The 54304-nt window shown below is 68.0% G+C and carries 56 protein-coding genes and 2 pseudogenes (2 of these 58 cut by a window edge); 33 read left to right on the top strand and 25 right to left on the bottom strand.

The features are described from left to right. From ACVCMG_RS14480 to ACVCMG_RS14470, 3 genes are all read right to left on the bottom strand, one after another. Positions 1-587: the 5' portion of an RDD family protein gene (locus ACVCMG_RS14480; RefSeq protein ID WP_395119974.1), read on the bottom strand. It extends 94 nt beyond the left edge of the window; only the first 587 of its 681 coding nucleotides appear in the window; it begins with the start codon at positions 585-587; the stop codon falls past the left edge of the window. Continuing rightward, positions 588-1106: an RDD family protein gene (locus ACVCMG_RS14475; RefSeq protein WP_447106593.1), complete on the bottom strand. Its 519-nt coding sequence runs from the start codon at positions 1104-1106 to the stop codon at positions 588-590. Between the two features lie 82 nt (positions 1107-1188). Further along, positions 1189-1656, bottom strand: coding sequence for an SET domain-containing protein (locus ACVCMG_RS14470; protein WP_395119976.1), 468 nt, complete (start codon positions 1654-1656; stop codon positions 1189-1191). A 178-nt stretch (positions 1657-1834) separates the two neighbouring features. On the opposite strand from ACVCMG_RS14470, the gene ACVCMG_RS14465 reads away from it, so the two are divergent. Then, entirely contained in the window at positions 1835-2326 is a 492-nt protein-coding gene (locus tag ACVCMG_RS14465; protein ID WP_447114430.1) for a hypothetical protein, read from the top strand. Between the two features lie 22 nt (positions 2327-2348). Next, positions 2349-4139, top strand: a complete 1791-nt coding sequence (locus ACVCMG_RS14460; RefSeq protein ID WP_447114429.1) for an acyl-CoA dehydrogenase C-terminal domain-containing protein — start codon at positions 2349-2351, stop codon at positions 4137-4139. Between the two features lie 152 nt (positions 4140-4291). Here ACVCMG_RS14460 and ACVCMG_RS14455 read toward each other — a convergent pair whose 3' ends face one another. After that, the gene (locus ACVCMG_RS14455; RefSeq protein ID WP_395119979.1) at positions 4292-4537 is read right to left on the bottom strand and encodes a hypothetical protein; all 246 of its coding nucleotides are present in this window, start codon (positions 4535-4537) and stop codon (positions 4292-4294) included. Between the two features lie 99 nt (positions 4538-4636). On the opposite strand from ACVCMG_RS14455, the gene ACVCMG_RS14450 reads away from it, so the two are divergent. Together ACVCMG_RS14450 and ACVCMG_RS14445 are read left to right on the top strand one after the other, a co-directional pair. Continuing rightward, positions 4637-5671, top strand: a complete 1035-nt coding sequence (locus ACVCMG_RS14450; RefSeq protein WP_395119980.1) for an Lnb N-terminal periplasmic domain-containing protein — start codon at positions 4637-4639, stop codon at positions 5669-5671. Between the two features lie 222 nt (positions 5672-5893). Further along, positions 5894-6493 carry an OmpA family protein gene (locus ACVCMG_RS14445; RefSeq protein WP_395119981.1) on the top strand — a complete coding sequence of 200 codons (600 nt, stop codon included), beginning with the start codon at positions 5894-5896 and terminating at the stop codon, positions 6491-6493. A gap of 102 nt (positions 6494-6595) precedes the next feature. Here ACVCMG_RS14445 and ACVCMG_RS14440 read toward each other — a convergent pair whose 3' ends face one another. After that, positions 6596-8035 carry an RNB domain-containing ribonuclease gene (locus tag ACVCMG_RS14440; protein ID WP_447114428.1) on the bottom strand — a complete coding sequence of 480 codons (1440 nt, stop codon included), beginning with the start codon at positions 8033-8035 and terminating at the stop codon, positions 6596-6598. A gap of 115 nt (positions 8036-8150) precedes the next feature. Between ACVCMG_RS14440 and ACVCMG_RS14435 the strand changes: the two genes are divergently transcribed. After that, on the top strand, positions 8151-8624 hold the full coding sequence (locus ACVCMG_RS14435) for a GNAT family N-acetyltransferase (RefSeq protein WP_395119983.1): 474 nt from the start codon (positions 8151-8153) through the stop codon (positions 8622-8624). Between the two features lie 67 nt (positions 8625-8691). Here ACVCMG_RS14435 and ACVCMG_RS14430 read toward each other — a convergent pair whose 3' ends face one another. Next, positions 8692-9465 carry a SapC family protein gene (locus ACVCMG_RS14430; RefSeq protein WP_395119984.1) on the bottom strand — a complete coding sequence of 258 codons (774 nt, stop codon included), beginning with the start codon at positions 9463-9465 and terminating at the stop codon, positions 8692-8694. A gap of 230 nt (positions 9466-9695) precedes the next feature. Here ACVCMG_RS14430 and ACVCMG_RS14425 point away from each other — a divergent pair, with 230 nt between their 5' ends. Further along, complete coding sequence (locus ACVCMG_RS14425) at positions 9696-10301, top strand: HNH endonuclease (protein ID WP_395119986.1); 606 nt, start codon at positions 9696-9698, stop codon at positions 10299-10301. Between the two features lie 339 nt (positions 10302-10640). Here ACVCMG_RS14425 and ACVCMG_RS14420 read toward each other — a convergent pair. Then, a pseudogene (locus tag ACVCMG_RS14420) lies at positions 10641-11018 on the bottom strand (low affinity iron permease family protein); the annotation flags it as partial. A 140-nt stretch (positions 11019-11158) separates the two neighbouring features. Between ACVCMG_RS14420 and dxs the strand changes: the two are divergent. The 3 genes and pseudogenes from dxs to ACVCMG_RS14405 all read left to right on the top strand — a co-directional run bounded on the left by dxs (position 11159) and on the right by ACVCMG_RS14405 (position 15035). Next, entirely contained in the window at positions 11159-13048 is a 1890-nt protein-coding gene (gene dxs, locus ACVCMG_RS14415; protein ID WP_447114427.1) for a 1-deoxy-D-xylulose-5-phosphate synthase, read from the top strand. Between the two features lie 156 nt (positions 13049-13204). Continuing rightward, positions 13205-14521 (top strand): annotated as a pseudogene (locus tag ACVCMG_RS14410) (DUF6861 domain-containing protein). A 13-nt stretch (positions 14522-14534) separates the two neighbouring features. Further along, positions 14535-15035 (top strand): hypothetical protein, encoded by a 501-nt coding sequence (locus ACVCMG_RS14405; RefSeq protein WP_447106597.1) that lies wholly within the window; start codon positions 14535-14537, stop codon positions 15033-15035. 97 nt (positions 15036-15132) lie between these two features. Here ACVCMG_RS14405 and prmC read toward each other — a convergent pair whose 3' ends face one another. The 3 genes from prmC to ACVCMG_RS14390 form a co-directional block, all read right to left on the bottom strand. Next, positions 15133-15963 carry a peptide chain release factor N(5)-glutamine methyltransferase gene (gene prmC, locus ACVCMG_RS14400; RefSeq protein ID WP_447114426.1) on the bottom strand — a complete coding sequence of 277 codons (831 nt, stop codon included), beginning with the start codon at positions 15961-15963 and terminating at the stop codon, positions 15133-15135. Further along, a complete protein-coding gene (locus tag ACVCMG_RS14395; RefSeq protein WP_447114425.1) occupies positions 15956-20053 on the bottom strand; it encodes a hypothetical protein in 4098 nt (1365 codons plus the stop codon). Before ACVCMG_RS14395 ends, prmC begins: the two co-directional genes overlap by 8 nt. Positions 20054-20641: 588 nt before the next feature. Further along, positions 20642-23323, bottom strand: coding sequence for a M1 family metallopeptidase (locus tag ACVCMG_RS14390; protein ID WP_447114424.1), 2682 nt, complete (start codon positions 23321-23323; stop codon positions 20642-20644). 159 nt (positions 23324-23482) lie between these two features. Here ACVCMG_RS14390 and ACVCMG_RS14385 point away from each other — a divergent pair, with 159 nt between their 5' ends. The 6 genes from ACVCMG_RS14385 to ACVCMG_RS14360 all read left to right on the top strand — a co-directional run bounded on the left by ACVCMG_RS14385 (position 23483) and on the right by ACVCMG_RS14360 (position 27789). Beyond that, entirely contained in the window at positions 23483-24478 is a 996-nt protein-coding gene (locus ACVCMG_RS14385; protein ID WP_447114423.1) for a LysR substrate-binding domain-containing protein, read from the top strand. A 51-nt stretch (positions 24479-24529) separates the two neighbouring features. Beyond that, complete coding sequence (locus tag ACVCMG_RS14380) at positions 24530-25129, top strand: hypothetical protein (RefSeq protein WP_447114422.1); 600 nt, start codon at positions 24530-24532, stop codon at positions 25127-25129. Positions 25130-25393: 264 nt separating this feature from the next. Beyond that, positions 25394-26041 carry a DUF5343 domain-containing protein gene (locus ACVCMG_RS14375; protein WP_447114421.1) on the top strand — a complete coding sequence of 216 codons (648 nt, stop codon included), beginning with the start codon at positions 25394-25396 and terminating at the stop codon, positions 26039-26041. Further along, the gene (locus ACVCMG_RS14370; RefSeq protein WP_447114420.1) at positions 26038-26613 is read left to right on the top strand and encodes a Swt1 family HEPN domain-containing protein; all 576 of its coding nucleotides are present in this window, start codon (positions 26038-26040) and stop codon (positions 26611-26613) included. The genes ACVCMG_RS14375 and ACVCMG_RS14370 overlap by 4 nt, the downstream gene beginning before the upstream one ends. Before the next feature lie 100 nt (positions 26614-26713). Beyond that, on the top strand, positions 26714-27271 hold the full coding sequence (locus ACVCMG_RS14365) for a dihydrofolate reductase family protein (RefSeq protein ID WP_447114419.1): 558 nt from the start codon (positions 26714-26716) through the stop codon (positions 27269-27271). A 131-nt stretch (positions 27272-27402) separates the two neighbouring features. Beyond that, positions 27403-27789 (top strand): VOC family protein, encoded by a 387-nt coding sequence (locus tag ACVCMG_RS14360; RefSeq protein WP_447115422.1) that lies wholly within the window; start codon positions 27403-27405, stop codon positions 27787-27789. Between the two features lie 51 nt (positions 27790-27840). Here ACVCMG_RS14360 and ACVCMG_RS14355 read toward each other — a convergent pair whose 3' ends face one another. The 3 genes from ACVCMG_RS14355 to xerD all read right to left on the bottom strand — a co-directional run bounded on the left by ACVCMG_RS14355 (position 27841) and on the right by xerD (position 29961). Then, positions 27841-28257 carry a VOC family protein gene (locus ACVCMG_RS14355; protein ID WP_447114418.1) on the bottom strand — a complete coding sequence of 139 codons (417 nt, stop codon included), beginning with the start codon at positions 28255-28257 and terminating at the stop codon, positions 27841-27843. A gap of 70 nt (positions 28258-28327) precedes the next feature. Further along, entirely contained in the window at positions 28328-28951 is a 624-nt protein-coding gene (locus ACVCMG_RS14350) for a glutathione S-transferase family protein (RefSeq protein ID WP_447114417.1), read from the bottom strand. A 74-nt stretch (positions 28952-29025) separates the two neighbouring features. Beyond that, positions 29026-29961, bottom strand: a complete 936-nt coding sequence (xerD, locus tag ACVCMG_RS14345; RefSeq protein WP_447114416.1) for a site-specific tyrosine recombinase XerD — start codon at positions 29959-29961, stop codon at positions 29026-29028. Positions 29962-29993: 32 nt separating this feature from the next. Between xerD and ACVCMG_RS14340 the strand changes: the two genes are divergently transcribed. From ACVCMG_RS14340 to ACVCMG_RS14330, 3 genes are all read left to right on the top strand, one after another. Then, entirely contained in the window at positions 29994-30500 is a 507-nt protein-coding gene (locus ACVCMG_RS14340; RefSeq protein ID WP_395120005.1) for an RDD family protein, read from the top strand. Positions 30501-30541: 41 nt separating this feature from the next. Beyond that, positions 30542-31291, top strand: a complete 750-nt coding sequence (locus tag ACVCMG_RS14335; RefSeq protein ID WP_447114415.1) for a class I SAM-dependent methyltransferase — start codon at positions 30542-30544, stop codon at positions 31289-31291. 84 nt (positions 31292-31375) lie between these two features. Continuing rightward, entirely contained in the window at positions 31376-32659 is a 1284-nt protein-coding gene (locus ACVCMG_RS14330) for a polyhydroxyalkanoate depolymerase (protein WP_447114414.1), read from the top strand. Positions 32660-32668: 9 nt separating this feature from the next. Here the strand turns inward: ACVCMG_RS14330 and ACVCMG_RS14325 are convergent, their stop codons facing one another. After that, a complete protein-coding gene (locus tag ACVCMG_RS14325; protein WP_395120008.1) occupies positions 32669-33010 on the bottom strand; it encodes an MGMT family protein in 342 nt (113 codons plus the stop codon). Between the two features lie 81 nt (positions 33011-33091). On the opposite strand from ACVCMG_RS14325, the gene ACVCMG_RS14320 reads away from it, so the two are divergent. Next, a complete protein-coding gene (locus ACVCMG_RS14320) occupies positions 33092-33496 on the top strand; it encodes a hypothetical protein (RefSeq protein ID WP_395120009.1) in 405 nt (134 codons plus the stop codon). Positions 33497-33503: 7 nt separating this feature from the next. Here the strand turns inward: ACVCMG_RS14320 and ACVCMG_RS14315 are convergent, their stop codons facing one another. Together ACVCMG_RS14315 and ACVCMG_RS14310 are read right to left on the bottom strand one after the other, a co-directional pair. Continuing rightward, a complete protein-coding gene (locus ACVCMG_RS14315) occupies positions 33504-34616 on the bottom strand; it encodes an inorganic phosphate transporter (RefSeq protein WP_395120010.1) in 1113 nt (370 codons plus the stop codon). Positions 34617-34688: 72 nt separating this feature from the next. Then, entirely contained in the window at positions 34689-35318 is a 630-nt protein-coding gene (locus tag ACVCMG_RS14310; RefSeq protein WP_136259163.1) for a DUF47 domain-containing protein, read from the bottom strand. A gap of 134 nt (positions 35319-35452) precedes the next feature. Here ACVCMG_RS14310 and ACVCMG_RS14305 point away from each other — a divergent pair, with 134 nt between their 5' ends. Then, a complete protein-coding gene (locus ACVCMG_RS14305; RefSeq protein ID WP_395120011.1) occupies positions 35453-36778 on the top strand; it encodes a hemolysin family protein in 1326 nt (441 codons plus the stop codon). An 83-nt stretch (positions 36779-36861) separates the two neighbouring features. Here ACVCMG_RS14305 and ACVCMG_RS14300 read toward each other — a convergent pair whose 3' ends face one another. Continuing rightward, on the bottom strand, positions 36862-37623 hold the full coding sequence (locus ACVCMG_RS14300) for an RNA methyltransferase (protein WP_447114413.1): 762 nt from the start codon (positions 37621-37623) through the stop codon (positions 36862-36864). Between the two features lie 136 nt (positions 37624-37759). Between ACVCMG_RS14300 and ACVCMG_RS14295 the strand changes: the two genes are divergently transcribed. Next, positions 37760-38563, top strand: a complete 804-nt coding sequence (locus ACVCMG_RS14295) for an inositol monophosphatase family protein (protein WP_395120013.1) — start codon at positions 37760-37762, stop codon at positions 38561-38563. A gap of 30 nt (positions 38564-38593) precedes the next feature. Here ACVCMG_RS14295 and ACVCMG_RS14290 read toward each other — a convergent pair whose 3' ends face one another. From ACVCMG_RS14290 to ACVCMG_RS14280, 3 genes are all read right to left on the bottom strand, one after another. After that, a complete protein-coding gene (locus tag ACVCMG_RS14290) occupies positions 38594-39142 on the bottom strand; it encodes a hypothetical protein (RefSeq protein ID WP_447114412.1) in 549 nt (182 codons plus the stop codon). A gap of 148 nt (positions 39143-39290) precedes the next feature. After that, positions 39291-39623 carry a cupredoxin domain-containing protein gene (locus ACVCMG_RS14285; protein ID WP_447099786.1) on the bottom strand — a complete coding sequence of 111 codons (333 nt, stop codon included), beginning with the start codon at positions 39621-39623 and terminating at the stop codon, positions 39291-39293. A 10-nt stretch (positions 39624-39633) separates the two neighbouring features. Further along, the gene (locus ACVCMG_RS14280; RefSeq protein ID WP_395120016.1) at positions 39634-40164 is read right to left on the bottom strand and encodes a DUF4142 domain-containing protein; all 531 of its coding nucleotides are present in this window, start codon (positions 40162-40164) and stop codon (positions 39634-39636) included. 154 nt (positions 40165-40318) lie between these two features. Here ACVCMG_RS14280 and ACVCMG_RS14275 point away from each other — a divergent pair, with 154 nt between their 5' ends. Further along, complete coding sequence (locus tag ACVCMG_RS14275; RefSeq protein WP_395120017.1) at positions 40319-41026, top strand: RNA polymerase sigma factor; 708 nt, start codon at positions 40319-40321, stop codon at positions 41024-41026. 6 nt (positions 41027-41032) lie between these two features. Here ACVCMG_RS14275 and hda read toward each other — a convergent pair whose 3' ends face one another. Genes hda through ACVCMG_RS14260 form a run of 3 tightly spaced genes read right to left on the bottom strand, consistent with a single transcriptional unit; the run spans position 41033 to position 43910 of the window. Next, positions 41033-41740: a DnaA regulatory inactivator Hda gene (gene hda, locus ACVCMG_RS14270; RefSeq protein WP_395120018.1), complete on the bottom strand. Its 708-nt coding sequence runs from the start codon at positions 41738-41740 to the stop codon at positions 41033-41035. Next, positions 41737-42912 carry an AI-2E family transporter gene (locus tag ACVCMG_RS14265; protein WP_447114411.1) on the bottom strand — a complete coding sequence of 392 codons (1176 nt, stop codon included), beginning with the start codon at positions 42910-42912 and terminating at the stop codon, positions 41737-41739. The genes hda and ACVCMG_RS14265 overlap by 4 nt, the downstream gene beginning before the upstream one ends. A 14-nt stretch (positions 42913-42926) precedes the next feature. Beyond that, a complete protein-coding gene (locus ACVCMG_RS14260) occupies positions 42927-43910 on the bottom strand; it encodes a DUF2066 domain-containing protein (RefSeq protein ID WP_447115421.1) in 984 nt (327 codons plus the stop codon). A gap of 151 nt (positions 43911-44061) precedes the next feature. Between ACVCMG_RS14260 and purM the strand changes: the two genes are divergently transcribed. The 3 genes from purM (at position 44062) to ACVCMG_RS14245 (ending at position 46650) form a co-directional block, all read left to right on the top strand. Beyond that, complete coding sequence (purM, locus tag ACVCMG_RS14255) at positions 44062-45090, top strand: phosphoribosylformylglycinamidine cyclo-ligase (RefSeq protein WP_447106624.1); 1029 nt, start codon at positions 44062-44064, stop codon at positions 45088-45090. 160 nt (positions 45091-45250) lie between these two features. Then, complete coding sequence (gene purN, locus ACVCMG_RS14250; protein WP_395120021.1) at positions 45251-45910, top strand: phosphoribosylglycinamide formyltransferase; 660 nt, start codon at positions 45251-45253, stop codon at positions 45908-45910. 35 nt (positions 45911-45945) lie between these two features. Then, positions 45946-46650 carry a DUF3108 domain-containing protein gene (locus ACVCMG_RS14245; RefSeq protein WP_395120022.1) on the top strand — a complete coding sequence of 235 codons (705 nt, stop codon included), beginning with the start codon at positions 45946-45948 and terminating at the stop codon, positions 46648-46650. A gap of 119 nt (positions 46651-46769) precedes the next feature. On the opposite strand, the gene murA is transcribed toward ACVCMG_RS14245, so the two are convergent. Further along, a complete protein-coding gene (gene murA / locus ACVCMG_RS14240) occupies positions 46770-48029 on the bottom strand; it encodes a UDP-N-acetylglucosamine 1-carboxyvinyltransferase (RefSeq protein ID WP_447098210.1) in 1260 nt (419 codons plus the stop codon). Positions 48030-48120: 91 nt separating this feature from the next. Beyond that, the gene (locus ACVCMG_RS14235) at positions 48121-48360 is read right to left on the bottom strand and encodes a BolA family protein (RefSeq protein WP_395120024.1); all 240 of its coding nucleotides are present in this window, start codon (positions 48358-48360) and stop codon (positions 48121-48123) included. A gap of 155 nt (positions 48361-48515) precedes the next feature. Between ACVCMG_RS14235 and ACVCMG_RS14230 the strand changes: the two genes are divergently transcribed. The 8 genes from ACVCMG_RS14230 to hprK all read left to right on the top strand — a co-directional run. After that, positions 48516-49526, top strand: a complete 1011-nt coding sequence (locus ACVCMG_RS14230) for a KpsF/GutQ family sugar-phosphate isomerase (protein WP_395120025.1) — start codon at positions 48516-48518, stop codon at positions 49524-49526. A 66-nt stretch (positions 49527-49592) separates the two neighbouring features. Next, positions 49593-50144, top strand: a complete 552-nt coding sequence (locus ACVCMG_RS14225) for a KdsC family phosphatase (protein WP_395120026.1) — start codon at positions 49593-49595, stop codon at positions 50142-50144. Beyond that, on the top strand, positions 50141-50818 hold the full coding sequence (gene lptC, locus ACVCMG_RS14220) for an LPS export ABC transporter periplasmic protein LptC (protein WP_447099782.1): 678 nt from the start codon (positions 50141-50143) through the stop codon (positions 50816-50818). Before ACVCMG_RS14225 ends, lptC begins: the two co-directional genes overlap by 4 nt. Beyond that, positions 50751-51338 carry a lipopolysaccharide transport periplasmic protein LptA gene (gene lptA, locus ACVCMG_RS14215; RefSeq protein ID WP_447114410.1) on the top strand — a complete coding sequence of 196 codons (588 nt, stop codon included), beginning with the start codon at positions 50751-50753 and terminating at the stop codon, positions 51336-51338. The genes lptC and lptA overlap by 68 nt, the downstream gene beginning before the upstream one ends. 4 nt (positions 51339-51342) lie before the next feature. Beyond that, positions 51343-52062 carry an LPS export ABC transporter ATP-binding protein gene (lptB, locus tag ACVCMG_RS14210; protein WP_395120029.1) on the top strand — a complete coding sequence of 240 codons (720 nt, stop codon included), beginning with the start codon at positions 51343-51345 and terminating at the stop codon, positions 52060-52062. A gap of 79 nt (positions 52063-52141) precedes the next feature. Further along, positions 52142-53599 carry an RNA polymerase factor sigma-54 gene (locus tag ACVCMG_RS14205; protein WP_395121236.1) on the top strand — a complete coding sequence of 486 codons (1458 nt, stop codon included), beginning with the start codon at positions 52142-52144 and terminating at the stop codon, positions 53597-53599. 159 nt (positions 53600-53758) lie between these two features. Continuing rightward, the gene (gene hpf / locus ACVCMG_RS14200) at positions 53759-54082 is read left to right on the top strand and encodes a ribosome hibernation-promoting factor, HPF/YfiA family (RefSeq protein WP_395120030.1); all 324 of its coding nucleotides are present in this window, start codon (positions 53759-53761) and stop codon (positions 54080-54082) included. Between the two features lie 205 nt (positions 54083-54287). Further along, a protein-coding gene (gene hprK, locus ACVCMG_RS14195; RefSeq protein WP_447099588.1) for an HPr(Ser) kinase/phosphatase crosses the window boundary here: on the top strand, positions 54288-54304 show its 5' end (the start). The gene runs 886 nt beyond the window's last position; the window shows 17 of its 903 coding nt (coding positions 1-17); its start codon is at positions 54288-54290; its stop codon lies off the right edge, out of view.

The following is a 54304-nucleotide window of genomic DNA, read 5'->3' as shown; positions in this document are numbered from 1 at the left end:
AGTTCCTCCTGGCGCTGCACGGTGAGCTGGCCGGCGCGCTCGGCATAGTCGACCAGCGCGGCCTGTTCGTCGGCGGACAAGGCCAGCGGCAGCGGCAGCGCGGACACCGCCGGTACCTGCTGGCCAGGCGGCAGTTCGCGCGCATGCACCACCATGGTGCCGGCCACGATGTCGCCGAGCCGCCGCGCGTGCGGATCGACCAGGGTGCTGACCAGGCCCACGCCATAGACGCCGGGCAGGATGTCCACCACGCGCAGCAGGTTGCGCACCACCGACGGCAGCCAGGTCACCGGCGTGCCGTCGGCATGCACCACGCGCAGGCCGAGCGCGCGCTTGCCCGGCGTCTGGCCGTCCATCCAGACCTCGCAGACCACCCCATACGCCCACATCAGCGCGAACAGCAGCAGCATCGCCAGGCCGTTGCCGGCCACGCCGAAGATCGACAGCGGGATCATCGCCACCAAGAAGAAGACACCGCGCAACAGCAGGTCGAGCACCCACGCCTGCGCCCGCGGCAACGCTCCGGCGGCACGCAGGCGCAGCGAGATGCCTTCGGCGGTCTCGATCTCGCGGACGGTATCGATCATCTACACGTCGACGACGATGGTATCGGCGATCAGGTCGTGCAGGCAGCGGCGCTCGTTGCCGAAGATCAGCAGCGGATCGATCAGCGTCGCCAGCCGGCCGATGTAGGGAATCACGCCGAGCAGCGCCACCGGCAGCACGCGGATGAAGAGGTAACGCAACAGGCCCATGCGGCTGCCATCGGTACGCACGATGGCGATGTCCAGCATGCGCTTGCCGATGGTCTGGCCACTCCGATGCAGCATGACGCAGTTGACCACGAAGATCGCCACCAGCAGGGCGAAACCCAGCAGCAGCACGCCGATCATCGGCGCGGCCGGCTTGATCCCCTTGCCGACGCCGACTGCCATCATGGCGCCCCACAACACCGGGAGGACCCAGACCAGGTTGATCACCCCGTCGAGCAGCGTCGCCGCCAGGCGCTTGCCGCGGCTGGCCTTGCGTTCCTCCAGGCCCTGCGCGTCCCACGCGCGCACATCGTCGACCGTTGCCTCGGGCGCGGCATAAGGATTGGCTTCCATCGCATTCCCCCGTCACTGTCCATGTTGCCGCTCCCCCCGGCCGGCAACTGCGGCGAGTATAAAAGCGTTGTCCGGAACGCGGCTACCGCTTGGGCTTGAGCAACGTGCCGGTGCATTTCGGCGCGCCGCACAGGCACTGCCACAGCTTCTTCAGCCGCGCGGTGTGCGGCACGTCAAGCACGATGCCGTAGTCGTAGGTGAGTTCATCGCCGGGCTTGATGTGGCGGATCGCCTCGATCTTCACCTTGTCCCGGCGCGGGTCGCCGCTGGCGCTTTCCTCGACCACGGCGCGGCAGTTCGGCGCGCAGCTGTGGTTGATCCAGCGCGCGGTGTTGCCGCGCTGGTTGGCGTCGATCACGTACTTCTCGTTGAGCGTGAACAAGAAGGTATGCCCGGTTTCACCACCGTCCCCGTACAGCGCATCGGCCTCGTCCGGCGTGAGCAGCTTGCCCTTGTATTCGATGATCTCCTCGCCGCGGGCGATCGGCGCGGTGGCGAATACGCCGTTGCCGTGGATCGGCGAGCGGCGGGCAACGAAACGTCGTGACATGCTGCAGTATCCGGGCTGGAAGGCAAGCCGACGATGATGCCTGTTCGCGCGCCATCGCGAAACCCGGCGCCACCGCGATCCCCGGCGCGAGCCGCGACGACGGCCTGCCCGGTCGACTGGCGCGGACACCCCGATCGCGGTTAGAGTCAGGATTCAAACGATCGTTTGGAGAACTGCGATGCGTCCGTTGCGCTGGGTCATTGCCCCGTTCCTGCTCGCCGTGCTGGCGTTTGGCCTGGCCGCCTGCGGCCCGGCGAAGAAAAGCGTGTTCCCGCCCACGGTGAGCATCCAGCAGTTGCAGGTGCTGTCCAACGGGCAGTGGCAGCTGAGCGTGCGCATCCAGAACAACAGCTACGCCGGGATGGACTTCCAGTCGCTGGACGGCCAGTTGCAGGTCGCCGCGCTGGCGCCGGTGCGGCTGCACGACACGTTCGAGCTGGCCATCCCGCAACTTGCCGGCGACGTGGTGCAGCTCAAGGTATGGCCCACCGCCGCGATGAGCCGCGCACTGGAGGCCATCGCCGACAAGGGCAGCGCCGCGTCGCTGGCCTATTCGATCAGCGGCACCGCGACCGCCAAGCCCGAGCAGGAGAGCAAGGCGCGCGCCTTCGACTTCAGCGGCAAGGACTGGATTTCGGCCGTGCCGGGCATCGCACACACCTTCCGTTAAACCGCCTGCATCAGGAGTTCCCATGACCGCTTACAAGGCCCCCCTCGACGACCTGCGCTTCGCCCTGTTCGATGTGCTGGACGCCGAGCCGGTACTCACCTCGCTGCAGGGCGGCGAGGCGCATGGCCGCGACCTGCTCGACGCCGTGCTGGAAGAAGCCGGTCGCCTGAGCGAGCAGTTGCTCGCGCCGACCAATGCACCGGCGGACGCCGAGGGCTGCCAGTTCGACAAGGCCACCGGCAAGGTCACCACGCCGGCCTCGTTCAAGGAGGCGTTCCGGCAGTTCGCCGAAGGTGGCTGGACCGGCTTGACCAACCCCGAGCAATACGGCGGACAGGCCCTGCCCGGCGTGCTCGGCACCGCCACCACGGAGATTTTCCAGTCCGGCAACCTCGCCTGGAGCCTGTACCCGCTGTTGTCCGAAGGCGCCACGCATGCGCTGCAACAACACGGCGAGGAATGGCAGCGCGAGCTGTACATGAAGCCGATCGTGGCCGGCCGCTGGACCGGCACGATGTGCCTGACCGAACCGCAGGCGGGCTCCGACCTGGGCCTGCTGAAGACGCGCGCGGTACCGGGCGAGGCCGACGCCAACGGCCGGCCGACCTGGAAGCTCAGCGGCACCAAGATCTTCATCAGCGCCGGCGAGCACGACCTCACCGAGAACATCGTGCACCTCGTGCTGGCGCGCCTGCCTGATGCACCGGAAGGTAGCCGCGGCATCTCGATGTTCATCGTGCCCAAGTTCAAGCTCGACGCGGACGGCAAGCCGGGCGAACGCAACAGCGTCGCGGCCGGAGCGATCGAGCACAAGATGGGCATCCACGCCTGCTCCACCTGCGTGATGAACTTCGACGGCGCCGAGGGCTACCTGATCGGCAAGCCGCACAAGGGCCTGATGGCGATGTTCACCATGATGAATGCGGCGCGGCTGTCGGTCGGCGTGCAGGGACTGGCCCTGGCCGAGCGCGCGTTGCAGAACAGCCTCAACTACGCGCGCGAACGGCTGCAGTCGCGCTCGCTGTCCGGGGCGAAATTCCCCGACAAGCCGGCCGACAACCTGCTGGTGCAACCGGACGTGCGGCGCATGCTGCTGACCCAGCGCGCCTTTGTCGAAGGCTCGCGTGCGCTGGTGCTGTACACCGCGCTGCAGACGGACATCGAGCATCGCGCCACGGACGAGGCGGCGCGCCAGAAGGCCGGCGAACTGGTCGCCTTCCTGATCCCGATCGCCAAGGGCATGGTCACCGAGCTGGCGCAGGAGTGCACCAAGGAGGCGCTGCAGATCTACGGCGGCCACGGCTACATCGCCGAGAACGGCATGGAACAGTTCGTGCGCGACGCCCGCATCATCACCTTGTACGAGGGCACCACCGGCATCCAGGCCGCCGACCTGCTCGGCCGCAAGATCCTCCAGCTGCAAGGCGTGGGCTTCAAGCATTTCCTGGAGGAGATCAGCACGTTCTGCCAGCAGCATGCCGACACCGAATCGCTGAAGGCGTTCATCGGCCCGCTCGCCGTGGCCACGCGAAACTGGAGCGATCTCACCGTGGCACTGGCCCAGCGCATCCAGGGTAACCCCGAGGAACTGGGCGCGGCGGCCACCGATTACCTGTACTACTCCGGCTACGTGACCCTGGCCTACCTGTGGGCGCGCAGCGTGCTGGCGGCAGGGAATGGTACGCAGTCGGCTGCGTTCAAGCAGGCCAAGCGCGACACCGCGGCGTTCTACTTCAGCCGTCTGCTGCCCCGCACGCTCGCCCACCAGGCGGCAATCGAGGCCGGCGTGGCCAGCGTGCCGGCGATCGACTGAGCCGCAGGCACCCCCGCACGAAAGAGCCCGGCGATGCCGGGCTCTTTCGTATTCGGGGCAGTCATGGACCGAAGTCCGGCCATGTGCGGCACGTCACATGTCCCGGCGGGTCAACTTTTGCTCAAAAGTGGCAATGGCGGCCGGGCAGGTGTTCAACTGGCGCAGCTTTCACGGAAGGTCTCGCCGCTCAGGCGCAGGTACTGCTGGACCATGGCGTCGTGGATCGGCGCGCACTGGATCAGCTCGCGGGCCAGCGCCTCCTGCGCCTCGGCCACGCCGGAGCGGGCGGCCCGTGCGGGAACGGTGGGAACGGCCCGAACGATCCGCGGCGCCGGCACATCGGCCTGTTGGCGTTCGACGTCGAGCAGATGGGAGATGTCATAGGCGATGTCGTTCATGCCCGAGGTAATGCAACAGGCTTGCCAACTCACCGCCCGCCCGGCATCGGTTTCGGGCCGCGCGTTGTTTTCCGGCCGGGGAATCGGCACGCTGGAGGGATGGATCGCGGCAGCATCGGCGGGATGATGGACAAGCTCGGCATGATCGGTCGCGTGGCCATCGTGATGGTGATGACGCCGATCGTGTTCTGTTCCGGCGCGTGGGCCGCGCTGGCGCTGTGGTATCGGCTGCCCGGCGGCCGCGCCGGGCGCGCGCTGGGCAGTGCGCTCTGGGTGATCGCGACCGGCGTGCTGTACGCCTGCGCGATCGGCGGGCGCAGCTGGCTGCCGCTGGTCGTCCATGCCGCGCTGTACGCGATGGTCCTGCTGTGGTGGGTCGCGATCAGGCCCTCCGGCGCGCGCGACTGGCGCGACGACGTTGCCCGCACGCTGACCGGCAGCGTGCACGGCGATCGCGTGGTGCTCGACAACGTGCGCCACTTCGCCTGGCGCAGCGACAACGATTACGACATCCGCTGGGAGCGCCACGAGTACGACCTGGCGCAACTGGCCAGCGCCGATGCGGTGCTGTCGCACTGGGGCAGCCGGGCGATCGCCCACGCCATGATCTCGTTCGGTTTCGACGACGGCCGCCACCTGGTGTTCTCGGTGGAGGTGCGCAAGAGCCGCGACCAGGAGTATTCCTCGGTGGGCGGCTTCTTCAAGCAGTTCGAGACGATCCTGGTCGGCGCCGAGGAAGACGACATCATCCGCGTGCGCACCAACGTGCGCGACGAGGACGTCTATCTGTATCCGCTGCAGATCGAACCGGCCACGCTGCGCGCGCTGCTGCTCTCCTACGTGCATGCGGCCAACCGGCTGGCCGCGCGGCCGGCGTTCTACAACACCTTCACCTCCAACTGCACCACCCTCGTCCATCGCATGGCGCGGCAGATCGATCCGGGCCTGCCATGGGACATGCGCCTGCTGCTGACCGGCTATCTGCCGGAGTATCTGCAAGGCATCGGCGCCCTCGATCGTCGCGTGCCGATCGGAACACTGCGCGAGCGCGCACGCATCAGCGAACGCGCCCGTGCGGCACCGGCCGGCGCCGATTTCTCGCGCGCGGTGCGCACCGTCACCGCACGCGACTGATGCGCGCGAGCCGTTCGCGTCACGACGTCGACGCGAGCCGCGCAACGCAACCCGACCTGAACGGCGCGACGCGGAATGTGCCGCTTTTACGCGTCCTTGCCGCCTCGATGGGTTAGGTTCCGGGAGGACAGCGATGGCGGCACCGTTTCGTTCGTCCTGCAGGCGCGCCGCTGTCATCAGCGCCTGCGTGCACCCCCACCCCGTACAAACCAGGAGACCCGGATGAACACGAGGATCACTCGCGTGGCCGCATTGACGGCGGGATTGCTCACCATCGGCCTGGCCGGCTGCTCGCAGTACGTCAAGCAATCCGATTTCAACACGGCCATCCAGCAGCTGCAGCAGAAGCAGACCGACCAGCAGCAGCAGATCGATGCCATCAAGCAGCAGATGCAATCGCAGTTTGCCAAGTACGACAGCCAGATCACCGCGATGCAGGGCCGCGTCAGCATCGACACGGTGGCGCACTTCGCGTTCAACAGCGCCACCCTGAGCGAGCAGGACAAGCCTGCGCTGCAGGACTTTGCCGCGACCATCGGCAAGTACCACCCCGGCGTGCTGATCACGGTGGAAGGCTTTGCCGACCCGGCCGGTTCGCGTGCCTACAACAAGAAGCTCGGCATGCAGCGCGCCGATGCGGTGCGCGATTTCCTGATCAGCAGCGGCCTGTCCGCCGATCAGGTACGTGCGGTCAGCTACGGTGAAGACAGCAACCGCCAGGTCGCCAAGGGCGCCACGCACGACCAGGGCCGCGACAACCGCCGCGTCTCGCTCACCGTCGATGCCACCGGCGCCGGTGCGGTCGCCACGACGGCCCCGTAAGCGGCGCCCGTCGATGGCCAGCAGCGCGGGTGGCCGGCACGGCCGCGCTGCTGGCGTCGTGTCACCCCCGGCATGCCTTCGGCGCCGTCCCTCAGCGGCGTGTCACCCTGCCAGCTCGAAACGCGTCACGCGCCGCACCGGGTCGGCCTCGACCAGGCTAACCCGGACGTCGGCGCCGAGCGTGAGGTTGCCGCTGCCGGAAACGCCGGCCTCCACCGCCGGGTTGCGCACGATCACCGTGCCCTTGGCCGGATCGCCGCGGGCGACCTCGACGATCGCACCGTCGAAAACCTCGCCCACCCGCGGCGCCAGCGCGGCGGCTTCGGCCAGGTTCAACACGGCGCTTTCGTACTGGCCCGCGCGATGGCCGGAAGCCTGCATGGTGTCCGGCAGGCCGGGCAAGGCGGCCAGTGCCCACGCCGGCACCGGCTGCTTCGCGCACAGCGCCAGGCAGACCTCGCCGGTATAGCGATCGACCAGCCGGCGCAGCGGCGCGGTGGCATGGGTGTACTGCGCGGCCAGCGCCGAATGCATCGGCTGCGCGGGCAGCGCGCCGTCGAACGCCGCGTAGCCGGCCCCGCGCAGCACCGTGGTGCAGGCGGTCAGCATGGCCACGTGCACGTCGTTGGACGGGTCCAGCGAACGGATGAAGCCGGGATAGTCCAGCCCGGACGGCCAGGCGATGCCGAGCACCCGCGCGGTGACGCGCAGCCGCGCGATGGCGTGCGGGTCGGGCGGCGGCAGCGTGCGCAACAGGCCCACTTTCGCCTGCACCATCAATTGCGCCGCGGCCATGCCGACCAGCAGCGAGATCTGCTCATTCCAGCTCTCGATCGGCAAGCGCGCGCGGAACGCCAGCGTCCAGCGGCCGTCGACCACGTCGATCTCCTGTTCCGGCAGGGGCAGGCTCACGCCGCCGCGCGCGCGCTCGCACTGCTCGCGCAACTCGCCGATCCGGCGCAGCACCGCCCATATCGGATCGTCGCTGCCGGCGTCGATGGCCTGCTGCACGCCGGCATAGTCGAGCTGGGCGCGGCTGCGCACGCGCGCCCGGCGCACGTCGATGGCGGCGATGCGGCCGGCAGGGTCCAGGTCCACCGTCCACAACAGCGCCGGGCGCACCTGATCCGGCAACAGCGAGGCGGCATCCTCGGACAACACTTTCGGGTGCAGCGGGATCTTCGAATCCGCGCCGTACAGCGTCTCGCCGCGCCGATGCGCCTCCAGGTCCACCGGGTCGCCGGCCTGCACGAAGGCGGCGACGTCGGCGATGGCGTAATGCACGCGCCAGCCGTCGCCCTGCGCCTGCACGTGCATGGCCTGGTCGAGGTCGCGCGCGCCCGGCGGGTCGATGGTGACCAGCGGCAGCTCGGTGCGGTCCAGCGCCGGCAGGCGCGGGTTCGCCGCAGCGGCCGCGGCGGCGGCTTCGACTTCGGCCGGAAACGCGGTGGGCAGGTCCAACTGTTGCCGGATCTCGTCCATGCCCTGCGCAAGCACGGCACTGCCCGCGGGCTGCAGGCGGATGCGTCGCGTCGTGGTCATGGTTCCTCCGTTGATGGCTGCCGGTCGTACGCGAATATACATGCCGCCTCCGGTGGGCTTTCGTCCACGCCGGGGGCGGTGTAGAAAGCCGTCAGGCCCACCGACCCGATCGCCCATGAACGACTCGCCCCTGCTGATCCGCCTGGCTGCCGACGACGACGATTTCATCCTTGCGCTGGTGCCACGCTTCGCCGACTTCGCGCTGCCGGCGTGGCGTCGCCGCCACGAATGCGTCGAAGGCATCCGCCGGGACCTGCTGCACCATCTGGAGGACCAGCCGGCGAACAGCTTCCTGTTCGTGGCCGAGAATGGCGACGGCGAGCGGGTGGGTTTCATCCACCTGCAGCGCACCGCCGATTTTTTCAGCGGCCGCAGCAACTGCCACATCTCCGATCTCGCGGTGGCGCCGCAGCACGAAGGCAACGGCGTCGGCAAGGCCTTGCTGGCGCACGCCGAGCAGTGGGCGCGCGAGCACCAGTGCCAGCTGGTGACGCTGGCGGTGTTCCCCGGCAATGAGCGCGCCCGCGCGCTGTACGAGGCCAGCGGCTACGCGACCGACCTGATCAAGCTGGCCAAGCCGGTGCGTTGAAGGCGCGCAAACGAACAAGCCGCCCGCAGGCGGCTTGTTGCGTGCAGCAGGCGAAGCGAAGTCCTGCTCAGTTGGTGGTCTTGGCCGCCGACTCGGCCTGCTCGCGCTCGTCCAGGCGACGGGCCAGGCGGTCGATGTTGCTGAGCGACAGCAGGTGGGCGTAGATCCACGCCATCACGCCTTCGCGCAGCATCTCGTGGGCGACCTTCTCGTCCAGCGCGCGCAGCTTCTCCTCGTTGACCATGAACAGGCCGTTGAGCGTGATGCCATGGCCGGAATCCGGCTCGCCCTTGTGCAGCTGCACGTTGCGCGCTTCCAGCAGGTCATGCTTGACCAGGTACTGCATGAAGGTGCGGGTGCGGTCGATGTTCTGCTGGAACTCGCCGAGGAAACCCACGGCGTTCTTCAGCAGCTCGGTGTCGCTGCCGTCCTCGTTGAACAGGCGCTCGCCGTCCGCCGCGTTGAAACCCTCGAAGCCCTGATCGAGGAACACCGCGAAATCGCCGCCCTCCTGCCCGGCCGGTTTCTCGGCCAGCACGAACGGGTAGCGGCGCACGAAGGCCGGCACGTAGGTGTTGGGCGCCCACTGGCCGGCGGCGTCGACGTAGAGGTTCTCGTTCTGACGCAGGCCGAGCAACGCGATCGGGCCGGCATTGGCGGCGTCGGGACCGGCGAACACGATCAGCAGGTCACGCGCGGCCAGGCCGAACTCCGCCGCGGTCAACGGCACCGAGTGCGTGTTCATGGCGAACTTCATGTTGGGCACGCCCTTGAGCCGAAGATTCTTGTGTTCGGCCCGGTTCAGCGCCACCGGGTGCTCGTAGAAAATGACTTCAGCCACGTTGATCCACCTTTGGTCCCCCGTCGCGCCGGGCCGCCACGGCGGCGGCCCTGTCGAACCCGGCGTGGGTTTCATGTCGAGCCAGGGATCATATCAGCGGGCACCGGTGCCTGCGAATCCCGCCGCGCCGGCGCCTTCGGAACGGCGGAAAAGTGTTCTATGCTGCGATCGGGCTGGCCTTGCGCCATGCCCGCTGGTTCCCTCGATGCCCCGGCGGAAGGACGAACTGCATGCTGATGGACGCTGTCAAACCGGCTGACCTGCAGGCGACGCGCGTGTTGTCGCTGGACGCCGCTGGCCGCATCCTGGACTGGATCAGCTGGCAGGACGCGGTGTGCCTGTACGTGCGCGACGTCGTCGCCTGGACCCTGGGCGATCCCTGCCTCACCGTGCACGGCGGCCACAACCGTGCGCTGGGCACGCAGAGCCTGCTGCAGTTGCACCCGATCATCGCCAGCACCGGCCACTGCCGCGAGCATGCGGTCGACCCGTCGCCGGCGCTGACCAACACCGCGCTGTTCGCGCGCGACCGGCACATCTGCATGTACTGCGGCGAGCACTTCACGCGCATGGAACTGACCCGCGACCACGTGCTGCCGATTTCCCGGCAAGGCAAGGACGAGTGGGAGAACGTGGTCAGCGCCTGCCTGTCGTGCAACCTGAAAAAGAGCAACCGCACGCCGCAGCAGGCCAACATGCCGCTGCTGGCGGTACCGTACCGGCCAAGCTGGGTGGAGCACCTGATCCTGTCCAACCGCAACATCCTCGCCGACCAGATGGAGTTCCTGGTCAGCCGGCTGCCGCGCGACCGGCGCCCGATGGCGGAATACGCCTAGGAGCGTGGGCGGTAGAAACTTTCAAGGCAAAAGTGGCTGCGTGAGTGCAGATTTTCCAAGCTTCGCCGGCCCATGATGGTTCTGTAGGCCGGGAAGCGGCGGAAACATAAACCGCGCAGACGCCTTTGCAGCCCGGAAGATTTCTACCGCCCACGCTCTAGGAGACGCCAAGCCTCACTTCCGCCGCTCCGCCGCGGTGTCGGCATGGCCCTCTTCCGCGCGCGTCTCGCGGTTCTTCTCCAGTTCGCGGTCGATCTCGTCGACCTCCTCGCAGGCTTCGTCCGCCTCGTCCGCTTCCTCGGCTTCGCCCCGGGCCGGGCCGCCGTGCCTGCGCTTGCGGCCGCCGCTGGCGCGCTCGCGCCGTGCCGCCAGCTTGCGGTAGTTCTCTCGGATACGCTCCAGGGTCTCCTCGTCGAGGTCTTCCAGGTCGAGCAGGCCGTTGTGGGCCGCGGTAGTGCGGATCAGCTCGTCCAGCTTGATCTGCAGCGCCGCGCTGTCGCGGTTCTGGCTGTTCTGGATCAGGAACACCATCAGGAAGGTGATGATCGTGGTGCCGGTGTTGATCACCAACTGCCAGGTGTCGCCGAAGTGGAAGAACGGCCCGCTGGCTGCCCAAACCGCCACGATCAATACGGCCGCCAGGAAGGTCGCCGGTCGACCGGACTGGCGCGCGGTGGCTTCCGCAAAGCGGCGAAAAGCCTGCGAGACACTGGCCATGGACGGATCTCCGCAAGGGAATCTGCGCGCAGCATGCGATGCCGATTGTGTGCCGCACGTGCAGGCTGCACCGGTCGCAATCAGGCCTTGTTCACTGTTTCGCCCTTGCTCCGCCCCGCCGCTGGGCCAACAATACGAGGATGAATGACCTCAGCCATTATCCCCGCCTGGCTTCGATCGACGCGCCCGCCGACCTGCGCCGACTGCCCGACAGCGAACTGCCGCAAGTCGCCGACGAACTGCGCCAGTATCTGATCGAGGCCGTCGCCAGCTCCGGCGGCCACTTCGGCGCGGGCCTGGGCGTGGTCGAGCTGACCGTGGCCCTGCACCACGAGTTCGACACGCCGCACGACCGCCTGGTCTGGGACGTCGGCCACCAGTGCTATCCGCACAAGATTCTCACCGGCCGCCGTGACCGCATCACCACGATCAAGAAGAAGGATGGCCTGGCGCCGTTTCCGCGCCGTGAGGAAAGCGAGTACGACACCTTCGGCGTCGGCCACTCGTCCACCTCGATCTCGGCCGCGCTGGGCATGGCGATCGCCGCGCAGGCCAGCGGCGAGCAGCGCAAGGTGGTGGCCGTGATCGGCGACGGCGCGATGACCGCCGGGTTGGCGTTCGAGGCGCTCAACCACGCCGGCGACGTCGAGCCCGACCTGCTGGTGGTGTTCAACGACAACGGCATGTCGATCAGCGAGAACGTGGGCGCGCTGACCAAGATGATGGCGCGCGCGATGGCCAGCCGCCGCCTCAACGACTTGCGCGAGCGGGCCAAGCGGGCCATTCCCAAGCAGTCGTTCATGGGCCGCTGGTTCAAGCGCTGGGAGGAGCACGCCAAGGGCATGTTCGTGCCCTCGACGCTGTTCGAGGAACTCGGCTTCCACTACACCGGCCCGATCGACGGCCACAACATCCCGCAACTGCTGCAGGCGCTGCGCACGGTGAAGAACCTGCCCGGCCCGCAGCTGCTGCACGTGATCACCACCAAGGGCAAGGGCTACGCCCCGGCCGAACAGGCGCAGATCGAATACCACGCGGTCGGCCCGTTCGACCCGCTGGCCGGCGTCAAGAAGAAAACCGGCAAGGCCAAGCCGACCTACACCGACGTGTTCGGCGACTGGTTGTGCGACCAGGCCGCCGCCGACCCGCGCCTGCTCGGCATCACCCCGGCGATGCGCGAGGGTTCGGGTCTGGTGCGTTTCTCCAGGGAATACCCCGCGCGCTATTTCGACGTGGCGATCGCCGAGCAGCACGCGGTGACACTGGCCGCGGGCATGGCCTGCGAGGGCGCCAAACCCGTGGTGGCGATCTACTCCACCTTCCTGCAGCGTGCCTACGATCAGGCGATCCACGACGTGGCGCTGCAGAACCTCGACGTCACCTTCGCCATCGACCGCGCCGGCGTGGTCGGCCCGGACGGCGCCACCCACTCGGGCAGCTTCGACCTCACCTACCTGCGCTGCCTGCCGAATTTCGTGATCATGGCGCCGGCCGACGAGAACGAGTGCCGCATGATGCTCAGCACCGGCTTCAGCCACCCCGGCCCGGCGGCCATCCGCTACCCGCGCGGCACCGGCCCCGGCGTGGCGACCCACCACGAGCTGGAAACGCTGCCGATCGGCAAGGCCGAGCTGCGCCGGCGCGGCCACGGCCTCGCCCTGCTCAGCTTCGGCGCGATGCTGGCACCGGCCGCCACCATCGCCGCCGAACTCGACGCCACCCTGGTCAACATGCGCTTCATCAAGCCGCTTGACGACACCCTGATCCTGGAACTGGCCAGGACCCACGACGGCTTCGTCACCCTCGAGGACAACGCCGTTGCCGGCGGCGCCGGCTCCGCCGTGGCCGAGTGCCTGGCCGCGCATGGCATCACCCTGCCGATCCTTCATCTCGGCCTTCCAGACGTCTATCTGGAACACGGCAGCCGCGAGGAGGTGCTGAGCATGGCCGGCCTCGACCTGCCGGGAATTCGCAACGCGATCCACGTCCGTTTCCCGCAAACGACGCTGCTGGGCCAGGCGAGCGCCTGAGCGAGAGGGCCGCAACCGGCGGCCAACGACCGTAGCAGGACACAGGGGCGTAGCGCGCGGCAGGCGGGTCCGTTGATTCGAGACACCGATCAAGCCCGCTCGTCGTCCGCATCGGCACGCTCGCAACCGCACGAAAAATCCACGGAAGGAGCGGCGATGACGGGGTGGGCCGACGGTTCATGGCACAAGCTTCGCGACTGGGCCAGCCGCGAGGCGAATGCGATCCGTGCGGAAGCCCGCCTGATCATGGTCCGCGCCGACTGCCTGCAACTGGCGATCAAGCGCTCCGAAGATATCGCCGCCGGGCAGATCGTGCGGGACTTTTACGAGCTGGATCTGCGCGAAGTCATTGCCGACATACTCGCCGTACTGCGCCAATGCCTGATCGTGATGATCACCAGTACCGGCGCTGGCGCGCTGATCGGCGGCATTGCCGGCGGCATCGGTGGAGCGGGAGTCGGCGCCATTCCGGGCGTTGCCGTCGGCGCCGCCGCAGGGGCGCAGGTCGGTGAGTGGATTCTGATAGCGATGGGCCTGAAGGCGCTGACCTAGTACATCGTGCAGGACATGCCGGCGATCGCGCGCAATTACCGGAATGGCTTGCGCCAGGCGTGGCTCGCCGCCTCCCCGCCACCACTGCCCCAGCAGCAGGCGCACGTCGACGCCTTCGCCCTGCAGAACGCTGCCGCGACCTTGGCCCGCGGCCACGTCGCCATGTTCGTCCTGCTGCTCATGGGCATCATCGCCTACCTCGCCAAGGGCCGCGGCAGCATCGGCGAGCTGGCCGAGAACGTCCGCGGCAGCAAACTGGGCACGCGCTTCGCCGAGTGGATGGTGAGGAACGAGGGGCGGCTGAAGGCGGAGCCGCGGTTGCAGCCAAGAGTCGCCAAACCTCCAGAAGACCCGCCACCTTCCATCAAGCCAAGAACCAACCCGACAGCACGTCCGCGCCCGCCCGTTGCAAGCAAGCCAACCCCGGTAGTCGCGGATCAGCCCGCATTCCGTGGCACGATCAAGTATCGCTCAGCCAAGGACGCCAACACCGAATTGTTTGACCTCGGCATTGCTGACCCGGCCCATCCGCCATTCAAGGCCGGAACGCAGGTAACAGAGCGCACCATGCTGCCTGGCGAAAAGGTCAATACGCTCATCGACGACGACCAGCTGCTACTTTTGCAGGACCCGGCATCGGCATACGGCCTCGGCCGCTGGGGAACGCCGGAAAGTTTCAGTAGCCAATCGCAGGGCCTTCGACGCATGGGCATCACAAATGGACCCGGTGGCTTCAAGCCAAACGGGGTTCAATACCAAATTGAACTGCAAGCCATGAAACCCATCCGCGTGCTCGAAGGCACGGCAGGCCCGCAAGGCGTACTAGGCGGTGGAGGACAGCAAACCTTTCTTGACGTGAATGCAGCAGCGCGACGGAGTTTACTCAAAATCGTCAAAATCACACCGCTACCGAAGCCGTAGGGAAGACAATCCCATGATCCATGATTTTCTCTTTATCTTGAACAATGGCATCAAGACCAAAGTCGGCGAATACCTTCCTTCCGTACCCATTCTTGACCAAATAAACGATCCAGCATATCGACCAAAAGCCTACGAATGGGAAAGCGAAGGCGAAACGTATACGCGACTGATCGACGGAAACGAGACAGTCACTGCCCGCCCCCTTTCCGATGGAACGGGCGTCGTTGTTCTTCAGAGTGAAGACACGTACGGTTCGAACAATGTCATCATCCTGAATCCCGCGAACGAAATGCTCAGACGCATCACCAATCCCTATCGGAACTCAAAATTTTTCATGAATGGCGACAGATTTTGGTTCGACGCCATCAAAGTAAGTGGCAAAGAAGTCTTCTTGAATATTCAGGTGCACCGCAAACTTGCAGGAAGGTCACACGATGCCGTGCCGATCTACGAGGCAAGTTACGACCCCATGACATGGGACTTGAAAAAGATCGAATGGAAGCCTGCGACGTAAAATCTCTGCTTCGCGGGGCGCAGCAACAATCGCCACCGCCAGCAGCAGGTTGTGCGTTGAACCGGAGCATCGTGGACGGGGGGGTGCACGCCGGCCGTCATCGCCGAACACAACGCCCGCCGCTCACGCGATCGCGCTGCTCCAGATCCTGCGCCGTGAATACTTCGGCATAGCCGGCATCGCGCAGCAATACGCGCGCGGCCTCGCCCTGGTTCCAGCCGTGCTCGAACAGCAGCCAGCCGCCCGGGGCGAGATGGCCGAGGGCGCCATCGACGATGCGGCGGATGTCGTCGAGGCCATCGCGGCCCGAGGCCAGCGCGCTGGCCGGCTCGAAGCGCAGGTCGCCGCGGGCCAGGTGTGGATCGCCGGCCTCGATGTAGGGCGGGTTCGAGACGATCAGCTCGAAGCGCTGGCCCGCCAGCGGCGCCAGCCAGTCGCCTTGCACAAAGCTGACGTTGTCGATGCCGTGGCGCTGCGCATTGCGTCGGGCAACGGCCAGCGCCGTCGCGCTGGCATCGGTGGCGATCACCTGCGCGCGGGGATGCTCGCGCGCGATCGCCAGCGCAATCGCGCCGCTGCCGGTGCCGAGGTCGGCCACGCGGCCGCTGAAACCGGGTGGCAGGCGCTGCAACGCCAGTTCCACCAGCAGCTCGGTTTCCGGGCGCGGGATCAGCGTCGCCGACGTAACTTCCAGATCCAGCGTCCAGAAGCCGCGATGGCCGACGAGGTAGGCCACCGGCTCGCCGGCCTCGCGACGGGAAAGCAACTTCTGATAGGACGTCTGGACGTCCAATTCAAGCGGATCGCCGGCATGCGCGAACAGCCAGCTTCGCGGCCGCTGCAGGACATGCAGCAGCAGGAGTTCAGCCTCGGTGCGGTCGCCCAGCCGTTGCGTCGCCGCGGCCAGCGCCTCGCGCACGTCAGGCATCGCGCCCCGGCCCCGCCGCCGAAGGCGGCAGTTGCGGCGGCACCACGCCAGGCTTCGGCTCGCGCTTGCGCCAGTAGCCGCCATGCGTCCACGCGTCGAAGGCCCAGCGCAGCCAGCCGATCAGCGCATTGGCGAGCCACAGCGCCCAGACCAGCATGGCGAGCTTGTAGATCCACAACGGCAGGCTGAACACGCCGGCCAGCGGCAACGCTCCGTCGCTGCGATCGGCAAACCAGTGCAGGTTCGACCCCGACGAGTGGTTGCCGGCCACATGCATGTCCGGCAAGCCCAGCAGGCCCTGCGGCACGGCGCCGACCAGCACGCACAGTGCCAGCACGGTCAGGGCCGCCAGGCCCAGCTGCAGCAGGTTGAAACGCAGGCGTTCGAGCTGCTCCGGCGCCCGCAGCCGCGCACGCAGGCCCAGGGCGATCAGCCACACCACCACCAGCGCGAACGCACTCCAGGCGAAGGCCGAGAAGCCCAGCCCCAGCAGCACCCAGTGGCGCAGGCGCAACGGCGTCGGGGCGTAGCGCGCCAGCAGCCAGGCGGCGATCAACAGCACCAGCACCTGTGACCAGTACAGCACCGCCGGGCCGTCGGTGGGCCCCCACGTCCACAACACCCAGCGATCCTGCGGCAGTTGCAGGTTCAGGCCGATGTTGGCCGCCGGCGCATGCAGATCCAGCGCAGGCGTGCGCACGCGCGTCGCCACGCCCAGCGGCTCACGCAGGTGCACGGCGTAGTCATGCGCGCCGGGCAGCAGCGGCAGGCTCAGCTTGCCATCGCGTATCGCCAGGTTGATCGGCTGGTTGTCACGCCGGGCATCGATCAACTCGCTGCCCGCCGGCAAGTCGATGGCGTGCTCGCCGCCGCGGGTGCTGCGCACGCGCATGTCCAGTTGCAGCTCGCTGGCGCGTTCGCCGCTGCGGATGGTCAGCTGCGCGCCGTCGATGGCGAGACTGTCGCCGGCCACGGCCGCCGGCCGCGTGATCGCCAGTTGCAACTTCTCGCCCGGCAGCGGATCGAAGCGCAGGCCATCGTCGCTGGCGCTGGTCGGCACGCCTTCGGCGTCGACGTGCCACATGGGCGCCGCGCCCACTTCCCACACCTCGGAGCGCTCACCCAGCGATGGTGCCTGCAAGGTGATCGCGGCGGAGCGATCGAGCTGGCTGCTCCAGCTCACCGTCGATTCGCCGGCCTTGAAGGTGACGTTGATCCTGCCGTCCTTGACCAGCACACCCTCACCGCGCGGATGCTCGCCCGGCAGCAGCGGCAGGCTGATGCTGAATCCTCCCTCCTGCGGCGCGATGCGCTCGACCCGGTTCAGCACGATCCAGTCCAGCCCCAGGCCGATGCTGCGGGTCAACCGCACATACGGCGGAAAGCTCTGCGCGGTCGGCAGTTGCTTGCCGTCGGCCGCCGTCTGCACACGGCGCAGGGTGACGCTGTCGCCAAGCACCCGGCCGCCATCGACACCATCGAGCGACCAGCCCGGGTCGCTGAAGGCGATGCGTTGCGGCGCCAGCGCGAAGTGCAGCGCGGCGCTGTCCACCGCGTCCAGCCGGTAGCGCAGGCTGACGCGGTGCACGCCGCGATCCAGCCGCAGCAGCAGCTGATCATCGTCGCGCAACAGCGCCGGATCGGCCTGGCCGTCGAGGCGGACATCGACCAGCGGCATTGCCTGGTCGGATGTCGGCAACGGCAGCGCCACGCTGGCGCCGGCATGGGCTTCCAGCACGACCTCCAGCATCGCGCCGTTGACCTGAAGTTGCGCCTGCGCCACCTCGGCACACTGCGGCGCGCACTTCGGCGCCTCGGTGAGCCGGCTGCGCAACTGGTTGAGCAACTGCGCATCCGGCAGCGCCTGCGCGCGTGCGCCGGTGGGCAAGAAGGCGATCGCCAGCAAGGCGGCACCGGCGATGCCTGTACCACGCGAAGGCAGCCAGTGGTTACGCAGCGGTCGCCACAGCTTCATGGCCAATCGACCCAGCACCACCGCCAGCAAGCCGACCATCACTATGCGCAACAGGCGCACCAGCCATGCCGGTGCGATCACCAGCCGGGTGGTTTGCTGCGGCGTCACCGGCCCCGACCAGCCGAGCCGGTAGTTGTTGCCCTCGTCCCAATGCGGCGTGCCGACGCCGGCCTGGATCACGGTGCGGTTGTCCTGCTCGCTGGCCACCAGTTGGCTGGCCGTCATCCGCGAACCGGTGACAACCACGCTGGCCAGGATGCCGGGGGCCGCCTGCACGACATTCGCGCTCATCTCGCTCACGGCCCGCGCGCCCGGTGGCGGTGGCGGAGGCGGTGCCGGCACGCCGGCCGCCATCTTGTCGGCGACGACGGCCTGCGGTGCATACGCCGCCGACACCATCCGCGGCGCGCTGCCGTGCTCCAGCTGCGGATGCAGCGCGTACTGCAATTGCGCGGCCGCGAACGGCAGCGCCCACAGCACCGCCAGCGCAAACACAGCCAGCGCGCCGCCGCGCGCAAACCCGCGCAAGCGACCTTCCGGCAGCGCGCGCAGCAACAAGGCGAGCGCCAATGCCAGCGCCAGCGTCCACAGCGGTGCCAGCGCCTCGTGCTGCGCCAGCGCCAGATAGCCCGCCGCCAGCAGGGCCCACGGCCAACCGAGCAAGCGCCCGGCCAGCAACGCAACCAATGCCACCACGAACAGGTCGAGCAGGCTCCATTGCGCGGCCCAGGAATCGTTCGAGCGATCCGCTCCGATCACACCGAGCAGGCGATAGCCGTGCGGCAGGTGCACGGTAGCCTCGATGCCGTCCAGCGGCAGCTGCCAACCGGAACCCGGCATCGCGCCGACTCCGGCCGGCACGCGCAGGCCGGCTGCCACGTCGATGTGGCGATCGCGCAGCTCGACACCCGCATGGCCTTTCGCATCCCTGGTGACCAGCAGCGGTTCGCCGTCTTCCGAGGCACGCTGCAACTGCCACGGCGCGGTGACGTCGAGCCGCTGGTGATGGCGCAGTTCGCCACTGAGACGGTCGGCGACGCTGAAATGCCCACCGTCGAAATCCAGCCACATCTCGCGTTGCAGGTGCAGCGCGTCGCTGCGGCTGCCTTCATTGCCGCGGTTGCCCTGCTCCACGCTCAGCCCCCTGCGGTCATCCAGCGCGTAGGCCGGCAAGTTGGCCCAGTCGCCCGGCACCCCGGCCTGCGCGGCGTCGACCGCATTGCCTTCCACGCGCGTGCCGCGCAGCGCGTTGTCGTCGGCGTAACTCCAGACCTCCTGCTTCGGCCACGGCGCGGGCGGCAGGGTCACGCCGACCTTCGCCAGTGGCGCGACGCTGCGCGCCAGCAGGGTCAGCGTCCACTGGCCTGGCCGCAATTGCACGCGCAGATGGCCATCGTTCTCCAGTCGCGCGGGCAGCTCGCCGCTGAGCGCAGTGGCGACGAAACCCGCGGGCAGCACCGGTCCCAGCACCTGCTCGCGCGCGCTGCCGCTGACGTTGAATTGCAGCTGCGTCTCCAGCGTGGCCGGGAGGCCATCGGCCAGGCGGCGATACACGCGCAGCGAAAGCGCATCGGCCGCGCGTTGTGCGCTGGCCGCTTCGCCCAGCGTGAGCTGCCGGCCATCGCGTTCGATTCGCGTCACCGTGGCGCCATCGACGCGAAGCGTCACCAGCCCGATCGACTCCGGCACGCCCAGGTTGGCGGGTCGCGACGTCCATGGCAGCTCGCCCTGGATGTGATAATCGCCCGACTCCAGCCACAACATCGGTTGGCCCTGATGCTCCAGCACCGTCGCCGGCCGGTTGCCCAGGTTCACCTGCTGCGGCCAGTGGCGGCTGTCCCCCGGCAGGGCCACCCAGCTCGGCGCATCCACATGCACCTCCAGGCTGAAGTGCCCGCCATCCTCGCCGGCATCGAGCGCCAGCCACCCCGGCCAGGCGCAGCGGTAACTGTCCTCACCCGGTGCCTGGTCGGCCAGGAACGGGCAAGCGTGCCCGGGCACGTCGTGCAGCACCCAACCCTGCCAGTCACGCAACGGCGGCGGAATGTCCTGCGCCGCCAGCGGCGCGGTCAGCAGCAAGCCCAAGCCCAGCAAAATGCACAATCGACGAAGCATGCTGCTTTACCCCTGTAAGCCGGTCGGCGGGCACAGTGTAAGTGGAACGCGGCGAGCGGACGAAGCGGCCCGTAACTGCGCCAGCCGCGATACGCGTTCGCACATCGCGCACTCCGGATTCAACGCAGCACGGGGTGGAATGGGGTCGAGGCCCGCCCCTCCCTCACGCCTCGTGGTGCCTGCGCAGGCACGCATCGCACTTCGTCATTGCGGGCAGTGGTGGCATTGGAGGGCAGCGGGCCGCACGAAAGCCAGCAGCGGCCGATTGCTTGCAGCTGCAGGAGCGCACTTGTGCGCGATGCTCTTGCTTTCAGAGCAGAGCGGTCGATCGCCCAAGGCGATCGACCGCTCTTCGCTTTGAATTCGGCCAAAGGCATCGCGCGCAAGCGCGCTCCTGCAAGTGCGAGGGATCGATCGTTCTTGTGAGACGGGCGATGCCTGTCTTCGCAGGCATGACGGAGTGTGGGGGCGAGGTGGGAGGTCTGTCGAAAGCCCGGCAGCCACGTCATATCTCTCAATCAAAAGAATGGCGCGCCGGCCAGACAACCGGCGCGCCACATGACACATGCTGAGCGAGCGTCAGCGCGGTTACTGCAGGATCGCTGCAGGGTCCTGCGCCTGCTTCAGCGCCGCGCACAGTTCGATCGACTCGCCGGTCTGCGCCAGGCCGCGGGCGATGCCGGCCGCGTCGTCTACGCGCGAATCGAAGAAGGCGTGCAGGCGCGCGGACTCGGCGGTGCTGCAGCCGCCGGCTGCGGCCAGCGACGGCAGGCGGCCGCCGGCGAAGCTGCCGGTACGGGCGAGGATCTGCGGGTAGTGCGCGGTGAACCACTGCCACATCGCATCGCGCTGCGCGACGGTATCGCGCTCGCCCATCAGCAGCCGGCCCATCTCGCCCACCTTCACCGTGTCGGTGAGGGCGAAGTTGCGCACCTGCTCGGCCAGTGCCGGATCTTCCGCGCGCGACAGGCCGTCAAGGATGCCGTTGCGCAACGCAGGGTCACTGGTCGCAGGCAGCTCGGCGATCAGCGCATCCACCGCGGATTTGCCGTGCGTCTGCACAGCCACGCCAAGTACCGTGCCGAGCAGGTCGGGATTGGCGGAGGCCAGGTCCAGGCGGCCGTTCGCGCCGCGCTTGAGCGCGGCCTCACCCTGCTTGAGCAAGGCCGCGCGCACTTCCGGCACGCGGAAGTCGAACGCCAGCGCGTCGGCGAGCGTGCTGCGCAGCAAGGCCGCTGTATCCGTCTCGCCGGCCACGCGCTGGTAGCCGAGCTTCTGCAGCCGCGGCAGATACGCCGCGCGAACCCAGCCGTCCACGCGCGCACGCTGCGCGTCGGTGCGCGCCGCGTGGTGCGCGATCCACGCCAGCTGGCCCAGCGGGGCGGTGGCAACGTCGGAGATCGGCGAGGCGGTCAGCGGCTTGAACGCGGCCAGCACGTCGCCGGCATCGAGATCGCCGCGACGGAAACTGGCGCTGACCGCATCGGCATACGCGAGCTGCTCGGCGTCGCTAAGCTGGCCGACCACGGCGGTCAGCCGGGCCAGTTGCGGCTTGTCGAGGCTGAAACGGTAATAGCCGTTGGCGTTCGCGTTGGGCATGACCCAGGTCGGCTTGCCGGCACCGGGCAGCGCCATCGAGCCGCTGGCCTGGTCGAGCATCTGGCACTCCACCTTGCTGCCGTCATGGGTGCCGTAGCGCACGCACACCGGCACGCCCCACAGGCGCTGCGCGTTGCCCTTGCTGCCCAGCGGCAGGTAGCGCTCCTGGCTCAGCTGCAGCACGGCCTGGCCGCCCTTGTATTCCAGCCGGGTACGCACGTAGGGCACGCCGGACTGGTTGAGGAAGCTCTGGAACGCATGCTTGAACGGCGCGCCCTTGCCCGCCGCGTCGGCGATGGCGTCGACCAGATCATCGGCGGTGGCGTTGCCGAACTTGTGATCCTGGATGTACGCGCGCATCCCCTTGCGAAAGATCTCCTCGCCCACGTAGTTCTCGAACATGCCCAGCACGCTGGCGCCCTTCTGGTAGGTAATGCCGTCGAACGCGGTAGTGATGTCGCCGTTGCCGGTGATCGGCTGGCGCACGCTGCGCGCACTGACCAGGCTGTCGCTGCCCATCGCGCGCTGGCCGCCGCGCACGCGGTCGAGATCGGCGCGGTATTCCGGATGCACCTGCATCGTCACCTTCTGCTGCATCCAGGTGGCGAACGCCTCGTTGAGCCAGATGTCGTTCCACCACTCGGTGGTGACCGTGTCGCCGGTCCACATGTGCGCCAGCTCGTGCGCGGTGACGTTGAACGAGCCGCGCACGTTGCGCGCGGGGGAGTCCTTGTCGAGCAGCAGCAGCCAGTCGCGGAAGGTGACCAGGCCGGGGTTCTCCATCGCGCCGGCGGAGAAATCCGGCGCGGCCAGCAGGTCGAGCTTGTCGAACGGATAGCCGAAGCCGTAGTAGTTCTCCAGCGCGTGGATGATGCTCGGCGTTTCGGAGAGGACATGCTGCATGCGATGGCCCTCGCCTTCGGCGGCGACGCCACGCAGCTGCAGCGGCTTGGCGCGGTAAGCGGTCGGCGAAATGTCCGGGCCGGCAACGACATCCCACGGGCCGACCGCGAAGGCCACCAGGTAGGTCGGCAGCGGCACGGTGCGGGCGAAAGTGACGGTCTTCCAGCCCTTGCCGGCGCTCTGCTCGCTCACCGGCTTCGTGTTGGCCACCACGGTCTCGTCGGCGGGCGCGGTGATGCTGATGTCGAACGGAGTCTTGAAGCCGGGCTCGTCGAAGCCCGGAAAGGCGAAGCGCGCGCTGATCGGTTCCATCTGGGTCATCGCATACGGCTTGCCCTTGGCGCTGACCTTGTACAGCCCCTGCAGTTGCGCGTTGAGCGGCGCGGTGTACTCGAACTTCACGCTGAGCTGCTGCGGCTGCAACACGCTGCCGAAATCCACCCGCGCCACGCCGGCCTTCGCATCCGCCGCCACGTACTTGCCCACGTGCACCGCGCCGGCGGCATCGGTGATCTTCACCTTCGACACCTTCAGGTCGGCGCCGTCCAGCCACAGGTGGTCGGAGGCCTTTTCGAGCTTCACCTCGATCGTCGTGGTGCCGGAGAAATCTGCCTGCGCAGGGTCCACCTTGAACGCCAACTGGTACGACTGCGGCACGGCCCAGCCGGGCAGTCGGCCGCTGGGCGCCTGCTCGGCGGAAGCGGCCAGGGTCGAGGCGCCACAGGCGGCAAGCGCGGTGAACAAGGCGGTCTGGACAAGGCGGCGCATGACTTCACTCCGGGACGGACAAAGCCCCACGCTAGGGGGCGGCATGACTTTCGACCCAGTGCCAGAAGGCATGGCTGGCGGCCTGCGGCATCGTCAACGCTGATTATTTGCGTGGCGCATCATAGGTATGATCTATGTTTCGACGAACCGGGAGCGGCGATGAACCTGCGCGACCTGCAATACCTCGTGGCCCTGGCGGAGCACCGCCATTTCGGTCGCGCGGCGGCCGCGTGTTTCGTCAGCCAGCCCACTCTCTCCACCCAGATCAAGAAGCTGGAGGAGGAACTGGGCGTGTCGCTGGTCGAGCGCGCGCCGCGCAAGGTGCTGCTGACCGAGGTCGGCCGCGACATCGCGATCCGCGCGCGCGACGTGCTGGGCGGCGTGGAACAGATCCGCGCGGTGGCGCGGCGCACGCTGGACCCGGAGTCCGGCACGGTGCGGCTGGGCATCTTCCCCACGCTGGGGCCGTACCTGCTGCCGCATGCGCTGCCGCTGGTGCGCGCTGCCTTTCCCAAGCTGGAGTTGCTGCTGGTCGAGGAAAAGACCGAGGCGATCCTGCGCCTGCTGCGCGAGGGCCGGCTCGACGCCGGCATCCTCGCCCTGCCGCTGCACGAGGACAGCCTGCACAGCGAGTTCCTGTTCGAGGAGCCGTTCCTGCTCGCCGTATCCGACGAGCACCCGCTGGCGCACCAGCAGGGGCTGCTCAAGCTGCGCGACCTGTCCCACCAGAACCTGCTGCTGCTGGAAGACGGCCACTGCCTGCGTGACCAGGCGCTGGAGGTTTGCCACATGGCCGGCGCCGGCGAGCACTCGGGCTTTCGCGCCACCAGCCTGGAGACCCTGCGCCAGATGGTGGCGGCCAACGTCGGCATCACCCTGCTGCCGGTGATGGCGGTAAAGCCGCCGGTGGCGCCGGTCGACGGCCTGCACCTGATCGAGTTCAAGGGCCACGCGCCCAGCCGCCGCATCGCGATGGTGTGGCGCAAGAGTTCGGCGATGCACGCCTTCCTGCAGCGCCTCGCCGAGGTGTTCCGGCAACTGCCCGCCGAACTGCTGGATGCACATTCGGCCGCCTCGCCGACAGTATCGGCACCGGCAACCCGTCGCGGCCGCAAGGCGACGAGACCCCAGGCATCCGCCGCCGACGCCGGCTGAGCGCGGCGCCCGCATCGCGTACACTCCGCGCAGACCGAGGGTCGGGGCCCCATGCGCAAACTTCTGATCGTCGCCGCCGCGGCATTGGTGCTGCTGGGCGTGCTCAAGCACCGCGAGCACGCCGCCGTGCATCCCGACCCCGGCGTGCTGGCCGCGGCAGCGCCGGAGCAGGTGGATCTGGACCACGGCGCGCAGTTGCAGAAGGGCGACACCACGCTGACCACCCGCGCGCACTTCGACATCACCGCCCGCGTGCTCTCGCGCAAGGACTACGGCGGCGCCGACGGCGAGCTGGTGCCGCTGGACCTGGCCATGGGCTGGGGCCGCATGTCCGACAGCGACGTGCTGCAGCACATCGACATCAGCCAGTCCGGCCGCTTCTACTACTGGCACGTGCAGGAGTTCCCGATCCCCCGGCGCGAGATCGAAACCTCCAGCGCCAACATGCACATGATCCCCGCCGACGCCGACGTGAAAAACCAGCTGGAGCAGGTGCGCGCCGGCGAGGTCGTCCACCTCGAAGGCTTCCTGGTCGACGCCAGCCGCCCCGGCGGCTGGCATTGGAAAACATCCATGACCCGGGAGGACACGGGGGCGGGAGCGTGCGAGCTTATCTATGTGGAGCGGGTGGATGTGATGCCTGCGCCGTAGGGCGGTCAGGGCGTTCGCCGCTCGATCTGAATTCGATACGGCGGGCCGAGCGGAAACTTGCCAGTGACCAGAAATCGGCCGGCGGCTTGCCGCAGGACAACGGCGGGATTAGGCTGCAGGAATAGGCGGCGGGAAGAGCTACAAATCAATCGAAGTATGCGAAAACCACGGGGGTGTTCGCCCGTCATGGATAGGCTGCAGGATTACACTGCAAATTGAAATCTACTTAGCGTTGGCTCGTCACATACTCTCAGGGAGAACCAAATGGCCTTGCCGGACAGCTACACGATGAAAGCAGGATCCATTCCAGCCTACTTCGATGCAATGCTGGACGCACAGCCACCGGAGCGCTTCTCCCTGAAGTTTCTTGAGAATCTTGGCTTCACATCTACCAATGATCGTCTTTTTATTGGAATCCTCAAGGACCTTGGGTTCTTGAACAGAGACGGCCAACCTCAGCAGCGCTACTTCGAGTTCATGGATCGAAGTCGCGCGAAAGACGTCTTGGCCGAGGGCATACGTGAGGCCTACGCTGACTTGTTCGCCATTAATACCAAGGCGAACGAATTCACGGCGCAAGACGCAAAGAATAAGCTCCGCACATTGTATGCTGGAAAGAAAACTGATCTCGTCATTGGCCATGTAGCAAAAACGTTTCGAGCACTCTGTGATTACGCTGATTTCTCAGGCGAACCGACAGTGCGAAAACAGCTTCCTACTGAGGGCTCGCAGGAACAAGACGCTTCCGAGAAAGCTACTCCTCCTCCGAGACAGACATCGGATGAGCTCCCGGCCTCCGGGAAAATCAAGTTCGCCGGCCTTCAGTATCACATCAATATTGTTCTGCCCGACACACGCGATCAAGCTGTTTTCGATGCAATCTTTCGATCTCTCAGGGAGCACTTGGGGTGAGGGATTTAGATCTCTACTCATTTGTCTATCGTGGCGTACTCACCGAAGAGACCTTAGACCGAGCCGGTCGCCGTCGACGCAATCACTTCGGGACTGAAGACGCGTTGGCAACACAAAAATCTCTTTCTTACGAATTCCTCGACGCAGACCTTTTAGCTGAGGCGCAGCGCATGTCGGTAATCTACGCAGCGATCCACGCCTTCGAAAATGCTGTTCGACAACTAGTCACTAAAGCTATGGCAGAGGAGCATGGGGAAACTTGGTGGACGAAGGTTCCAGATAGAATCAGGAAGACATCGAACAGCAGAATGGCGGAAGATGCAAAATTCCGTTGGCACGGGGCCCGAGGTGCGAGTGATATCAACTATTGCGACTTCAGCGATCTCTCATCGATCATTGTGGTGAACTGGCCCGTGTTTGATGACCTTCTTGGAAACATGGAGTGGGCAAAAACAACTCTTAACACCTTGGAGAAGAGCAGAAACATAGTCATGCACGGCGGAAGCCTTTCCAAGGAAGATGTCGAGCGCATAGGAATGAACATCCGTGACTGGATTCGTCAAGCAGGCTAAAAGTTAGGAGATAAAGGGAAGAGATAAAGGGGACGTGGCCAATTAAATCGGGGAAGCCTCAGAATCCGACTCTGTCCTGCTCTCTCATACGGACGACACCGTGGGCCTCTTGACCTTCAGCATCAACGTCACCCTGGACGGCTGCATCGACCACCAGGAAGGCATCGCCGACGACGAGACGCACGCATTCTTCACCCGGCTCATGGACGAGAGCGGCGCGATGCTGTGGGGCCGCGTCACCTACGAGATGATGGAGAACTACTGGCCGGCGGTCGCCCGCGGCGAGGTGGAAGCACCGCCGGCACTGTGCGAGTGGGCGGTCAAACTGGAAGCCAAGCCGAAGTACGTGGTGTCTTCGACGCGAAAGGAATTCCCCTGGACCCACAGCCACCATGTCAGCGGTGACCTGCGCGCGGGCGTGCAGAAGCTCAAGGACGCGACACCGTCCGGCGTGCTCCTCGGCAGTGGCAAGCTTGCAACCGAACTGGAACGGCTGGAGCTGATCGACGAGTACAAGTTCCTCGTCCATCCCCGGATCACCGGTCATGGCCCGACCCTGTACCAGGGCGGGCTGCCCGGCACACGACGACTGGAGCTGGTTTCGGCCACGCCGCTTCGCAACGGCGCAGTCGCCGTGCACTACCGGCGCGCGCGCTGACCTGTAGTGCTCCGATGGCAAACTGATAGAGTCCTTCCGGTTGGAGTGAAGTCCGAAGCAGTGCGCGAACGGTTCCCCGCGCGACTGCCACGGTCCTGCAACCCGAGCGCGAAGCCTCTTTCATGAACCCCATTCCCATCGAACGCATCGACCATCTCGTCCTCACCGTCAAGGACATCCCCGTGACCTGCGATTTCTACTCGCGCGTGCTCGGCATGGAGGTCGTGACGTTCGGCGCGGGCCGCAAGGCGCTGGCGTTCGGGCAAAGCAAGATCAACCTGCACCAGCAGGGCCGCGAGTTCGAGCCCAAGGCCGCCGCGCCGACGCCCGGCTCCGCCGACCTCTGCCTCGTCACCGCCGCCACCCCACACGCCGTGCTGGCCCACCTGGCGGCATGCGGCGTCGCCGTCCTCGAAGGACCGGTGAAGCGCACCGGCGCCCTCGGACCCATCACGTCCGTCTACTTCAGGGACCCCGACGCGAACCTCATCGAGGTTTCGAGTTACGGCGAGGCCTGACGGCGCGCTGGCGCCTCAGTTCCTGCCCTGCCCGGCGCTTCGGCCCTGGGCTTACCCCGGCCGGCTGCAGTTGACCATCCACATCGCGCCGTAACGGTCGGTGAGCATGCCGAAGCGCAGCGCCCAGTCGGTCTCGGCCATCGGCATGGTCACCTGCGCACCGTCGGACAGGGCGGCGAACAGGCGCTCGGCTTCCTGCGGCTGGTCGACGCTGAGCGACACGGCGTTGCCGTGGATGCCCGGATACGGGCCGCTGTCGGGATTGCACCAGTCCGAGCCCATCAGCACGGCGTCGCCCACCTGCAGGCGCACGTGGGCAATGAGGTGGCGGGTGGCGGGCGGCGCCGCATCGCCGGACATGTCGCCCATGGTCACCTTCATCGCGATCTGGCCGCCCAGGCAGCGGGCGTAGAAGTCGAAGGCTTCGGCGGCGTTGTCCTTGAAAAACAGGTAGCTCACGAGTTGCATCGGTGTCCTCCGGTGGGATGCTCTGCAGGGACGACGAACGGCGCGGGCGCAGATCGACAGTCAGCGCGAATCAGGCGGCCACGGCGATTTCGGGGAAGGGTTCGCGCCAGGCTTCGAGCTCGTTCATGCGCTCGTGCCAGCGCTGGACGGCAGGGAACTCGGCCAGCGGGATGTGCGCGCGGGTCGCGTGCGGAAGCGCCACGGCGAGCGCGAAATCGGCCAGCGTGAGCGAGTCGCCGACGACGTAGTGGCGATGTTGCAGATGGCCGTCCAGCACCGCCGCAGCGCGGCGCCATTCGTGAGAAGCCCGCTCTACTTCGGCGGCGTCTGCCTCGCCCAGGTTGAAACGCGGCCTGATGATGTGCTCGAAGTAAAGCGCGCCGCCGGGCCGGGTGAAGTGCTGATGGTTCCAGCTGAACCAACGGACCACCTCGATCTGGCGTGCGTCCTGCGGCCACAACTCCGAGTCGCAGCGCGCGGCGAGGTGGCACATGATCGCGTCCGCCTCCCACAGCGCCAGCGCGCCGTCGACCAGGGTAGGCACCTTGCCGTTGGGATTGAGCGCCAGGTAGTCGGGGCGGCGGTGCTCGCCGCGGCCGAGGTCGAGATAGACGTATTCAACGGGGGATTCCAGGTATTTCGCGACTGCGCACGCGGAGCGCGGCTTCAACACGTCGGACCAGTAGAGCTTCATGGTGGGGGATTCCTCGCGAAGGTGGGGACTACCTGCCACGACGAACGGCATCCCCGTGAATCGACAAGCGCCGCTCACCCGCGCGGATGATGCTGCGCGTGCAGCCGTTTCAGCCCTTCCTTCGCCACCAGCGTGTAGATCTGGGTGGTGCTGAGCGAGCTGTGGCCGAGCAGCATCTGCAGCGCGCGCAGGTCGGCGCCGTGGTTGAGCAGGTGGGTGGCGAAGGAATGACGCAGCACATGCGGCGAGATGCGTTTGGCGTGGATGCCGACCTGCTGCGCGTAGCGCTTGACCAGGGTCCAGAACATCTGCCGGCTCATGCCCTCGCCGCGGTTGCTCAGGAACAGCGCCGCGGGCTGCCGGCCGCGGGCCAGCGCCGGCCGGGCACTGGCGAGATAAGCGTCGATGCGCGCCAACGCTTCCTCGCCCACCGGCACCAGCCGGTCCTTGCCGCCCTTGCCGGTGACGCGCAGCACGCCCTGGCGCGTGTTTAGCGCTGCCAGCGGCAGCTCCACCAGCTCCGACACGCGCAGGCCCGAGGCGTACATCAGCTCCAGCATGGCGCGATCGCGCAGGCCCAGCATGGTGCCGGTGTCGGGCACGTTGAGCAGGCTCTCGATCTCGCGCTCGGCCAGCGCCTTGGGCAGGCTGCGCGGCATCTTCGGCCGCTCGATCAGCAAGGTGGGGTCGATGAAATCCGGCTCGTCGCGGGCCACGCAGGCGTAGTAGCGGCGAAACGCCGACTGCCGCCGCGCGATCGAGCGGACGGCCACCGGTTGCGCGCCGTGATAGGCGGAAATGTCCTCCCGCGTGGCCGTGCGCAAGTTGCGTCCGCGCGATGCCAGCCAGCGCGCCAGGGCTTCCAGATCGCGCCGGTACGCTTCGAGCGTGCGCTCGGCCAGGCCGTCCTCCGACCACACCCGCTCGATGAACAGCGCGATGCCACGGCGGTCGGCTTCGGCGATACTGGCGGGGTTTTCTTCCTTGTCCATGCGCACGATGCTGACCATCGCGCGCGCTCCACGCAAGCGATCCGATGCCGATGCCCGCCCGTTCCGACACGCCCTCCGCCATGCCCTGTCCGCTGTGGCGGCGCCTGCTCGCACTGGTCTACGACCTGCTGATCGTGGTGGCGATCGTGATGGTGGTGGGCCTGCTCAGCCAGCTGGCCACCGGCGGGCAACTGGTGCAGGGCGCCGATCACGCGCAGGTGCCGGCCTGGTACCGGCCGCTGCAGGGGCTGGTGGTGTCGGCGTACTTCATCGGCTCGTGGCTGCGCGGCGGCCAGACCGTGGGCATGCGGCCGTGGCACATCCGCGTGACCGCTCGCGACGGCGCCGGCCCGACCTTGCAGCAGGCGGTGCTGCGTCTGCTGGTCGCAGCCGCGCCGATGCTGCTGCTGATGCTGGCGCCCGTGCTGGGCCTGCGCGCCACCTTGTGGCTGCTGCTGGCGGCCTGGGGTGCGTGGTTTGCGGTGGCCTTGTTCGACCCGCGCCGCCGCGCGCTGCACGATATCGTCGCGGGCACCGAGTTGCGGCAAACGGGCTGAGCTTCACGTATTGCACAGCGCCGACGCGGTTCAATCCGCCGATGCCTTCCCCACCCGCCGCCGAGCTTCGCAGCAACGACGAGTTGATCCGCCGCAACCGTGGCTTCTACGAGCCGTTGTGGACGCGGGCGAACCTGGTCGAACCCTCGCGCTTCAATACCTGGCCCTTGCTGCAGGCGTTGGCGGACGAAGCACCGCGCCGGCTCGAAGTGGCGCCCGGACTGCGCCCGCGGCTGCCGCTGCGCGGCACCTGCTTCGTCGACTTGAGCCACGCCGCAGTACAGCGGCTGCAGGCCAACGGGGCCACCGCGGTGCATGGCCTGATCGGCGCGCTGCCCTGGCGCGACGCCAGTTTCGACCTGGTCTGCGCGCTGGACATCCTCGAACACGTCGCCGACGACCACGGCGCGCTGGCGGAACTGGCGCGCGTGGCGGCTCCCGGCGCGCGCGTGCTGATGTCGGTGCCGCTGCACCCGCAGGCATGGACCGCGTTCGACGACTGCGTGGGGCACTGTCGCCGCTACGAGCCGGCGCAGATCCTCGCCCTGCTGGCCGAACACGGCTTCGTGCTGGAACACAGCGCGGTCTACGGCATGCAGCCGAATTCGCCGCGGTTGCTGGCCATGGCCGAGTGGTTCCTCGACCACCAGCGCGAACGCGCGATGTGGTGGTACAACCGCGTGTTCATGCCGCTGGGCCTGCATTTCCAGCAGCCGCTGCACTGGCGCGAGGGCTTGGGCGACACCGACGGGGTGGACGAAATCCTGCTGCGTTGCCGCCGCCCAAGTTGAGACCCAGCTCTCTGCCGCATTGCAACACCAGCCGGCCATTCCCGCTAAGATGCAACGGTTTACGACCAACGGCCACCCCATCCGATGCTCTATCAAATCCATGAATGGCAGCGCTCGCTGCTCGGCCCGCTGAGCTATTTCGCCGAGGCCAACGCCCGCATGCTCAGCGCGCGCGGCAACCCGTTCGCCGCCTGGCCCGGCGTGCAGCGGCTGGCCGCCGCCAACGAGCTGGTCTACCGGCTGGGCAAGGATTACGAGAAGCCCGCGTTCGGCATCCATGCCGCCGAGGCGCACGGGCAGGAAATCGCGGTGATCGAGCGGGTGGCGCTGGCCAAGCCGTTCTGCCAGCTCAAGCGCTTCAAGCGCTTCAGCGACGATCCGGCCACCATCGAGAAGATGAAGAAGGATCCGGTGGTGCTGGTGGTGGCGCCACTGTCCGGCCACCACGCCAGCCTGCTGCGCGATACCGTGCGCACCCTGCTGCGCGACCACAAGGTGTACATCACCGACTGGGTCGACGCGCGCATGGTGCCGGCCGCCGAGGGCACCTTCAGCCTGGACGACTACGTCGCCTACGTGGAGGATTTCATCCGCCACATCGGCGCCGAATCGCTGCATGTCATTTCCGTGTGCCAGCCCACCGTGCCGGTGCTGGCGGCGGTGTCGCTGATGGCCGCGCGCGGCGAGGCCACCCCGCGCAGCCTGACCATGATGGGCGGTCCGATCGACCCGCGGCGCAGCCCCACCAGCGTCGACAACCTGGCCACCCGGCAGCCGCTGGCGTGGTTCAGGGGCAACGTGATCCACACCGTACCGCCGAACTATCCGGGGCGCGGGCGGGAGGTCTACCCGGGCTTCCTGCAGCACGCCGGCTTCATCGCGATGAATCCCGGCCGGCACATGAGTTCGCACTGGGATTTCTACCAGGACCTGCTGCGCGGCGACCAGGAAGATGCCGAGGCGCACCGCAAGTTCTACGACGAGTACAACGCGGTGCTGGACATGCCGGCGCGGTTCTACCTGGACACGATCGAGAAGGTGTTCCAGCAGGCGCTGCTGCCGCGCGGGCTGTGGGACGTGGCCGGCGAGCGCGTGGAGCCCGCCGCGATCCGGCACAGCGCGCTGCTGACCATCGAGGGCGAGCTGGACGACATCTCCGGCCTGGGCCAGACCGAGGCCGCGCACGACCTGTGCAGCAGCATCCCGGCGAAGCGCCGCGCGCACAGGGTGATCGAAGGCGCCGGCCACTACGGCATCTTCAGCGGACGGCGCTGGCGCGAGACCGTGTACCCGCAGGTACGCGACTTCATCCGCCAGTTCGACCAGCCGTTCCGGCCGGCCGGGCGCCGTCGCGGCGACGCGAAATAACCGGGCCACTCAGGCCCCGGGCCAGCCCCACAGCGCGTGGTCGAGGTCGCCATCCAGGCCGAAGCGCGACAGCGGCACGCGGCCATTGACCACCTCCACGCCCTCGGCGCGCAGCCGGCGACACTGCTCGCGGAAGCCACGGCTGCCCGGCGGCATCGCGACGTGGCCGCTGGCCCGCAGCACGCGGAACCACGGCAACTCCATGCCCTCGGGCACCTCGCCCAGCAGCCGCCCGACCAGCCGTGCCCGCCCCGGCAGCCCCGCACGCGCGGCGATCGCGCCATAACTGGCCACGCGGCCGGGCGGAATCGCGGCGATGGCGGCATAGATGCGGGCGTTGCGGTCTTGCATGGGCACTCCGGTACAACCCGCCGACTCGGCAGGCGAGGCCCGACAGAGTAACCTCGGGCTCTGTCCCACGGGAATGGCACCATGCGCCACTTCGAAGCCGTGCGCTCCCACCTGGCCGGCGCGCACCAGTTGCACCACAACGATCCCTACCTGATCAGCTTCGACCTGGCGCTCGGCCAGGGTCGCCACCAGGGCATCTACCTGGCCGAGCTGGAGGGCGAATCCGGCCGTCGCTACCTGCGCGTGTCCACCCCGATCGGTCCGCTTGCCGGCACCGATCCGCAGCGCTGCCTGCGCTTCAACTGGGAACAGCGCACCGGTTTCCTGGCGGTGGCCGACCTGGACGGTTCGCCCTACCTGCACCTGTGCGAGAACCGCCTGTACGAATTCCTCGACGCCGCGGAACTGGACCGGGTGATCCGCGTGCTGGGCAAGCTGGGCGACCGCCTGGAGCAGGTCATCGCCAGCGACGAGGATGCCTTGTAGCGGTGCCTCAGAACGCCGCGCGATACGCCAGCACGAAGCCGTAGGCCAGCAGCGCGGTGATCGGCAGGGTCAGGATCCACGCCCATACCATCCGCTCCACCACCGACCAGCGAATCGCGCTGAAACGCTTGGCAGCGCCCACGCCCATGATCGAGGACGACACGATATGGGTGGTCGACACCGGGATGCCGAACACCGAGGCGCTGAGGATCACCAGCGCACCGCTGGTTTCGGCGGCGAAACCGTTGATCGGATGCAGCTTGACCATCTTGTGGCCCAGCGTCTTGATGATGCGCCAGCCGCCGCCGGCGGTGCCCGCGGCCATGGTCAGCGCCGAGACCACCTTCACCCACACCGGGATCACGAAGCCGCCGGCCGGGTTCTCCTCGATGCGCAGGAAGCCGAGTATCCACGGCAGGTGGTCGAACTCGTGCGCCGCGGTGGCGCCGGCCAGCGCCAGCGCGATGATGCCCATGCTCTTCTGCGCATCGTTCATGCCGTGCGCCACGCCCATCGCGCCGGCCGAGAGGATCTGCGCCTTGCCGAACAGCGCGTTGACGAACGGCGTGCGGCCGAACCGACGCGACCAGCCCTGACGGTTGGCGAACCACGACAGCAGCGCGTACAGCAAACCCATCACGATGAAACCGATGATGAAGCCGCCCACCGGCGACACCACCATCGGGATGATGACCTTGGGAATGACGCCGCTGCCTTCGAACCAGCCGCCATGGATCCAGATCACCGAGTCGAAGTTGTTGCCCGACGCGGCCAGCGCGGCGCCGACCAGGGAGCCGATCAGCGCGTGGCTGGAGCTCGACGGCAGGCCCAGCCACCAGGTGATCAGGTTCCACACGATCGCCGCCAGCAGCGCGCAGATCAGCAGTTGCGAGCTCACCTCCAGCACGCCGGCATTGATCAGGCCCGAGGCGATCGTGGCGGCCACGGCGGTGCCGAGGAAGGCGCCGACCAGGTTGGTGCCGGCGGCCATCAACACGGCCTGGCCCGGACTGAGCACCTTGGTTGCCACCACCGTGGCGATGGAATTGGCGGTGTCGTGGAAGCCGTTGATGTAGGTGAACGCCAGCGCGATCACCACCACCGCGATGACGACGCTCATGCGCGAACTCCCGCGACAAGGCGGCGGCCGGCGGCCGAACGAGGCGAAAGGCGCAGGGTCACGAGCGGGCCCTCAGGAGTTCTTCAGCACGATCGAGTAGACGATATTGCCCACGTCGCGACACTTGTCGATGGCCTTCTCGATCAGCTCGAACAGATCCTTGGCCAGCATCGCGCGCATCGCGTCGCTGCCTTCGACATACAGGGTGCGGTACGGCGCCAGCAGCATGCGATCGCCCTCCGACTCCAGCGCCTGCAGGCGATCCTGCAGCTTCTTGACGCGATCGATGCGCAGGCCGTTGCGCAGCTCGCCGACCATCTCGGCCACCACCTCGCTGGAATGCAGCAGCACCTGCGCGCGCTGCGCGAAATCCACGCCGCCCAGGCGGGCGGAGACGATCTCGTAGCGCTCGGCGAATTTCTCGATGGTCTTGGGGATTTTGTAGAGCGAGGAGTTCAGCGCCTCGATGTCCTCGCGATCCAGCGCGGTGACGAAGGTGTTGACCAGCCCCTCGCTGATCTGCGCGGCCAGCTCCTTCTCCCGCGCGCGGGTCGCCGCGAAGCGCGCCATCACCGAGCCCTGGTCCGGCTTGGTCAGCAGGTCGTGCAGGGCCTGGGCGCTTTCGCTGGCGGCGCTGGCGCTCTGTTCAAGCAGGCCGTAGAACTTGTCGCCTTTGCCGAAAATCGTCTGCAATGAAAACATGCTGGCCATGCCTGAAGGAGCGGGATGACGGAAATGTTACAGGATGCCCGTGCTGCCATGCATCAATATCCGCGTGAAGCGGAGCCCCGCTGCCCTTACACTGTGCCCATGCACCCTCCGACACCTTCGCCGCGATGCTGACCGAAATCGCGCTCGTCTTCGTGCTTGCGCTGTGCAACGGCTTCTTCGCGCTGTCGGAGATGGCCCTGGTCGCGTCGCGGCCCAGCCGCCTCAAGCAGATGGCCCGCACCAGCCGCAAGGCCGCGGCCGCGCTGCGCCACGCCGAGGCGCCGGAGCGCTTCCTCTCCACCGTGCAGGTCGGCATCACCCTGGTGATGCTGGTGACCGGCGCGGTTGCCGGCGATGCACTGGGCGCGCACATCGCCGCCGTGCTGACCGGCGAGCACATGGCCTGGCTGCTGCCGTACGCGCGCGGCGCGGGCATCGTGCTCGGTTTCGCGCTGATCTCGTACATCCAGATCGTGATCGGCGAACTGGTGCCCAAGCGGCTGGCGCTTGCCGCACCGGAGAAGGTGGCGTCGTACGCCGCCATCCCGATGCTGGTGCTGGCGCGGATCACCTCGCCGTTCGTGTGGCTGCTCAACGCATCCAGCGGCCTGCTGCTGCGCCTGCTGCGCATCAATACGCACGGCCGCGGCGTGGTCACCGAGGAGGAGATCCGCCTGCTGGTTGCCGAGAGCGTCGAGGCGGGCGTGATCGACGAGGACGAGCACAACATGGTCAACCGCGTGCTGCGCCTGGGCGACCGCACGGTGGACAGCGTGATGACGCCGCGCATGCGCATCGCCTGGCTGGACCTCACCGCATCGCGCGAGGAGAACATCGAGGTGATGCGGCAGACGCCGTACTCGCGCTACCCGGTGTACCGCGGCGACGAGAGCGACGTGGTCGGCGTGGTCGAGGTCAAGCGCATGCTGCACAGCTTCGCCGAAGGCAGCCCGGAGTTGTTCGGCCATCTGTCCCGGCCGCTGTTCGTGCCGGCCACGGCGCGCGCCCTCGACCTGCTTGAGGAGTTCCGCGACGCCGAGACGCCGCTGGCCCTGGTGGTGGACGAGTACGGCGACATCGAGGGCGTGGTCACCGTCAACGACCTGCTGGCCGCGGTGGTCGGCGCCAGCCAGATCGGCCACGGCGGCAGCGACGAAAGCCCGATCAAGCAGCGCGCCGACGGCAGCTGGCTGATCGACGGCAGCCTGTCCACCGACGACCTGCGCGAACTGCTGCGCACCGGCGAACTGCCGGGCGAGGCGGACCACGATTTCCGCACCGTGGCGGGCATGGTGATGACCGCGTTGGGCCACGTGCCGCAGGTCGGCGAGGTATTCGCCTGGCGCGGCATCCGCTTCGAGGTGGTCGACCTGGACGGCGCCCGCATCGACAAGCTGCTGGTCACCCCGGCGCCCTCGGCGAACGACGCCGGCGGTGAGGAGACTGGCTGACAGGCAGGAGTGAGTGAAGAGGAGTGAGGAGTGAGAGAAGGCTGATGCGGAACCGGCTGTGGCTTTCTCTCACTCCTCACTCCTCACTTCTCGCTCTTCGCCAGTCCCGCCATGCGCTGTGCATCGGCCAGGATGCCGTGCAGCACACGCAACTCGCGCTGGTCCGGCTGGGCGCGCTGGAACAGCTTGCGCAGGCGCAGCATGATCGTGGTCGGCTCGCGGCCCTTGTGGAACTCGATGTCGTCCAGTGTCTGCGCCAGATGGCGGTAGAACTGCTCCATCAGGGCGGCATCGGCGAGCGGCTCGTCGTGCTCCGGCGGTGGTGCGGGCACTTCGTCGCCCAGGGCCGCCATGCGCAATTCGTACGCCATCACCTGCACCGCCTGCGACAGGTTGAGCGAGCTGAAATCGTCCACGCTGGGAATCCGCACCATCGCGTGGCAGTGCGCCAGCTCCTCGTTCGCCAGCCCGCTGCGCTCGTTGCCGAACAGCAGCGCCACCTGTTCGCCGCGCCGCGCGGCAGCCAGCGCCTGTCGCGCGGCTTCGCGCGGCCCGAGTTCCGGCAGGGTGATGCCGCGCCGGCGCGCGGAAAGGCCCAGCGCGAAACTGCAGCCGGCCAGCGCGTCGACCAGCTCGCCGTGCACGCCGGCATGCTCGAGCACGTCATCGGCACCGGCCGCCAGCGCGTTCGCCTCGCGGTCGGGGAAATGTGCCGGGCTGACCAGCTCCATCCGCGCGAAACCCATCGTGCGGATCGCCCGTGCCGCGCTGCCGATGTTGCCCGGGTGCGAGGTACGCACCAGCACGAAGCGGAGGCGGGAAGCGAGGTCGGCGGTGTCGGGCATGCGCGGATCGGCGTGGCGGGCGGAACACGCAAGGATAACGGACAAGCGCCGGCGCCGGCCGCTTTCCGCCCGCAGCGGCGGGCGGCCTGCTAGAATCGGCGGCCGCAAACCCCGCTCTCTTCCAAAGTCGATACCCATGGCCAGACCACACGTCACGATCGCGGCGCGCGCCGCGCGTTCCGCAGGCAATGTGATCCTGCGCTACATGAACCGCATCGACGGCCTGCACGTGGTCGAGAAGCAGCAGATGGATTTCGTCTCCGAGGTCGACAAGCTGGCCGAGGCGGAAATCGTCAAGGAACTGCGCCGCGCCTACCCCGACCACGCCATCCTCGCCGAGGAAAGCGGCGCGACCGGCAAGGGTCCGCTGACCTGGGTGATCGACCCGCTGGACGGCACCCACAACTACCTGCGTGGCATCCCCCACTTCTGCGTGTCGATCGCGCTGCTGGAAAAGGGCGTGCCGATCCACGCGGTGGTATTCGACCCGCTGCGCGACGAGCTGTACACCGCCAGCAAGGGCGACGGCGCCTACCTCAACGATCGCCGCATGCGCGTGGGCAAACGCGAGAACCTGGGCGGCGCGATGATCGCCACCGGCTTCCCGTTCCGCCAGCGCGAGCACCTCGGCCCGCAGCTGGACATGACCCGCGCCATCCTCGGCCAGGCCGAGGACATCCGCCGCTCCGGCTCCGCCGCGCTGGATCTGGCCTATGTCGCTGCCGGTCGCTACGACGGCTATTTCGAGATCGGCCTGAAGCCCTGGGACATGGCCGCGGGCGTGCTGCTGGTACACGAAGCCGGCGGCCGCTACTGCGACTTCGCGGGCCGCGACGGCATCCCGGAAAGCGGCAACCTCATCGCCGGCAACCTCAACGTGGCCAAGGCGATGGTCGACGCCATCGGGCAACAGGCGACGCCGGCGCTGCTCAAGGCTTGAGGTAGCCGCGCGCTACTGTGCCCACGCAGTTCACCGGTTCCCATCTGAAAGCGGCGGACACTTCGCGATATCAGGTTCACCGATGCGAGTCGCCGAAATGATGTCCGGCGGCACGGGCGGTGAATCGGGTGCCACGGCCCCGAGAGCACCTCCCCAAATAGCGCTCGTGCCGCCGAGCCCCGTCGGCGTAGGGTGCAGACTTACTCCGTAACCACCATCGGGGGAGCGCACGAGTTCCAGTTCGACGGTGTGTTCGCGCATGCCCCAGGAAAAGAAGCCTTGCGCGGGAACGTAGTCACCCTCCGCTGGTGCGCCAACGCGTTCAAGCACGAAGCAGGCATTGTCAGGATCACGCCGAAGCGAATCGCGAAACGTGTAGCCCTGCCGATCCAGCAGGGGTTGCTCGAAGAGAACCATCGTCCCGCTACGGAACACACGAGCTGACGACCCTGCACAGGAACCATGGCAGATTCGCACCACATAGGTGCCCGCGTAAACCGCCGGATGAGTTGCCGAATAGGGCTCGACCGTGCTTCCAAGAAGCGCCGCGATCACGACGCCGGAGAACAGCCACGACATGGCATCGACTCCCGATGTTGCTCCGAGGAATCATGCGCGTGCGAAACAGCTCACACAAGAACGACTCGACAACTGCGCGCGCCAACAAGGCCATCGGCGCCTGGCGCGGTTCGCCCGGTCGCACGCTGGCGACCGGGCAATGGACAGACTACTTCACGACCAGGTTCGCCTGCATCGTCGGGTGGAACTTGCAAAACACCACGAAGGTGCCGGCCTTCGCCGTCATGCGCGCCGTGGCACCCGGCTTGAGGTCGACGTCGAAGCTGCCGTCGCGGGCGGTGGCGCTGTGTTCGAGGATGCCGTGATTGGCCCATTCGATGATGTCGCCGGCGCGCACGTCGGCAGGCATCGGGCCGAAGGCCATCTTGTCGATCACGACCACGTGCACGCGCGGGGCGGTCGCCGCGCCGGCGGCGGTGGCCGGCACGAAGCCGCCCACCAGCGCCAGCGCGATGCCGAGCCAAAGCATCATGCGAAGCATGGCGCGCTCCCTACTTCAGGCTCTGCGCCAGATGCTCGGCATGCATCTGGTGCGACTGGAACAGCTTCAGCCCGGTTTCCAGCAGCGACTTCAGCTCCGCGTTCTGTGCCGCCGGAATCAGCGTGCCGCTCAACGCACCGTTGACGGTCTGGTGGAAGGCGACTTCGTTGGCAGCGTAGGCCTTGTCGTAGGCATCGCCGCTCAACGCGGCGAGTTTGGCCTGCTCGGCCGCGGCGGCGCTGGCCAGCGACTGGCTGGTCGCGTTGTCCTCGGGCGTCACGCCCAGCTTCTTCACCAGCGCCAGCGCCTGCTCGTTCACCGCCGCGTGGTCGCGCGCCATTTCCTCGGCGAAGGCGCGCACCGCGGGGTCATGCGACTTCTGCAGCGCCTGCTTCGCCGCGGTGACGTCGATCGCGCCGGCGGTGTAGGCGATGTGCGCGATCTGCGCGTCATTGGGAGCCGGCGCGGCGGCATCGGCCTGCATGGCGGGACCGGCGGCCAGCGCCAGGCCGAGGATGAGGGCAAACAGCGGCTTGTTCATGATGGGTGATTCCTTGGGTTTGATGGGCGGCACGCAGCGGCCGCCCGTGCCCATCTGATGCAACCGCGGCGCGCCGGTTCCCGCCAATCGGTCACGGGCCGCGGGAACCTCGCGGCATGCAAATGCATCGGATCGGGTGTAGAAGGAGGAAACCATGCCCAACCAAGCCCGTATTGCACCCGTCGACTACGCCACCCTGGATGACCACGCGCTGGTGGCGTGCGTCCGCAACGGCGAGCGCGCGGCGTTCCGACACATCATGCAGCGCTGCAACCAGCGCCTGTTCCGCGTCGCGCGCGCGGTGATCGGCGACGACTCGGAAGCGGAAGACGTGCTGCAGGAATCGTATATGCGTGCCTATCACAAGCTGGATTCGTTCCGTGGCGAGGCGACCCTGTCGACCTGGCTGACCACGATCGTGCTCAACGAGGCCCGTGGCCGCCTGCGCAAGCGCCACACCATGGTCGGGCTGGAACAGGTGGACGCCGCACCCGACGACACGCACCAGATCATCCGCTTCCCCTCGGCCTTCGGCAGCGAGGACCCCGCCGCCTCCGCCGCCCGCGCGCAGATCCGCCACCTGCTCGAGCACGCCATCGACGAACTGCCGCCGGCTTTCCGCGTGGTGTACATGCTGCGCGAGGTCGAGGAATGCAGCGTGGAGGAAACCGCCAGCCAGCTCGGCATCAAGCCGGAGACGGTGAAAACCCGCCTGCATCGCGCCCGCCGCCAGCTGCGCGCCGCGTTGCACGACAAGCTCGCCACCACCGTCGGCGAGGCTTTCGCCTTCATGGGTCGACGCTGCGCCCGCGTCACCGACGCGGTGATGGCGCGGCTGGACGCCGAGACGGGCGAGGCCTGACGCCGGTCAGGACGCGCCAGCCCCACCCTCGCGCAGGAAATCGCGCAGGAACGGGATGGTGACGCGCCGCTGCGCGGCCAGCGAGGCGGCGTCCAGCTTGTCGAGCAGGTCGAGCAAGGCGCCGAGGTCGCGCGCATAGCGGGCGAACAGCCAGTCAAGCACGCTGTCGTCCAGCTCGATGCCGCGCGAGGACGCCTGCGCCTTCAACACCGCGCGCCGTTCGTCGTCGTCCAGCGGCTTCAACGCGAACTGGGTGCAGGCGCCGAGGCGCGAGCGCAGGTCGGGCAGCTCGATGCCCATCTGCGCGGGCGTGGCGTCAGCGGCGAACAACAGCGCGTGACCTTCGGCTCTCGCGCGGTTGTAGAGGTCGAACAGCGCATGTTCCGCATCGCGCTTGCCGGCGATGGAACCGAGATCATCCAGCGCCAGCAGCTCGCTGCCGGCGACGCCGCGCATGACGGCCGCGGCATCACCCATCGTGGCCAGCGGCAGGTATTGCGCGCGCCGGCCGGCCGCGGTGGCGGCCTGGCAGGTGGCCAGCAGGAGGTGGCTGCGGCCGCTGCCGGCCACGCCATGCAGGTAGATCCAGGGCACACCGGGCTCCACCGCGAAGCGGCGCAGCGCAGCCAGCGCGGCCGCGTTGGCGCCGGCGTGGAAATGCTCGAAGCGCTGGCGTCGAGGCCAGCGCAACGCGAGCGGCAGTTGCGGGTTCATTCGACCGGCCGGTCCCCCGGCGCGGGCGCCACCTGCGCCCCGGCAGCGACGTCGCCATCGGCGCGCACGGCCACCTCGACCTCGGCGATCACCGGATCGGCGGGCCCCTCGTCGTTGTAAAGCTCGCTCATCCGGTAGCGCTCGACCAGATAGCGCAGCAACACCACGATCACCGACGCGGCGGGCAAGGCCAGCAGCACGCCGAGGAAGCCGAACAGGTAACCGCCGGCCAGCACCGCGAAGATCACCGCCACCGGATGCAGGCCGATCTTGTCGCCAACCAGCTTGGGCACCAGCACGTAGCCTTCCAGCAGCTGGCCCAGCATGAACACGCCGCACACCATCAGCACGTGGGCCCAGTCGCCGAACTGCACCAGCGCAGCGATGATCGCGGCGACGAAGCCGATGATGAAACCGAGATACGGCACGAAACTGAGCAGGCCGGCGACCATGCCTATCAGCAGGCCGACCGACAGGCCCACCAGCCCCAGCCCGGTGCCGTAGAACACGCCCAGCGCGAGCATCACCAGCAGCTGGCCGCGCACGAAGGCGCCGAGGATGGCATCGGACTCGCGCGCCAGGTGCGCGATGGTCGGCTGCACCGAGCGCGGCAGCATGCCGTCGATGGTGGCCACCAGCCGATCCCAGTCGCGCAGCAGATAGAACGCCACCACCGGGATCAGCACCAGGTTGGTCAGCCACATGGCGATGCCGACGCCCGAACGCGAGACCTTGCCGATCACCGCGGTGGCGACGCCGCCGATCGAGCCGATGTGCGCCTTGATGGTGCCGAGCAGGCGCTCGCTGTCGAAGGTGTGCGGGTCCAGGTGCAGTCGCGCCTGCAGCCATGGCCAGGCCACGTTCTGCGCCCAGTCGCCGTAGCGCGGCAGGTTGCTGACCAGGTTCTCGACCTGGTGGACGATCATCGGGATCAGCAGCAGCAGCACGCCGACGACCACCACCAGGATCACCACGAAGACGATCGTGGCCGCCCACATCCGCTTCAGCCCCAGCCGCTCCAGTCGGTCGGCCAGCGGATCGCCCAGGTAGGCCAGCATCGCGGCGATCGCGAACGGCATCAGCACCGGTGCGAGCAGCCAGAGCAGGTAGACGATGACAGCGACAAGCGCGAACAGCTGCCAGCGCCGCGAGATGTCCTTGTCCTGGGTCATCCGATCCACCGTCTTCACCGCAGCCAGCGCAGGCTGGCGTCCGCACCCTCGTGCGGTTCGCCCTGCAGCAGCAAGCGCCCGCCCGCGGCGAGGCTGGTGGCCAGTGCCTTGATCGGCATCGACGCGGTGACATCCAGCAGGACACCGTCGTTCAGCGCACCGATCGTGGTGACCTGGCGCACCGAGGGATCGTTGTCGAGCGTGGCGAGCAGGCTGGCGTACTCATCGGCCGAATCCACGCCGCTGATCCACAACTTGCCTTCGCTGGCCGCCGCGCCGATCACGTTGAGCTGCTTGCCCAGCCGGTCGACCAGGCCGTTGCCGGCATCGGCCAGCACGGCATCCGCGTCCGCGCCCTGGTTGCTCCAGCGCTGCGCCTGACCGCCGGAAATCAGTGTCCAGTCCGCCGTTCCGTTATGCAGCTTGCCGAGCAGGACCAGGCCGGTGTGGTATTGCCGGTTGATGCGCGCCAGCGTGGCCGGGTCGGCCGCCGCGACCAGCGCCGGATCGGGCTCGCTGCCGGGCTCGGGGAAGACCACCGTGGTGCCGCGCGCCGCGGCGGTGGTGGCCAGGCTGGCCAGTTGCGCCGGATCGACGGCGCTGCCGTCGGCCTGCTGCACCAGCAGCAGCACCGGTGGCTTGATCCCCGCGCTGGCCACGCCGAGCTTGCCGATCAGCCGACGCACCGAGGCTGGCGCGAAATCCACGTCCAGCACCAGGCCGGTGGCGGCGCGCTGGTACTGGAACTTCTGCACCAGCGAACCGGCACTGCCCAGCGCCTCGGCATAGCCCGGGTTGCCGCGCAGGTCCTGCCCGCCGGCCACCCGCGCCATCACTTGCGCCAGCGCGGTGGAGAACGCCTGATCGCGCTGCTCGTCGCTGGTGTCGGTCACCGGCACGGTGACCGTGTACGGCGAGCCGGCTGCCTGCGCGTGCAGGCGCGGCAGCGCCGCCAACCCCAGCAGCAGGAACACGATCCACAGACGGTGCAGGCGCATGGGCACGGCGATCTTCCTGAAGAAACACCGGTGAAGTCTGCCCAATCCCGCCCGCAGCGTCCATCCGTGCGGTGCGGCGGCCACCGGATGCGGCGGGTTTCGGTTGCGCATCCTGCTAAACTTGCGCGTTTCTTCCACGCCGGTTTCCGCCATGTCCGACGCCCTCACCTACCGCGCCGCCGGTGTCGATATCGACGCCGGCAATGCCGTGGTCGAACGCATCAAGCCACTGGTCAAGCGCACCTTCCGTCCCGAAGTGATGGGCGGGCTGGGCGGCTTCGGCGGCCTGTTCGATCTCTCCGGCCGCTACCGGGAGCCGGTGCTGGTATCCGGCACCGACGGCGTCGGCACCAAGCTCAAGCTCGCCCAGCAGCTGGGCCGCCACGACACGATCGGCATCGACCTGGTCGGCATGTGCGTCAACGACGTGCTGGTGCAGGGCGCCGAGCCGCTGTTCTTCCTCGACTACTTCGCCACCGGCAAGCTGGACGTGGACACCACCGTGGCCGTGGTCGGCGGCATCGCCAGGGGCTGCGAGCTGGCCGGTTGCGCGCTGATCGGCGGCGAAACCGCCGAGATGCCCGACATGTACCCGCCCGGCGAATACGACCTGGCCGGCTTCACCGTCGGCGCGGTGGAAAAGTCACGCATGCTGAGCGGCGCGTCGATCGTGGCCGGCGACGTGGTGCTGGGCGTCGCCTCGAGCGGGCCGCACTCGAACGGCTATTCGCTGGTGCGCAGGATTCTCGAGCGCGCCGGCTACCCGTGGGAGCTTGATCTCGGCGGCGTGCCCCTGGCCGATGCGCTGATGGCGCCAACCACGATCTACGTGAAGCCGATGCTGGAGTTGTTGAAGGAAAGCGTGGTCCACGGACTCGCCCACATCACCGGCGGCGGCCTCAAGGAAAACATCATCCGCGTCGTGCCCGACGGCCTCGGCCTCGCGCTGGACGCATCGGCCATCGTGCTGCCGCCGGTGTTCGACTGGCTGATGCGCGAAGGCAAGGTCGCGCGCGAGGAAATGTGGCGCACGTTCAACTGCGGCATCGGCTTCACCGTGATCCTGCCGCCCGACGCCGTGGCCGACGCGTCCGCGCTGCTGGCGCAGCACGGCCTGGTCAGCTCGGTGATCGGCGCGGTGGTGAAGGCACAGGACGACGAGCGCGTGCATATCGGCTGACATATCGTGCCCGCCCGCGCTGCGCCGACATACCGTTCGCCCTGAGCGCAGCGCACGCGGAAAGCAGCCGGAAATGGCTGCTCTTTCAGGAAGCGAGGAAGCCGAAGGACCCTTCGACTCCGACCCTGCGGGCCCACGCTCAGGGCGAACGGCGAAAACCATGACCTCACCAACACGCATCGCCGTCCTCGCCTCCGGCCGCGGCAGCAATCTCGCCGCGCTGATTGCCGCGCGCGACGCCGGCACCCTGCCGGTGGAATTCGCCCTCGTGGCCAGCGACAAGGCCGACGCCGGCGCGCTGCGCCTGGCCGAGGCGGCCGGCATCCCCACCCTGGCGCTGTCGCCGAAAGCCTATCCCGATCGCCGCGCCTACGACCTGGACCTGTTCGGCCGCGTTGCCGCCAGCGGTGCCGAGCTGCTGGTGCTGGCCGGTTTCATGCGCGTGATCGACGCCGAGGCATTGCGTCCGTGGGTCGGCCGCGTGATCAACATCCATCCTTCGCTGCTGCCGAAGTACCGCGGCCTGCACACCCATCGGCGCGCGCTGGAAGCCGGCGACGCCGAACATGGCGCCAGCGTGCATTTCGTCACCGCCGAGCTCGATGGCGGCCCGGTGATCGCCCAGGCACGGCTGGCGATCGAGGCCGGCGACGACGAACAGCGCCTGGCCGAGCGCCTGCTGCCGCTGGAACACCGCCTGCTGCCGGCCGTGCTCGGCCTGCTCGCCAGCGGTCGCCTGCAATGGCGCGACGGCACAGCGCACCATGCCGGGCAGCCGCTGTCGGCCCCGCTGCTGCTGGGCGACCACGGCCTGGAGTGATGCACCATTCAGGCCGGCGCGGGCAGACTCCTGGCATGACCATGCGACCCCTGCTCGCCACCCTGCTGGCCCTTTCCTTCTGGCTTGGCACCGCCACCGCGGCCACCACGCCGGGCGCCTTCACTGCCACCTACGAGGTGTCGCGCGACGGCAGCCCGATGGGCACCGCCACGGTGAGCCTGCAGAACGACGGCAACGGTCAGTGGACCTACCGCAAGGCGGTCAAGGGCACCGGCGGCCTCGCCGCGCTGCTCGGCGCCAGCACGGACGAGACCTCACGCTTCCGCTGGAAGGGCCAGCTGCCCGAGGCGATCAGCTACGACTATCAGCTGCGGACCGGGATCAAGGACAAGACGCGCCACCTGCGCGTGGACTGGAACGCCCGCCAGGTGCACGTCGAGAGCAGCAAGGGCAGCGAGAGCTATCCGGCGCAGCCGGGCATCGTCGAGCGCAACACCTTGCCGCTGGCGCTGGGCGTGGCCCTGCAGGACGGCCAGCAGCAGGTGGCGCTGGCGGTCGCCGTGCGCCAGCGGGTGGAGACCCAGCAATTCAGGGTCGTCGGCAAGGAAAACATCCAGGTTCCCGCCGGCAGCTTCCAGGCCCAGCGGGTCGACCGCACCGATGCCGACCGCGGCTTCAGTGCCTGGTATGCGCCCGAGCGCTACCCGCTGCCGGTCAAGCTGTCGCAGCACGATGGCGGCGACCTCACGATGGAGCTGGTGAGCTACAAGGCCGACTGATCCGTAGGAGCCCGCTCGCAGGCGATGCTTTTGGCGAATCCCCAATGCCGAGTCCCGGCACAAAAGCATCGCCCGCGAGCGGGCTCCTACGGGTGGGGACGCGGTCCTAGGACGCCGGATCAGCTCGGCAGGCGGCGGATACGCGCGCCGAGCACGCCGAGCTTCTCCTCGATGTTCTCGTAGCCGCGGTCGATGTGGTAGACGCGGTCGACCACGGTTTCGCCGCTGGCGACCAGGCCGGCCAGCACCAGGCAGGCCGAGGCGCGCAGGTCGGTGGCCATGATCGGCGCGCCGCTCATGTGCTCCACGCCCTTCACGATCGCGGTGTTGCCTTCCAGTCGGATGTCGGCGCCCAGGCGCTGCAGTTCGTGCGCGTGCATGAAGCGGTTCTCGAACACCGTCTCGGTGACCACGCCGGTGCCTTCGGCCACGCAGTTGAGCGCGGTGAACTGCGCCTGCATGTCGGTCGGGAACGCCGGGTACGGCGCGGTGCTGATGTTGACCGCCTTCGGCCGGCGCCCGCCCATGTCCAGCTCGATCCAGTCGTCACCGGTGGAAATCTGCGCGCCGGCTTCCTCCAGCTTGGCCAGCACCGCGTCCAGCGTGTTGGCGCGCGCGTGGCGCGCGCGCACCTTGCCGCCGGTCATCGCCGCGCCGACCAGGAAGGTGCCGGTCTCGATGCGGTCGGGCAGCACGCTGTACTCGGCGCCGTGCAGGCGCTCCACGCCGTGAATCACCATGGTGGAACTGCCGGCGCCCTCGATCTGCGCGCCCATCGCCATCAGGCAATGCGCCAGGTCCACCACCTCGGGCTCCTGCGCGGCGTTGTCGATGATGGTGGTGCCCTGCGCCAGGGTCGCGGCCATCATGATGTTCTCGGTGCCGGTGACGGTGACCATGTCCATGGTGACGCGCGCGCCCTTCAGCCGCGACGCCTTCGCCTTGATGTAGCCGTTCTCCACCGTGATGTCGGCGCCCAGCGCCTGCAGCCCGCGGATGTGCTGATCGACCGGGCGCGAACCGATCGCGCAGCCACCGGGCAGCGAGACCTCGGCCTGGCCGAAGCGCGCCACCAGCGGACCCAGCACCAGGATCGAGGCGCGCATCGTGCGCACCAGGTCGTACGGCGCCACGCAGGTGCTGGTGGTGCGCGGGTCGACGTGCATCTTCATGCGGTCGTCCAGCACCAGTTGCACGCCCATCTGGCCGAGCAGCTCGATGAAGGTGGTGACGTCGTGCAGATGCGGCACGTTGCCGATGCTGACCGGCTCGTCGGCCAGCAGGCAGGCGGCGAGGATCGGCAGCACGGCGTTCTTGGCGCCGGAAATGCCGACCTCGCCATGAAGTGGCACGCCGCCGTTGATGAGGATTTTGGCCATGGAGAGCTGGGAATCGGAAATGGGAAAGGGGGAATCGGAAAAGCCGGATGCGAGAACCTGGGAGGGAACGGCGGCTGCCATTCCCCATGCCCTATTCCCTGTTCCCGGCCTCCTCCGGCGTCAAGGTCTTCAGTGCCAGCGCGTGGATCGCGCCGCCCATCAGCTCGCCCAGGGTGGCGTAGACCAGTCGGTGGCGCGCCAGCGGCAGCTTGCCGGCGAACTGGCTGGCGACGACGGTGGCTTCGAAATGCACGCCGTCGGCGCCGTCGACCTCGGCCCGGGCGCCGGGCAGGCCTGCTTCGATCATCGCCTGTATGCGGTTGGGGTCCATGGGCGTTCCATACGGAGTCGTGCCGGCGAGGCCATGGGTGGCGCGCGTGGCGGCACCATGGGGCAGGCAAAGACGTTAAAATGCGAATATGCCATGGTAATGGAATTCTTCTGGCACAGAAACGACGTCGGCGCCCTTCCCCCACTTGAGCTCACATGAACGCACGCATCGCCCCACCCGCGTCGAACGCACCGAGCCCCGACGCCATCATCCGCAGCGCCCGTACCGTGATCGCCACCGAGGCGACCGCGATCGCCGCGCTGGAGCAGCGCATCGGCGACGACTTCGCCGCCGCCTGCAGCCTGATCCTGGCCTGCAAGGGCCGCGTGGTGGTCAGTGGCATGGGCAAATCCGGCCACGTGGCGCGCAAGATCGCCGCCACCCTGGCTTCCACCGGCACCCCGGCGTTCTTCGTGCACCCGGGCGAAGCCAGCCACGGCGACCTGGGCATGATCCTGCCGCAGGACGTGGTGCTGGCGATCTCCTACTCGGGCGAGACCGACGAACTGCTGTTCATCCTGCCGGTCATCAAACGCCAGGGCATCCCGCTGATCGCGATCACCGGGCGCGCCACCTCCTCGCTGGCGCGCGAGGCCGAGGTACACCTGGATGGCAGCATCTCCAGCGAAGCCTGCCCGCTCGGGCTGGCGCCGACCACCAGCACCACGGTGGCGCTGGTGCTGGGCGACGCGCTGGCGATCGCGCTGCTGGAAGCGCGCGGCTTCACCGCCGACGATTTCGCCCGCTCGCACCCGGCCGGCGCGCTGGGCCGGCGCCTGCTGCTGCACATCAGCGACGTGATGCACAGCGGCGACGACGTGCCGCGGGTGTCGCCCGATGCCTCGCTCACCACCGCGCTGATGGAAATGACCCGCAAGCAACTGGGCATGACCGCCGTGGTGGATGCCGAGCAGCGCCTGCTGGGGGTGTTCACCGACGGTGACCTGCGCCGCGCGCTGGACGACGAGGAGGTCGACCTACGCGGCGCCCGTGTCGCCGACCTGATGACCCGCGGCCCCAAGACGATCGGCGCCGAGCGCCTGGCCGCCGAGGCCGCGCAGCTGATGGAGAAGCACCAGATCCACGCGCTGCTGGTGGTCGACGACGAACAGCACGTCGTCGGCGCGCTGAACATTCACGATCTGCTTCGTGCGCGCGTGGTCTGATTTGCCTTGGCAAATCAGAAAATCAGGCAAGCTCGCGCTTTCGCTCTGAAACCCGAAATCACAATCGTGCCCAATCCCGTCTATCTCACCAATCTTCCGGCAGCGATCCTTGAGCGCGCGGCCCGCGTCCGCCTGGCCGTGTTCGACGTCGACGGCACGCTCACCGACGGCCGCCTGTGGTACGGCGAGGACGGCCGCGAGACCAAGGTGTTCCACGTGCACGACGGGCTGGGCCTGAAACGGCTGCAGGCCTACGGCGTGCAGGTCGCGCTGATCACCGCGCGGATCAGCCATCCGGTGGCGCTGCGCGCCGAGGAGCTGGACATCGCCCACGTCTACCAGGGCCAAGGCAACAAGCGTGCCTGCCTGAACGAATTGCTCGACGCGCTGCAATTGCAGCCCGCGCAGGTGGCCTACGTCGGCGACGACCTGCCCGATCTCGCACCGATGCGCGTGGCGGGCCTGGCCGTGGCGGTGGCCAATGCACACCCGTGGATCGCCGAGGCGGCCCACTGGCAGACGCGCGCGCCCGGCGGCGAAGGCGCGGCGCGCGAGGTGTGCGACCTGATCCTGCATGCGCAAGGCCACGGCGACGCCGAGCGGGAGCACTGGCAGTGAGCTTGCGCCAGTGGCTGCGCGACCGGCGCCTGCCGGCCGCCATCGTGCTGGTCGGCCTCGCCGCGGGCACCAGCCAGTTGCTGCTGTGGTGGCTGGGCCCGGCGCCGCGCGCGCGCGACTTCGTCGGCCCACCGCGTTCGAGCTACACCTTGAGCGATGCCCGCGTCACCGAGTTCGGCGTCGACGGCAAGCCCAGCGTGTACCTGCAGGCGCCGCGGGTGGACCGGCGCGAAGGCGACGAGTCGCTGTATCTCGACTCGCCCACGTTCCAGATTCCTGCCGAACAGGCCGGCGTGCCGCCGTGGCGCGGCAAGTCGCGCTACGGCTGGGTCAACAAGCCGGGCACCGTGCTCAAGCTGCAGGGGCCGGTCGAGCTGCACCGGGATGCCTTCACCGACGCGCACGGCGTGGCCCGCCCCGATGCCGGCGTGAAGACCTCGGAAGTCACCGCGTGGCCGCGCGAAAACCGCCTGGAAACGGCCCAACCCGCCCAGCTCACGCAGGGCGACAGTAGAATGAACGGGGTCGGCATGCGCGCCAACCTCTCTGACAACCACCTGGAACTTCTCCATGACGTCCACGGCATCCTCTTTCCGCACCCACGGAATGCTCCGGCTCGCCCTGCTCGTGCTGGGGGCGCTGCTGCTGCAGCCCGCCCTGGCCAGGAAGGATGACCGCAGCCAGCCGATGCGGGTGGTGCATGCCGATTCGTTCAGCGGCTTCAATGCACCCAACAGCGTCACCACGCTCAACGGCCACGTCGAGCTGAGCCAGGGCACGCTGCGGATCACCGGCGACCTGGCCAAGATCTACGTCGACGGCAACCAGCAGCTGAGCCGCATCGTGGTCACCGGCAACGCCCACATCCAGCAACTGGACGACGCCGGCAACCTGATGTCCGGCGACGCGCGCACGCTGGACTACGACAACATCAAGGGCATCGCCACGCTCAAGGGCCAGGCCGCGGTGCACCAGCAAGGTCGCGGCGAAGCCCATGGCGACACCCTCACCTACAACACGCAGACCAGCGAGATGACCGGCAGCAGCGGCAACGACGGCATGGTGCACATGATTTTCCTGCCCAAGCCGCAGCCCGCTACCGCGCACTCCGCCACCGTCCCTCCCGCCCCCGCGTCTTCCGCCGCGGCGCCGGCCGCCGCGGCCAGCAGCCCGGCGCCGCAGGGGCAACACTGACCCCATGCTCTCCGCCGAAGGTCTGCAGAAAAGCTTCAAGTCGCGCCAGGTCGTGCGCCATTTCGCGTTCTCCATCCGCGAGGGCGAAGTAGTCGGCCTGCTCGGCCCCAACGGCGCCGGCAAGACCACCTGCTTCTACATGGTGGTCGGCCTGATCGAGGCCGATGCCGGCACGATCACCCTGGACAAGCGCGACATCACCGGCCTGCCGATGCATGCACGCGCCAAGCTTGGCATCGGCTACCTGCCGCAGGAGGCGTCGGTGTTCCGCCGGCTGAGCGTGGCGGACAACATCATGGCGGTGCTGGAACTGCGCGAGGGGTTGACCTCGAAGCAGCGCGACAGCGAGCTGGAAAGCCTGCTCGACGAATTGAAGATCGCCCACATCGCCGGCCAGAAAGGCATCAGCCTGTCCGGTGGCGAGCGGCGCCGCGTGGAAATCGCCCGCGCGCTGGCGGCCAATCCGCGCTACATGTTGCTGGACGAACCGTTCGCCGGCGTCGACCCGATCTCCGTAGGCGAGATCCAGCGCATCGTGCGCCACCTCAAGGAACGCGGCATCGGCGTGCTCATCACCGACCACAACGTGCGCGAAACCCTGGGCATCTGCGACCGCGCCTACATCCTGAACGAGGGCGAGGTGCTCTCGCGCGGCACGCCGGCGCACATCCTGGCCGACGAAAAGGTCCGCGAGGTCTATCTGGGCCGCGAATTCCGGCTCTGAGCGAGGGCGTGACGGGCCGCGCTGGCCGCGTCTCCGGCCACGCGCTAGGATGGCCGCACGTTCCTTCGACCTGGCTGGCATGAAACCCGCATTACAGTTTCGCCTCCACCAGCAACTGACCCTGACGCCGCAACTGCAGCAGGCGATCCGCCTGTTGCAGCTGTCGCAGCTGGAGCTGGAAGCCGAACTGCGGCAGATCGCCGAGAGCAACCCGTTGCTGGAGTTTGCCGAGGAGGCCGAGGACGAGGAAACCGAAGGTCTCGACGACGCCGAGAACAATTTCCAGCTCGCCGACAAGGCGCCCGAGAGCCACAGCGAGAACGATGAAGGCGCCATCGACTGGGCCGACGGCGGCGGCGTGGCGGAGTCGCCGATCGACTTCTCCAGCAACAGTCCCGGCAACGGCAGCGGTTCGCGCGGCGACGAGGATTTCGAGCCGCAGAACGCCGCCCCGGAAACCCTGCAGCAACACCTGACCTGGCAGCTTAACCTGGCCTCGTTCAACCCGCGCGAACACCTGATCGCCACCGTGCTGATCGACGCGCTCAATCCCGCCGGCTACCTGGCCGAGGGGATGGAAGCGGTGCTCGCCGCGCTGCCAGCCGGCTTCGACGCCAGCGTGGAGGAAGTGGAGGCGGTGCGTCGCCGGCTGCAGGGCTTCGACCCGGCCGGCGTCGGCAGCCTGGACCTGCGCGACTGCCTGCGCGTGCAACTGGAGCAATTCGACCCCGACACCCCGCATCGCAGCCTGGCGCTGCGCATCGTCGACAGCGAGCTGGAATTGCTGGCGCGCAACGACATCGTGCGACTGGCGCGGCGCCTGCATGCCACGCCCGACGACGTGGCCGAGGCCGCCGTATTGATCCGCAGCCTGGACCCGCGCCCCGGCGCGGCGCTGGACGCCACCCCGGTCGAGTACGTGGCGCCGGACGCCTATGCGATCCGCGACGGCATGCGCTGGCGGGTCAGCCTCAACCCCGATTCGCAGCCCCGGCTGGGCCTGAACCAGCACTACTGCGGCCTGATCGCCAAGGCCCGCGGCGAGGATGCCAGCTGGATGCGCGGCCAGCTGCAGGAGGCGCGCTGGCTGATCAAGAGCCTGGAATCGCGCGCCGAAACCCTGCTCAAGGTGGCCGAGGCGATCGTGCGCCGGCAAAGCGCCTTCCTCGACTACGGCCCGGAGGCGATGCATCCGCTGGTGCTGCGCGAAGTGGCCGAGGAGGTGGGCATGCACGAATCCACCATCTCGCGGGTCACCACGCGCAAGTACCTGCACACGCCGCGCGGCACCTTCGAGCTGAAGTATTTTTTTTCCAGCGGCGTCTCCACGGAGGATGGCGGCAGCGCCTCGGCTACTGCGATCCAGGCCATGCTGCGCAAGCTCATCGAGGCGGAGAATCCGCGCAAGCCGCTGTCCGACCAGGCCATCGCCGAAGAATTGCAGGCCAAGGGCATCCAGGTCGCCCGTCGCACCGTGGCCAAATACCGGGAGGGGCTGCGCATACCCACATCCAGCGAACGCCAGCGCGCCGGCTGACCCGCCGCGACGCGCGGAGGAAACGGGGGAACTTGCTTGTCGCCAAAGTGTTCCCATGTCTTGTAGACGAGATGACTGAAAGACGTGCCAGGTCGAGCCGACCGCGGCACGTCCACCCGCCGCGAAACGCGGCACTGCACCACCAGAGGAGGCGCCTCCATGCAATTCCAACTCAGCGGCCAGCAGATTGAAGTCACCCCGGCGCTGCGCGACCACGCCACCGCCAAGCTCGACCGCCTCACCCGCCTCGACGACAAGCTGAAAAGCCTCGTGATCGTGCTCTCGCTGGACAAGCTCCAGCAGCGCGCCGACGGCACCCTGAGCGTGGTCGGCGGCACCCTGCACGCCGAAGCCACCGAGGCGGACATGTACGCCTCCATCGACGTGCTGTTCGACAAGCTGGTCGCGCAGTTGCGCAAGTACCGCGAGAAAGTCGCCGACAAGCATCAGCGCGAGGCGCGCGAGGAACGCCAGTACGGCTGATCCCTCCGCGTCGGTTCGACCATTCGCATGCAGCACGGCCCGCCGGTTCTCCGGCGGGCCGTTCTTGCCTCTGCACGCCGTGCAAGCCGCAAGCTGGCACAATGGTGGCGGTTCGGGCGGCCCACGTCGCCCATCACGCGACACAAGGGCCGCAGGCTTGGATCGGATCAGCGCGCGACAACTCTACGACGGCGTGCACGAGCGCATGGCGCTGCGCTGGGT

The sequence above is a fragment of the Rhodanobacter sp. UC4451_H18 genome (assembly GCF_052978225.1).
This window is presented reverse-complemented; position numbering and strand designations above follow the sequence as displayed.

Bases quoted from the DNA above. Each gene is read 5' to 3' on its own strand.
- ACVCMG_RS14475 (WP_447106593.1), bottom strand. From the start codon at position 1,106: ATGGAAGCCAATCCTTATGCCGCGCCCGAGGCAACGGTCGACGATGTG.
- ACVCMG_RS14470 (WP_395119976.1), bottom strand. From the start codon at position 1,656: ATGTCACGACGTTTCGTTGCCCGCCGCTCGCCGATCCACGGCAACGGC.
- ACVCMG_RS14465 (WP_447114430.1), top strand. From the start codon at position 1,835: ATGCGTCCGTTGCGCTGGGTCATTGCCCCGTTCCTGCTCGCCGTGCTG.
- ACVCMG_RS14460 (WP_447114429.1), top strand. From the start codon at position 2,349: ATGACCGCTTACAAGGCCCCCCTCGACGACCTGCGCTTCGCCCTGTTC.
- ACVCMG_RS14455 (WP_395119979.1), bottom strand. From the start codon at position 4,537: ATGAACGACATCGCCTATGACATCTCCCATCTGCTCGACGTCGAACGC.
- ACVCMG_RS14450 (WP_395119980.1), top strand. From the start codon at position 4,637: ATGGATCGCGGCAGCATCGGCGGGATGATGGACAAGCTCGGCATGATC.
- ACVCMG_RS14445 (WP_395119981.1), top strand. From the start codon at position 5,894: ATGAACACGAGGATCACTCGCGTGGCCGCATTGACGGCGGGATTGCTC.
- ACVCMG_RS14440 (WP_447114428.1), bottom strand. From the start codon at position 8,035: ATGACCACGACGCGACGCATCCGCCTGCAGCCCGCGGGCAGTGCCGTG.
- ACVCMG_RS14435 (WP_395119983.1), top strand. From the start codon at position 8,151: ATGAACGACTCGCCCCTGCTGATCCGCCTGGCTGCCGACGACGACGAT.
- ACVCMG_RS14425 (WP_395119986.1), top strand. From the start codon at position 9,696: ATGCTGATGGACGCTGTCAAACCGGCTGACCTGCAGGCGACGCGCGTG.
- dxs (WP_447114427.1), top strand. From the start codon at position 11,159: ATGAATGACCTCAGCCATTATCCCCGCCTGGCTTCGATCGACGCGCCC.
- ACVCMG_RS14405 (WP_447106597.1), top strand. From the start codon at position 14,535: ATGATCCATGATTTTCTCTTTATCTTGAACAATGGCATCAAGACCAAA.
- prmC (WP_447114426.1), bottom strand. From the start codon at position 15,963: ATGCCTGACGTGCGCGAGGCGCTGGCCGCGGCGACGCAACGGCTGGGC.
- ACVCMG_RS14395 (WP_447114425.1), bottom strand. From the start codon at position 20,053: ATGCTTCGTCGATTGTGCATTTTGCTGGGCTTGGGCTTGCTGCTGACC.
- ACVCMG_RS14390 (WP_447114424.1), bottom strand. From the start codon at position 23,323: ATGCGCCGCCTTGTCCAGACCGCCTTGTTCACCGCGCTTGCCGCCTGT.
- ACVCMG_RS14385 (WP_447114423.1), top strand. From the start codon at position 23,483: ATGAACCTGCGCGACCTGCAATACCTCGTGGCCCTGGCGGAGCACCGC.
- ACVCMG_RS14380 (WP_447114422.1), top strand. From the start codon at position 24,530: ATGCGCAAACTTCTGATCGTCGCCGCCGCGGCATTGGTGCTGCTGGGC.
- ACVCMG_RS14375 (WP_447114421.1), top strand. From the start codon at position 25,394: ATGGCCTTGCCGGACAGCTACACGATGAAAGCAGGATCCATTCCAGCC.
- ACVCMG_RS14355 (WP_447114418.1), bottom strand. From the start codon at position 28,257: ATGCAACTCGTGAGCTACCTGTTTTTCAAGGACAACGCCGCCGAAGCC.
- ACVCMG_RS14350 (WP_447114417.1), bottom strand. From the start codon at position 28,951: ATGAAGCTCTACTGGTCCGACGTGTTGAAGCCGCGCTCCGCGTGCGCA.
- xerD (WP_447114416.1), bottom strand. From the start codon at position 29,961: ATGGTCAGCATCGTGCGCATGGACAAGGAAGAAAACCCCGCCAGTATC.
- ACVCMG_RS14340 (WP_395120005.1), top strand. From the start codon at position 29,994: ATGCCCGCCCGTTCCGACACGCCCTCCGCCATGCCCTGTCCGCTGTGG.
- ACVCMG_RS14335 (WP_447114415.1), top strand. From the start codon at position 30,542: ATGCCTTCCCCACCCGCCGCCGAGCTTCGCAGCAACGACGAGTTGATC.
- ACVCMG_RS14330 (WP_447114414.1), top strand. From the start codon at position 31,376: ATGCTCTATCAAATCCATGAATGGCAGCGCTCGCTGCTCGGCCCGCTG.
- ACVCMG_RS14325 (WP_395120008.1), bottom strand. From the start codon at position 33,010: ATGCAAGACCGCAACGCCCGCATCTATGCCGCCATCGCCGCGATTCCG.
- ACVCMG_RS14320 (WP_395120009.1), top strand. From the start codon at position 33,092: ATGCGCCACTTCGAAGCCGTGCGCTCCCACCTGGCCGGCGCGCACCAG.
- ACVCMG_RS14315 (WP_395120010.1), bottom strand. From the start codon at position 34,616: ATGAGCGTCGTCATCGCGGTGGTGGTGATCGCGCTGGCGTTCACCTAC.
- ACVCMG_RS14310 (WP_136259163.1), bottom strand. From the start codon at position 35,318: ATGTTTTCATTGCAGACGATTTTCGGCAAAGGCGACAAGTTCTACGGC.
- ACVCMG_RS14305 (WP_395120011.1), top strand. From the start codon at position 35,453: ATGCTGACCGAAATCGCGCTCGTCTTCGTGCTTGCGCTGTGCAACGGC.
- ACVCMG_RS14300 (WP_447114413.1), bottom strand. From the start codon at position 37,623: ATGCCCGACACCGCCGACCTCGCTTCCCGCCTCCGCTTCGTGCTGGTG.
- ACVCMG_RS14295 (WP_395120013.1), top strand. From the start codon at position 37,760: ATGGCCAGACCACACGTCACGATCGCGGCGCGCGCCGCGCGTTCCGCA.
- ACVCMG_RS14290 (WP_447114412.1), bottom strand. From the start codon at position 39,142: ATGTCGTGGCTGTTCTCCGGCGTCGTGATCGCGGCGCTTCTTGGAAGC.
- ACVCMG_RS14285 (WP_447099786.1), bottom strand. From the start codon at position 39,623: ATGCTTCGCATGATGCTTTGGCTCGGCATCGCGCTGGCGCTGGTGGGC.
- ACVCMG_RS14280 (WP_395120016.1), bottom strand. From the start codon at position 40,164: ATGAACAAGCCGCTGTTTGCCCTCATCCTCGGCCTGGCGCTGGCCGCC.
- ACVCMG_RS14275 (WP_395120017.1), top strand. From the start codon at position 40,319: ATGCCCAACCAAGCCCGTATTGCACCCGTCGACTACGCCACCCTGGAT.
- hda (WP_395120018.1), bottom strand. From the start codon at position 41,740: ATGAACCCGCAACTGCCGCTCGCGTTGCGCTGGCCTCGACGCCAGCGC.
- ACVCMG_RS14265 (WP_447114411.1), bottom strand. From the start codon at position 42,912: ATGACCCAGGACAAGGACATCTCGCGGCGCTGGCAGCTGTTCGCGCTT.
- ACVCMG_RS14260 (WP_447115421.1), bottom strand. From the start codon at position 43,910: ATGCGCCTGCACCGTCTGTGGATCGTGTTCCTGCTGCTGGGGTTGGCG.
- purM (WP_447106624.1), top strand. From the start codon at position 44,062: ATGTCCGACGCCCTCACCTACCGCGCCGCCGGTGTCGATATCGACGCC.
- purN (WP_395120021.1), top strand. From the start codon at position 45,251: ATGACCTCACCAACACGCATCGCCGTCCTCGCCTCCGGCCGCGGCAGC.
- ACVCMG_RS14245 (WP_395120022.1), top strand. From the start codon at position 45,946: ATGACCATGCGACCCCTGCTCGCCACCCTGCTGGCCCTTTCCTTCTGG.
- murA (WP_447098210.1), bottom strand. From the start codon at position 48,029: ATGGCCAAAATCCTCATCAACGGCGGCGTGCCACTTCATGGCGAGGTC.
- ACVCMG_RS14235 (WP_395120024.1), bottom strand. From the start codon at position 48,360: ATGGACCCCAACCGCATACAGGCGATGATCGAAGCAGGCCTGCCCGGC.
- ACVCMG_RS14230 (WP_395120025.1), top strand. From the start codon at position 48,516: ATGAACGCACGCATCGCCCCACCCGCGTCGAACGCACCGAGCCCCGAC.
- lptA (WP_447114410.1), top strand. From the start codon at position 50,751: ATGCTCCGGCTCGCCCTGCTCGTGCTGGGGGCGCTGCTGCTGCAGCCC.
- lptB (WP_395120029.1), top strand. From the start codon at position 51,343: ATGCTCTCCGCCGAAGGTCTGCAGAAAAGCTTCAAGTCGCGCCAGGTC.
- ACVCMG_RS14205 (WP_395121236.1), top strand. From the start codon at position 52,142: ATGAAACCCGCATTACAGTTTCGCCTCCACCAGCAACTGACCCTGACG.
- hpf (WP_395120030.1), top strand. From the start codon at position 53,759: ATGCAATTCCAACTCAGCGGCCAGCAGATTGAAGTCACCCCGGCGCTG.